The following is a 56,005-nucleotide window of genomic DNA, read 5'->3' on the forward strand; positions in this document are numbered from 1 at the left end:
AGCGATATGTGTGAGAATCCATGAGGTGTATTCGAGGCGACGCATAGTGCCGTTTTGGCGCCGCTTCCGGAGTGGCGGGGTAAACCCGCAATTGGCGTTTCCCGGAGCCCCCGCTCTCTCAAACATGCAATCGTCGATGACACATGCCTTGAACTGGCGGTGGTGAACGCTGGAATACGCGCGCCGCAGTTTTCAGCGATCATAGGCGCCGGTCGTGTTGAAGGTTCAAGCCGCGCATCACGAGATTGATTCAAGAACTACAGGAGCATTCACCATGAAGACGAAAGCAGCCATCGCATGGAAGGCCGGCGCACCGTTGACGATCGAGGAAGTCGATCTGGAAGGGCCGCGTGCCGGCGAAGTGCTGATCGAAGTGAAAGCCACCGGCATCTGCCACACCGACTACTACACGTTGTCGGGCGCGGACCCGGAAGGCATCTTCCCAGCGATTCTCGGCCATGAAGGCGCGGGCGTAATCGTCGATGTCGGGCCGGGCGTCGGCACCCTGAAGAAGGGCGATCACGTGATTCCGCTCTACACGCCGGAGTGCCGTCAGTGCAAGTTCTGTCTGTCGCGCAAGACCAATCTCTGCCAGGCGATTCGATCGACGCAGGGCAAAGGGCTCATGCCGGATGCCACTTCGCGCTTCTCTCTGGACGGCAAGCCGTTGTTCCATTACATGGGGACGTCGACGTTCTCGAACTACATCGTCGTGCCGGAGATCGCGGTGGCGAAGGTCCGTGAAGACGCGCCGTTCGACAAGATCTGCTACATCGGCTGCGGTGTGACGACTGGCGTCGGCGCAGTGGTGTACTCGGCCAAGGTCGAGGCGGGTGCGAATGTGGTGGTGTTCGGTCTCGGCGGGATCGGGCTGAACGTGATCCAGGGCGCGAAGATGGTGGGCGCGGACAAGATCATCGGCGTCGATCTGAACCCGGGGCGCGTCGAACTCGCAAAGAAGTTCGGCATGACGCACTTCATCAACCCGACTGAAGTCGAGAACGTCGTCGATCATATCGTTCAACTGACCGATGGCGGCGCCGACTACTCGTTCGAATGCATCGGCAACACGAAGGTGATGCGCCAGGCGCTCGAGTGCACGCACAAGGGCTGGGGACAGTCGTTCATCATCGGCGTGGCAGCAGCGGGTGAAGAAATCAGCACGCGTCCGTTCCAGCTCGTGACGGGCCGTCAATGGAAGGGCTCCGCGTTCGGCGGCGCGCGTGGCCGCACTGATGTGCCGAAGATCGTCGACTGGTATATGGAAGGCAAGATCAACATCGACGATCTGATCACGCACCGTCTGCCGCTCGATCGCATCAACGAAGGCTTCGACCTGATGAAGAAGGGCGAGTCGATCCGCTCGGTCGTGCTGTACTGATGCCGGATTCACCTTGCATTCAAGGGAGGGCGCGATGCTCGAACTGCTAGCCAATCACACCTGCTACGGCGGCGCGCAGCGTATCTACAAGCATGAGTCGAAGGTAATCGGGCTGCCGATGCGTTTTGCGGTGTATCTGCCGCCGCAAGCCACGCAGGGAGCCGATGCCGCGGAGGTGAAGGTGCCGGCGCTGTTCTACCTCGCGGGTCTCACCTGTACCGAGGAAACCTTCCCGATCAAGGCAGGCGCGCAGCGCTTCGCCGCGCAGCACGGGATTGCGCTGATCGCACCGGACACCAGTCCGCGCGGTGCGGGTATCCCGGGCGAAAGCGCGGCATGGGACTTCGGCGTGGGTGCGGGGTTCTATGTCGATGCGACCGAGGAACCCTGGTCGAAGCACTTCCGGATGTACTCGTACGTGCGCGACGAACTGCGAGAAACGGTGCTGGCGAATCTGCCGGTGGACGGCGAGCGGCTCGGCATCTTCGGTCACTCGATGGGCGGCCACGGCGCGCTGATGCTGGCGCTACGCAATCCACAGATTTACCGCTCGGTGTCGGCGTTCGCGCCGATTGCGGCGCCCTCGATCGCTCCGTGGGGCGAGAAGGCGTTCGGCGGATATCTGGGCCAGGATCGGGAAGCGTGGAAGGCGTACGACGCGAGCGAACTGGTGGCGAACACGTCGCACAAGTTCGCGGAGGGGATTCTGATCGATCAGGGTCTGTCGGACCAGTTTCTTTCCGAGCAGTTATACCCCGATGTGTTCGAAGCGGCGTGCCATGCCGCGGGACAGCCATTGATGTTGCGGCGTCACGTGGGTTACGACCACGGGTACTTTTTCATCTCGACGTTCATCGAGGATCACATTGCGCATCACGCGAAGGTTTTGCTCGCCTGATGCGCGATCCCTCACCGCCGGCCTAGCAAACTCCCGCCATATACCAAGGCGGCTAGCGCGGTGATCCAGAAGCTCGTCGGCCAATCCGTATAGAACGCGAGCGTGAGTCCAAGCCAAGCTTGCACCAGCGCGAGCAGCGCCGCGAGCACGAGCCCGGTGGAGAGCCTCGTGGTGAGGTTCTGCGCCGCGGCCGCCGGCCCTACCATCAGCGTGAACACCAGCAACACGCCGACGATCTGCGTACATGCCGCCACTGCCAGCGCGGCAATCGCCAGAAACAGCACCGACACGAGCCGCAGCGACACGCCCTTGGCCTCGGCCAGTTCCGGTTGTAACGAAGCGAACAGCAACGGCCGCATGATCGCGGCGAGCGCCAGCAGGCTGAGCAGGCCGAGTCCCGCGAGCACGCCCAGCGTGGACGCGTTCACGCCGAGTACATTGCCGAACAGCAGCGCGGTGACCTGAGTCGCGTAAGCGGTAAAGAAGTGTAGAAACAGCAGCCCGAAGCCGAGCGCGAGCGAGAGGATCACGCCGATCGCCACATCGCGCCCCGCGAGTTTCTCGCCGAGCGCGCCCATGCCGACACCTGCTGCCAACGTGAAACCAATCATCCCCCAGATCGGCGAGATGCCAAGCAGCACCGCGCCGGTCGCACCGGTGAAGCCGACGTGCGAGAGCGCGTGACCCGCGAACGTCTGTCCGCGCATCACCAGAAAATAACCAACAATCCCCGCCAGCACCGCGACGATCCCCGACGCCGCGAATGCGTTCACCATGAAATCGTATTCAAACATCGTTCGTGTGTCCGTCGCGTGAGGCGTGGTGATGGCCGTGTGAGTGGCCATGGCCGTGCTTATGCCCGTGGCCCGACGCGCCGCCATGATCGTGATCATGGGCGTCGTCTTCGTGTTCGTGATCGTGCTTTTCGACTTCGACGTCGCCTGACATCACGAAGATGCGGCCATTCACGCGCATCACGTCGATGGCCGAGCCGTAGAGCCGCGACAGCACCGGCTTCGTGATCACTTCATCAACCGTGCCGAGTGCTGCGACTCCGCTGCCCAGGTACAGCACCCGGTCGAGCGCATGTAGCAGCGGGTTGAGTTCGTGCGCAGAGAACAGCACCGCGATGCCCAGTTCCTGCTGCACGTTGCGCACCAGTTCGACCACGCTTTTCTGATGATGCGGGTCCAGACTGATCAGCGGCTCATCGAGCAGCAGCAGTTTGGGATTGCCGAGCAGGCACTGCGCGAGCAACAGACGCTGACGCTCGCCGCCCGACAGCTCGGACAAAGGCCGCGCCGCCAGCGCGCGACCGCCCACCAGATCCAGCACGCGTTCCACATCTGCGCGCGTTTTCGCGTCGGCGTGCGGCAGACCCCAGCGATGACCATCGGCCGCCATCGCGACAAAATCGCGGCCGCGCACGCGGCGGCCGGCGAGCGCGGCGCGCGTCTGCGGCATATAGCCGATCGACGCGTTGCCGCGCACTACCGGCTGACCGAGGACGCGGATCGTGCCGCTCGCCGCCGGCACGAGGCCGAGCACGGCACGCATCAGTGTGGTTTTACCCGCGCCGTTCGGCCCGAGCACGCCGATGAATTCGCCTTGATTCACCTGCAGACTGGTGTCGCGCAGGATGGCACGGCCGCCCAGTTCCAGCGTCACGTTCTCGAGTTCGAGAACCGGCGCGGCATTGGATGGTGTGCGGCCAGTCAGAGTCATTACGTGGTTCCGTTGGTTACTGCCTTATTTGGCTACCGCTGACGCCGCTGCCGGCGCACCGTTATCACCCGCCGCCAGCGCCGCGGAGAGAGCGTCCAGTTGCGAGAGCATCCACACCTGGTAGTTCTTGCCGGCCGGTTCCGTTTCCGTGACGCTCATGGTCGGCACGTGCGATTGCTGCGCGAGTTTCAACATGCGTTTGGTCAGGGCCTCGGTTGCCTGGCTGTTATAGATCAGGACCCGCACGCGCTTTTCGCGCAGGTCGCGTTCGAACGCGGCGATATCCGATGCGCTCGCTTCCGTGTCGTTCATTGTCGCCAGCTGGAAGCGCATATTGCGCATCGTCAGGCCGATGGCATCCGACATGTAGCCGAACACCGGTTCCGTCGCCGTCACCGGCACGCCGGCATAGCGGCCGTGCAGATCGGCCACCTTGGCGTCGATCGGCTTGAGCGAATCGAGAAACTTCGCGAGGTTCGCATCGTACGCCGACTTGTTCGCCGGGTCAGCCGTTTCGAGTGCCGTGGTGACTGCACGGGCTACTGCGGGCATGGTTGCCGGGTTATACCAGAGGTGCGGATTGTCGCCGCTTTTCTTGCCGATCAGGTCGGCGGCGACGATGATCGTGCGCTTTGCATTGTTCTTCGATGCGTTCAGCAGCTTCGCCATCCACGGATCGTAATCGGCGCCGTTGTAGACCACAAGGTTCGCGTGCTGCAATGCGCGGGCGGTCTTCGGGCTCGCTTCGAACAGATGCGGATCTTCGTCCGGGTTGCTCAGGATGCTGGTGACGTCCACATGGTCGCCGCCCAACTGATGCACCACGTCCCCGTAGAAGTTCTCCGCGGCCACCACCTGGATCTTCGCATCCTGCGCGAAGGCGCCCTGGCCGAGCGCCAGCACGGCGGCGCCGGCCACCAGATACTTCGACAGGCTGAGCGCACGGCGCGCATCGTGCCACTTCAAGCTGAGTTTGTTCATCGGTATCCCTGCTGCTAAAGAGTTGAATGCGAAGGGTGCCGGCCGATCCGGGAGAGCTTCGCGGTTAAGCGGGGATGCAATGATATAACGTATCTAATAAGTTTGTCAGCGGCTGAGGGCAGTCCGCTGCCGGCGTATTGCCGCCACAGGTGCGTGCCGCGGCCTCGGCAGAGCACGACGAGCTGACTCCCCCCGGCACTGCCGCGCTGCACCATCGAAATCTCGTTAACCGCCTTGACATGACCGGACGCGTATCCGATCATTCGATCACCAACAGAGCAATTGTTCGCGCAACGAGCGTTCGCTCACCGCGCGACAAAACTCGAAACGAACCGGAGACACGCAGTGGCAACGCGATTGCAAGGGAAAGTGGCGATCCTCACAGGTGCAGCGAGCGGAATCGGCGAAGCCGTTGCCCGCCGGTATCTGGACGAAGGTGCGCGTTGCGTGCTGGTCGACGTCAAGCCGGCTGACGGCTTCGGAGCAGCGCTGCGCAACGCGGACGGCGACCGGGTGCTGACCATCAGCGCCGACGTCACGCGCCGCGAGGACATCCAGCGCATTGTCGCAAGCACGGTCGAACGCTTCGGCCAGATCGATATTCTCTTCAACAACGCTGCGCTGTTCGACATGCGTCCGATTCTCGACGAATCCTGGGACGTCTTCGACCGCCTCTTCGCCGTCAACGTCAAAGGCATGTTCTTCCTGATGCAGGCCGTCGCCCAGCGCATGGTCGAGCAGGGCCACGGCGGCAAGATCATCAACATGTCATCGCAGGCCGGCCGGCGCGGCGAGGCACTCGTTTCACACTACTGCGCAACCAAAGCCGCCGTACTAAGCTATACGCAGTCCGCTGCACTGGCGCTGGCGCCGCACAAGATCAACGTCAACGGGATCGCACCCGGGGTCGTGGATACGCCGATGTGGGATCAGGTCGACGCGCTCTTCGCGAAATATGAGAACCGTCAGCCCGGCGAAAAGAAGCGTCTGGTCGGCGAGGCGGTGCCGCTCGGCCGTATGGGTGTTCCCGACGACCTGACCGGCGCAGCGTTGTTCCTTGCTTCCGCTGATGCTGATTACATCACCGCACAGACGCTGAACGTCGATGGCGGCAACTGGATGAGCTAACCCGTGGGCCCTTACCTGCTTAACGCCCGTTTGCACAACAACGCAGTAAAACATAACGTACTAGAAAGGAGACAAGTGATGAAAGCAGCCATGAAACCCGCGCTCAAGGCCGTCGGTGCCGCCGCCGTTGCGTGCGCAGCGTTGAACGCCACGGCCGGGACGGTGACGATCGCGACGTTGAACAACCCGGACATGATCGAGCTGAAGAAGCTGTCGCCGGCGTTCGAGCAGGCCAATCCGGACATCAAGCTGAACTGGGTGATCCTGGAAGAAAACGTGCTGCGTCAGCGCGCCACCACCGACATCACGACCGGCAGCGGCCAGTTCGACGTGATGACGATCGGTGCGTACGAGACGCCTCAATGGGGCAAGCGCGGCTGGCTCACCCCGATCACGAACCTGCCCGCGGCCTATGATCTGAACGACGTCGTGAAGACGGCGCGCGAGGGGCTGTCGTACAACGGCTCGCTGTACGCGTTGCCGTTCTACGTCGAAAGCTCGATGACGTACTACCGCAAGGACCTGTTCGCAGCGAAGGGTCTGACGATGCCGGATCAGCCGACTTATGACCAGATCCAGCAATTCGCCGACAAGCTCACCGACAAGGCCAACGGCATCTACGGTATCTGCCTGCGCGGCAAGGCCGGCTGGGGCGAAAACATGGCGTACGCGACCACGGTCGTGAACACCTTCGGCGGCCGCTGGTTCAACGAGAAGTGGGAACCGCAGCTCACGTCGCCGGAATGGAAGAAGGCTATCGGCTTCTACGTCAACCTGCTGCAAAAAGACGGCCCTCCGGGAGCGAGCTCGAACGGCTTCAACGAAAACCTGACGCTGATGTCATCGGGCAAATGCGCGATGTGGATCGATGCGACGGTGGCGGCCGGCATGCTGTACAACAAGCAGCAATCGCAGATCGCCGACAAGGTGGGTTTTGCTGCCGCTCCGACCGAAGTGACGCCGAACGGCGCACACTGGCTGTGGGCTTGGGCGCTGGCAATTCCGAAGTCGTCCAAGCAGGCTGATGCTGCGAAGAAGTTCATCGCGTGGGCCACCTCGAAGGAATACATCGAGATGGTCGCGAAGGATGAAGGCTGGGCCTCGGCGCCTCCGGGAACCCGTCAGTCGACCTATGCTCGTCCTGAGTACAAGGCGGCCGCACCGTTTGCCGACTTCGTGCTGAAGGCGATCGAAACGGCTGATCCGAATCATCCGACGCTCAAACCGGTGCCGTACACCGGTGTGCAGTTCGTCGGCATTCCTGAGTTTCAGTCGTTTGGTACGGTAGTGGGCCAAAGCATCTCGGGTGCCCTCGCCGGACAGATGACCGTCGACCAGGCACTGGCAGCCGGACAGGCTACTGCCGAACGCGCTGTGCGGCAGGCCGGTTATCTGAAGTGACGTGAAACACGCCGGCCGACGCCAGTCGGCCGGCCCTTGCAGCACAGCGGGCCGTCGCGGCTGAGCCGTTACGCCTGAGCCACGTCCCGGTCGCACCCGCTTCGCCGCGACCGGCAGCACCTCGGGCTGAACCTTCAGCCGCGCGTTTACCGCGCTTTACCGAACAGGTGGTCACATCATGCGTCCTCTGCGCCTTCCTCTCATGCATGCCACTCCCCAGACCGAAAAAGAGCGCGAAACGCGCAAAGCCAATTCCGCGCGCTGGTTAGCGGCGCCGTCCACTGCTGTACTGGTACTGTGGATGGCGATTCCGTTGGCGATGACGATCTGGTTTTCGTTCTCGCATTACAACCTGCTCAATCCTGATGAAAAGGGCTTTGCGGGGATCGACAACTACAAGTACCTCGCTACAGACCCGTCGTTTGGACCGTCGATCGGACACACGCTCGAACTGATTATCGCCACGCTGGTGATTACGGTAGTGGGCGGCGTGCTGATGTCGGTGCTGTTCGACCGTAAGTTCTACGGCCAGGGTGTCGCACGGCTGCTGGCGATTGCGCCGTTCTTCGTGATGCCGACGGTCAGCGCGCTGATCTGGAAGAACATGATCCTGCATCCGGTGTACGGCCTGATCGCGCAGGGTATGCGCGCCATAGGCATGCAGCCGATCGACTGGTTCGCCGACTATCCGCTCACCGCGATCATCATGATCGTCTCGTGGCAGTGGTTACCGTTCGCGTTCCTGATTTTGTTCACGGCCATCCAGTCGCTCGACCAGGAGCAGAAGGAAGCGGCCAAGATCGACGGCGCGGGTGCCTTCTCGATGTTCTTCTACATCACACTGCCTCACCTGAAACGGGCGATTGCAGTGGTGGTGATGATGGAGACCATTTTCCTGCTGTCGATCTTCGCTGAAATCTATACGACGACAGGCGGCGGCCCAGGCACGGCGACCACCAATCTGTCTTACCTGATCTATTCGCTCGGCCTGCAACAGTTCGACGTGGGCCTCGCCTCGGCCGGCGGGATTCTCGCGGTGGTGCTGGCGAACATCGTGTCGTTCTTCCTTGTCCGCATGCTCGCGAAGAACCTGAAAGGGGAGTACGAAAAATGAGCCACGTTGCCGCTTCACCTGTTTCGTCGTCGGCCACCTCGTCGAAGAATGCGCCGTGGGCCGTCTTCAAGCGCGCGATTCCTGGTGTGTTCGCATGGCTGATCGCGTTGCTGCTGTTCTTCCCGATCTTCTGGATGACGATTACCGCGTTCAAGACCGAGCAGCAGGCTTATGCGTCGTCGCTGTTTTTCATCCCGACGCTGGACAGCTTCCGTGAGGTGTTCGCACGCAGCAACTATTTCTCGTTCGCGTGGAATTCGGTGCTGATTTCGGCGGGCGTCACGGTGCTGTGCCTGTTGCTCGCCGTGCCATGTGCTTACGCGATGGCGTTCTTTCCGACCCGCCGCACGCAGAAGCTGCTGCTGTGGATGCTGTCGACGAAGATGATGCCGTCGGTGGGCGTGCTGGTGCCGATCTATCTGCTGTGGAAGAACTCCGGGCTGCTCGATACGGTGTCGGGGCTCGTGATCGTCTACACGCTGATCAATCTGCCGATTGCGGTGTGGATGACCTTCACGTACTTCGCCGAGATTCCGCGCGATATTCTTGAAGCAGGCCGCATGGATGGCGCGGCGACCTGGCAGGAAATCGTCTTCCTGCTGATGCCGATGTCGCTGCCGGGCCTGGCTTCCACGGCGCTGCTGCTGGTCATTCTGTCGTGGAACGAGGCGTTCTGGAGTATCAACCTGTCCAGTTCGAACGCGGCGCCGCTGACGGTGTTTATCGCGTCGTACTCGAGTCCTGAAGGGTTGTTCTGGGCCAAGCTTTCGGCCGCTTCGCTGCTGGCGGTGGCGCCGATCCTGATCGTCGGCTGGCTGTCGCAGAAGCAACTGGTGCGTGGGCTGACGTTCGGGGCGGTTAAATGACCGGTAACCCCGTGACTGGTAACCGGCTGGCGTTGATCTGCGATTGCGACGGTGTCCTGATCGACAGCGAAGCGGTGGCGGCGCGCATGCTGGTGCATGAGCTGGAGGCGCGCTGGCCGGATACCGACGTCGAACCGGTGGTGCTGCCACTGCTTGGGTTGCGCATCGAACGGGTGCTCGAAAACGCGGCCGCGCAACTTGGCCGCAGCCTGAGCGCGGAAGACATGGCCTCGATACGCCACGCCGTCGAAGCTGCGGCGATGCAGGCACCTGCAGTCGCCGGCATTGCCGAGGCACTCGCGCAGATTCCGCTTATCAAGGCATGCGCGAGCAACAGCTTCAAGGCGTATGTGCAAACGGTGCTGGCGCGCACGGGCCTCGAGAAGTTCTTCGATGGCCGGCTGTACTGTGCCGATGCCGTCGCCATGCCGAAGCCCGCTCCGGACGTGTATCTGGCGGCGGCAAAGGGTTTCGGTCTGGCGAGCAGCGCCTGTCTGGTCGTGGAAGACAGCGTCACCGGCGTGACGGCGGCGAGCGCGGCAGGAATGACGGTGCTGGGCTTTATCGGAGGCGGTCACGCGAGCGAGGCGCAGATCGGCGCGTTGCACGCGGCGGGTGCCTCACACGTATTCGACGATATGACGCAACTGCCCGAGCTGGTGGCGCTATGGACCCAGCGCGTGACGGCGGCATTGCATTGAGAAGGTATTGAGAGGGTTTGCGAGCCGGGTGCGGAAAGAGACAGGCACACGCCGCTAGCGGACGCTGTCAAACTGGATTAACGTAGTACGAGAAACATACGGAGACACATCATGGCAAGCTTAACTCTGCGCAACATCAGAAAAGCCTACGACGACAATGAAGTGATGCGCGACGTCAATCTCGACATCGCGGACGGTGAGTTCGTTGTGTTCGTGGGCCCGAGCGGCTGCGGGAAATCGACGCTGATGCGCATGATCGCCGGCCTCGAGGACATCACGAGCGGCGATCTGAATATCGACGGCACGCGCGTGAACGACGTGCCGCCAGCCAAGCGCGGCATTGCGATGGTGTTCCAGTCATACGCGCTTTATCCGCACATGACGCTGTACGACAACATGGCGTTCGGGCTGAAGCTTGCCGGCACCAAGAAGCCGGAGATCGACGCGGCGGTGCGCAATGCAGCGAAGATTCTGCACATCGACCACCTGCTCGACCGCAAGCCCAAGCAGTTGTCGGGCGGCCAGCGGCAACGCGTGGCCATCGGCCGTGCGATTACGCGCAAGCCGAAGGTGTTCCTCTTCGACGAACCGCTGTCGAACCTCGATGCCGCGCTGCGCGTGAAGATGCGCCTGGAGTTCGCCCGTCTGCACGACGAGCTGAAGACCACGATGATCTACGTGACGCACGATCAGGTCGAGGCCATGACGCTGGCGGACAAGATCGTGGTGCTGTCGGCGGGCAATGTCGAGCAGGTTGGCAGCCCGACGATGCTGTATCACGCGCCGGCCAACCGCTTCGTGGCAGGCTTTATCGGCTCGCCGAAAATGAACTTCATGGAGGGCGTGGTGCAGTCGGTTACGCACGACGGCGTCACGGTGCGCTACGAAACCGGCGAGACCCAGCGCGTTGCAGTGGAGCCGGGCACGGTGAAGCAGGGCGACAAGGTGACGGTTGGGATTCGCCCCGAGCATCTGCACGTCGGCACGACCGATGACGGCGTTTCGGCACGCACGATGGCGATTGAATCGCTTGGGGATGCGGCCTATCTGTACGCGGAATCGAGTGTGTCGCCGGAGGGTCTGATTGCGCGTATTCCGCCGCTCGAACGGCATACGAAGGGCGAGACGCAGAAGCTCGGCGCGACGCCCGAGCATTGCCATCTGTTCGATGCCCAAGGGAAAGCGTTCCAGCGCAAGATTGTCGAGGTACTGGCTGCTTAAGCGAAGAACGCGAAGACCCCGAAGACCGCGAAGAACACAAGGTGCGCCGCGTATAGCCGGCGCATCTTGCCAGTAGCGTTCACGCCTCCAGCGCCGCTCGTGCGCACAACTCGTCGGTCACCAGCCCCGACAGCCATCCGCCTTTGAGCACTGCAATCACCGCCTCGCGTTTGCGCTCGCCGCCGGCGAAGCCAATCGTGGGCCGCCGCGGCGGCGAATCCAGCGCCACGCTGGTGACGCGCTGCCCCGTCGACGATTCGACGTGCCCACCCGCTGCGTCGATCGGCAGACCGAGGATCTCGGCCACCGCCTTGTTTTGCACGAGCTCCTTCACTTCGCTCGACGTAATAAACCCATCCTCGTATAGCGGGCAGTGCGGTCCGATGTTGCCAATCCCGACAAACGCCACATCGGCCTCGCCCGTCAGCGATTCGACGATCCGGTACAGACGGTGATTGCACCACTGCGCGCGCTCGGCCTCGCTATCGGCGAGCAGCGGCGCGGGCAGCAGAAAATGCTTGCCGCCGGTCTTCTCCGAAATGTGCAGCGCGACGTCGTAGCGGTTCGAGGAGCCGTCCTGGGCGATCGCCCCGACCATCGATACCAACCGGTGTTGCGGACGCTCCAGCTGGGCGATCTGGTCGACCGCGGCTTTGAGCGTCCGGCCGCTGCCCACCGCGACCACCATTGGCTTTTCTTCGTTCAGATAGCGTTCCATCACCTGCGCGCCGGCGACGGCGAGCTTGCGGTCGACTTCCTCGGCGGTGTCGTTGTCGACCGGTACCACTTCGCACATCGCGAGGCCATAGCGCTTCGATAACTGCTCGGCGAGCGCAAGGCAATCGGCGAGCTGATGATCGACCCGCACGCGTATCAGGTTTTTCTCGACCGCGAATGCGACCAGCCGCTGTGCCACCGGGCGCGACACCTGCAGTTTCTCTGCGATCTCGTTCTGGGTGTTGCCTGCGACGTAGTAGAGCCACGCGGCGCGTGTGGCGAGGTCGAGTTTTTCGTTGGACTTGGGCACGGTGGGCTTCTTGTGGTTTGCGCCGAGGATAGCAGTCTCTCAGTCTGCTGATTCCGGCATGGGGGACGTCATCGCTAAGCCAGCCGCTCGCGCGACGGGTCGAACAGCGGCCGTACATGTCGGTACAGCGTCCGGAAGCCATCCAGCCGCGCGCGCAAAGCCGCGTGTCGCGCCGGGTCCGGGGTGAATTCCATTTCGACCGGGGGTTTGGTGAGCACCTGCGCCGGATCGCCACCTGCCGCCAGCCAGCCGAGACGGGCCGCGCCGAGCGCGGCGCCGGTTTCGCCGCCGCCGTGCTTGCGGGTGGTGGTGTTTAGCGCGTCCGCCAGTAGTTGCGCCCAGTAGTTGCTGCGCGCGCCGCCGCCAAGCAGTGACAGTCCGCTCGCCTCGGTGCCTGCAGCGCGCAGTGCATCGAGCCCGTCAGTGAGCGCGAAGGTCACGCCTTCGAGCACCGCATAACCGAGCAACGCGCGATCGGTGGCGTGATTCATGCCGAAGAACACGCCCTGCGCATACGGATCGTTGTGCGGCGTGCGTTCGCCGGATAGATACGGCAGGAAGAATGGCGCGCTCGCCAAAGCTTCGGGCTTCAGCGCTTCGACTTCGGCGAGCAGTGTGGGTTCGTCGGTGGACGTGAGCTTGCAGACCCAGCGCAGGCAACTCGCTGCCGAGAGCACCACGCTCATCTGATGCCAGCGGTCCGGAATTGCGTGGCAAAACGCGTGCACGGCGGATGACGGATTCGGCCGGAAGCTGTCGCCGACTACACACAGCACGCCCGAGGTGCCCAGTGAGACAAAGCCGTCGCCCGGTTGCGTCGCACCGATGCCGATCGCGCTCGTCGCGTTGTCACCACCGCCTGCCGCGACGACGACACCGTCGCCGAGGCCAAACTCATGGGCCACGTCGGCCCGCAAGACGCCGGACGATTCGCTGCCTTCGCACAGACGCGGCATCTGCGAGCGGCTCATGTCGCAGGCGGCGAGCAGCGTGTCGGACCAGTCGCGCTTGGCGACATCGAGCCACAACGTGCCCGCGGCGTCCGAAGGATCGGACACCTTGTCGCCGGTCAGCTGCAGCCGCAGATAATCCTTCGGCAGCAGGACATAAGCTGTCTGCCGGAAAATCTCCGGCTCATGGCGTGCGACCCACAGCAGTTTGGGCGCGGTGAAACCGGGCATCGCGAGATTGCCGGCTATCTGGTGCAACTCCGGCGCGCGCTCGGTCAGCTCGGCGCATTCCTCGACGCTGCGCATGTCGTTCCACAGGATCGCCGGACGCAGTACACGGTCCTGCGCATCGAGCAGCACGGCGCCGTGCATCTGCCCCGAGAGGCCAATGCCGCGGATCTGGGCGAATTCGTCGGGATGTTTCGCGCGCAGGGCAAAGAGGGCAGCGCGCGTGCCTTCCCACCAGTCGGAGGGATTCTGTTCGGCCCAGCGCTGATGCGGGCGCGAAACGGTAAACGGAGAGCCTGCCGTACCGATCACGCGTCCGTTTGACGCGAGCAGCAGGACTTTCACTTCGGACGTGCCGAGGTCGATGCCGAGATACATGGGCGCGGAACCTTCGTCGTTGGGGATGCGCTACTGTAGCCGCACACGGCGGTCGATGCCATGGGCGTTAGACCTGACCCGGGACGGCGTGCGGTGGTTCGTGGTGGCCGCGGCAGTGTGTCGTCAAGGAGGCGGGGGCGCGGTGGGCGCGCCCCCGAACCTTAGGCGCGCGTGGCTAGCCACGCATCCACGCGGGCTAGCGCACCGCGCAGCGCCTTCTCCAGATGGGGCGTTTGCGCGAGACTGCCCCACAGAAGCCGATCGGCGCAGAACGCCTGCAACGGGTCGGGCGCGGCAAAGAATGCGCGCGCAACGCGTTCGTCCATCACACCGTCCTGATACTTGTACGGCAGCTTGCCGGCCTGCCAGCGGTCGAGAAAGCGGAAGAACAGCGCGGGCAGCATGGCAGTGGCCGCCGGCTCGACACCGCGTTCGAAGCACTCGGCGAGGGTCGGGGCAATGAAGCCCGGGATCTTCGAAAAGCCGTCGGCCGCGACCCGCTGATTGGTGTCCTGGATATGCGGATTGCTGAAGCGGTCGAGCACGACGTCGCGATAGCGCGCCAGATCGAGCGGACTCGGCGTGAGACAGGGGATCACATCCTGTGTGACGTAATCGAAGGCGAACTGGCGGATCTCAGCGTCTTGCGTGCCTTCGTGGATGTAGTTCAGCCCGACCAGCGTTCCGGCCCAGGCAATGCAGCTATGGGTGGCATTGAGGATGCGGATCTTGGCCTCTTCATACGGCACCACCGATTCAACCAGCTCCGCGCCGACCCGCTCCCACGCCGGCCGTCCTGCGCAAAAGCGGTCTTCGATGACCCACTGGATAAACGCTTCGCCCATCACCGGCACGGCATCGTCGAAACCGGTGGCCGCCAGCACGCGTTCGCGCACATCGGGGGTGGGTCGTGGCGTGATGCGGTCGACCATCGAGCTCGGCGAGCTCGTATTGGCGTCGAACCAGGCCGCGAGCGCGGCGGCGCCGCTGCGCTCGAGGAACTCGCTCATTCCGGCGTGAAAACGCTCGCCGTTGCTGCGCAGGTTGTCGCAGCTTTGCAGCGTTACTGGTCCGGCGTTGCGCTGCATGCGCGCTTCGAGAATCGCTGCCAATGCGCCGTAGATGGTCGTGCGGGCGCCTTTGAGGTCGGCGGCGAGGTCGGCAAGGGCGGTGTCGAGGCGGTCGTGCTCGTCGAGGTAATAGCCGCCTTCGGTGACCGTGAACGCGATGATCTTGCAGGCCGGATCGGCACCCGCTTCGATCAGTCCATCGAGGGTCTCCGACCACGGCACCACACGCTCGATCGAACGCACCGTCTCATACTCGCGCTCGCCTGCTGGCGTGACGGTCTCGAGCGTATAGACACCGTCTTGCGCCGCGAGTCCTTCGAGCACAGCGTTCATGTCGCCGCGAATATTGCCGACCGTGAGCGACCAGCGTGGTTCGCCTTCCTTGCGTAGCTCGTTCAGGCGGTGCAGATACCACGCCTGATGGGCGCGGTGAAACGATCCTGCGCCAATGTGCAAGATCACGTGGGCGTTCGCGACGCCGCTTTGGCCGCTGTTCATAGGTGTCTCCTTTGTGGACCGGAGTTAGCGCTTGAGCGCTCGTGTCGATCCCTTGCGAAAGTTTTTCACGCACGGTCTACGCGTGCGTTTTCTGGGTGGAGCATTTGCTCTGCATGTGAACGAATGATCGTATCCGGCGAATCGAAAGTCAAGGCGGCAAACGCCTCAATCTGTGGCGCAGCGCCGCGTGGCGGGGCATCTGCGAGGTGTGCGGAGAGTGGGCAGCGTTGTCTGGTGCCCCTTTGCAGGGCTGTTGCATTGCATCAAATTTGACATTCAAAGCGTCAGGAGTAACCCCGATGCAAAAAAGTATCAGTCTGCGGTCTCATTTTTAGTGGTGCGCAGCGCGTTTGAGGGCTAATTTCCGTTATACAAACCGAAGACCGGCGGCGCGCGTCAGAAATCAGCGCTGCAGCAAGCCGCTTCAATGGAGGAAGACACGTGCAACCCGATCTCGAGCTCGTGGCCGTGCGCCGCGACGAATCGTTCAAGGTGTGGTCCCACGGGTATCCGTACCGCACGGTGCGCTGGCATTTCCACCCCGAATACGAAATCCATCTGATCGTGGCGACGACCGGCAAGGTGTTCGTTGGCGATCACATCAGCAACTTTGTGCCTGGCAATCTGGTGATGGTGGGGCCGAACCTGCCGCACAACTGGGTGAGCGACGTGCCGGAAGGCGAAACCGTTGAACGGCGCAATCTGGTCGTGCAGTTCGGACAGGAGTTCGTCGCGCACTGTATGGAGAGCTTTCCGGAGTGGCGGCAGGTGGAGGCGTTGCTGGCCGCTTCGCGGCGCGGGGTGTCGTTCGGCGCGCAAACCAGCGCGGCGATCCAGCCGCTCTTTATGGAGCTGTTGAACGCGCGTGGCTTACGCCGCATCGTGCTGTTCATGTCGATGTTCGAAGTGCTGGTGAGTGCTCAGGATACCGAACTGCTGGCGAGCCCTGCTTATCAGACGGATCCGACCGGTTTCGCCGCCACGCGCATCAATCATGCGCTGTCCTATATTGGCAAGAATCTGTCCTCGGACTTGCGTGAGTCAGATCTCGCGCAACTGGCGGGGCAGAGCGTGAGCGCTTTCTCACGTTATTTTCGCCGTCATACCGGCATGCCGTTCGTGCAGTACGTCAACCGCATGCGTATCAATCTCGCCTGCCAGATGTTGATGGACGATGAGTTGAGCGTGACCGATATCTGCTACAAGGTCGGCTTCAACAATCTGTCCAATTTCAACCGGCAGTTCCTGCTTGCGAAGGGGATGTCGCCTTCGAAGTTTCGCCGTTACCAGCATCTGAACGACGCGAGCCGCGATGCTTCCGATGAAGCCGCGGCTCGTGGTGACGGTGTTGCTGATGCTCCGGCGATTGTGCCGGCGGTGCAGAAGCGGGGGCGTGCGCGGATATCGGCTGGCGCTTATCGGGCGACGTAGCAGGTTCGAGGTACGTCGCTCGTCCCGTGGTGGCGGAGCGAGCGTCTGCGGATTACAGCATCGTCCTCACATGCCACAACTCTGGAAACAGCACCACGTCCAGCATCTTGCGCAGATACAGCGCGCCGCTGGTACCGCCCGTGCCTTGCTTGAAGCCGATGATCCGCTCAACCGTCGTCACATGACGAAAGCGCCACTGCCGAAACGCGTCTTCCAGATCGACCAGCTCCTCAGCCATCTCATACAGCTCCCAATGCTGCGACGGATTGCGATAAACCTCGAGCCATGCTGCTTCCACTGACGCATCGTGCGTGGTCGGCTGGGTCCAGTCGCGCTCCAGCCTCTCGGGTGCAATCGCAAATCCGCGCCGCGCGAGCAGACGGATCACTTCGTCATAGAAGGAAGGCGCTTCGAGCGTGGCCTGCACTTCGGCGAGCACGTCAGGCCGATGCGCATGCGGCTTCAGCATCAGTTCATTCTTGTTGCCGAGCAGGAACTCGATCTGCCGGTATTGATGCGACTGAAATCCGGACGAGCTGCCGAGGTAAGGCCGCATCGCCGTGTATTCGGAAGGTGTCATCGTCGACAGCACGCTCCACGCCTGCACCAGCTGCTCCATGATGCGCGACACGCGCGCCAGCATCTTGAACGCGGGCGGCAACTCATCGCGATGCACCGCTTCGAGTGCGGCGCGCAGCTCGTACAACGCAAGCTTCATCCACAGTTCACTCGTCTGATGCTGGATGATGAACAGCATCTCGTTGTGATCCGGCGAAAGCGGATGTTGCGCAGACAGGATGGAGCCGAGCGAGAGGTAATCCCCGTAGCTCATCGACTTCGAGAAATCGAGTTGGGCGTTGTGCCAGCCGTTGTCGGTCTCGCCCGCGCTTTCGTTTTCGTCGTCCGCCGCCGGGACATGTGGCGCTGAGGCAGCGTGAACTGCAGCAGTGCTACCGCTGCCGTGACCAAACGGACAGCCGCCCTGCACCGGCGCAGCAGCAGACTCATCAGGTGAACCAGGCAGCCCCGGCGTTTGCATATGATCGGTCATCGCGCGCTCCTCAGGTCACCGCGCCGCGAGCGGCAAATTCCGGTGCACGCCAGGTCTCTTTGACCAGCACCTCGTGCAGCGTTTCGACGGCATCCCACACGTCGACAAAGCGCGTGTACAGCGGCGTGAAGCCGAAGCGCAACACACGTGGTTCGCGATAATCGCCAATCACCCCGCGCGCAATCAGCGCCTGCATCACTTCATAACCGTGCGGATGTTCGAAGCTCGCATGCGAGCCGCGTTGCGCATGATCGCGCGGCGTGACGAGCGTAAGCGGAAACTCGGCGCAGCGCGATTCGACCAGTTCGATGAACAGATCGGTCAGCGCCAGCGACTTCTGGCGAACCGCCTGCATATCGGTTTGCAGGAACACGTCGAGCCCGCATTCCACGAGCGCCATCGACACCATCGGCTGCGTGCCGCACAGGAAGCGTCCCACGCCGTCATCGGGCTTGTAGACCGGGTTCATCTCGAACGGCGCACGATGACCCCACCAGCCCGACAGCGGTTGCGCGAACGCATTCTGATGACGATGCGGCACCCACACAAACGCCGGCGAGCCGGGGCCGCCATTCAGATACTTATACGTGCAGCCCACCGCGTAATCCGCGCCGACACCGTTCAGATCCACCGGCACCGCGCCCGCCGAATGCGCGAGGTCCCACAGCGCCAGCGCGCCCTTGTCGTGAATCAGTTTCGTGAGCGCCGCCATGTCGTGCATATAGCCAGTGCGGTAGTTCACGTGCGTGATCATCGCGATAGCGGTGTCGTCGCCGATCGCCGCAGGCAGTTCGGACGGATCGTCGACGAGGCGCAGTTCATAGCCCCGGTCGAGCTGCTCGATCAGCCCCTGCGCGATATACAGGTCCGACGGGAAGTTCGAGCGTTCCGAGACGATTACGCGCCGCTTCGGGTCGCGCTCGTTCGCAAGACGCACGGCGGCTGAAAGCAGCTTGAACAGGTTGATCGAAATCGTATCGGTGACGACGACTTCGTTGTGCGCTGCGCCGATCAGCGGTGCGAGCTTGTTGCCCAGGCGCCGCGGCAATGCGAACCATCCCGCGCTGTTCCAGCTGCGGATCAGTCCTTCGCTCCATTCGGCGGCGATCACGGTTTGCGCGCGCTGCGCGGCGGCGGCCGGCGGCACGCCAAGCGAGTTGCCGTCCAGGTAGATGGTGGTCGAGGGCAGCGCGAACTGGTCGCGCAGGGTGCCAAGCGGGTCGGCGCGGTCGAGCGCTACGGCTTCGTCACGGTTTTTCATGATGGTCCAGAGTCAAAAAATCAGAGTGGGTCAGCCGAGTTCGGCGGCGGGCAGCGCGCGCAGTACGGCGCGAACCGGGCTCGCATCGAGCGTGGCGAATTTGAGAGGCAGCGCGATCAGTTCGTAGTCGCCGGGCGCGATGGCATCCAGCACGATTCCTTCGAGAATCGCCATCCGGTGCGCGCGGATGCGGTGATGCGCGTCCATCGTCTTCGATTCCTGCGGGTCGAGCGACGGGGTGTCGATGCCGATCAGCTTGACGCCGCGCGACGCCAGCAGATCGATCGTCTCCGGCGCGACTGCGCAGAATGCGCTGTCCCACGTCGTGGTCGGCGCTTGCTGGTAGGTGCGCAGCAGGATGCGCGGTGGCATACCGTCCAGCGAGCCGGCCACATGCTCGGGCGTGACCACCGGTGTTGCGCCAATGCAATGGATCACGCGGCAGCGGCCCAGATATGCGTCGAGCGGCACCGCGCCAATGGCGGCGCCCTTGGCGTCGTAGTGAAGCGGCGCGTCGGTATGTGCGCCGGTATGCGGCGAGAGCGTGAGCCGTCCGACGTTGACGGGCGAGCCCGCCTCCATGCGCCAGACGCGCTCGATGCCAACCGGCGTATCGCCCGGCCAGACGGGCGTTGCGGTGTCGACGGCGGGGGTGATGTCCCAGAGTGTAGTCATGTCTCCGATGCGCCTTTCTGTGTATCTCTCGAATGATAGGCGGGGCGAGATGAAATGTGCTTGCGAAAAAATCTCGTTTTTTGGTCTCCCTTGGAACATAATTTGATGCAAACAGGAAAGGGAGACCGAATATGAACGCGATCTCGCTCGACGCCACCGATTGCCGTATCTTGACGGTGCTTCAGCAAGAGGGAAGGATCAGCAATCTCGACCTGGCAGAGCGGATCTCGCTCTCGCCCTCCGCGTGTCTGCGGAGGTTGCGCTTGCTGGAAGAGCAGGGAGTGATCGAACGTTACCGGGCGTGCCTGAACCGCGAGGTGCTGGGCTTCGAACTGGAGGCGTTCGTGCAGGTATCGATGCGCAACGACCAGCAAAACTGGCACGAGCGTTTCGCCGAGGCGTTAAGGGACTGGCCGGAGGTGGTGGGAGCGTTCGTCGTGACGGGCGAGACTCATTATCTGCTGCGGGTGCTCGCGCACAACCTCAAGCACTACTCGGATTTCGTGCTGCAACGGCTGTATAAGGCGCCCGGCGTGATGGATATCCGCTCGAACATCGTTCTGCAGACGCTCAAGGAGGATTCGGGCGTGCCGGTGGAACTGGTGCCGGGAGCGATGGCCAGAACCAGCGTGGTTGCAGGCGACTGAGTGAAAGCGCGCAGGAAGTCCGGAGAAACGGCGCGGGCAGCATGCCGTGGGCCGACTCCGCGAGCAAATACTCGCGGCCCGGACGCAGCATGAGCCGCCTAGAGCGGCTTTAGTCCGTGGAATTCGCCGTTCTGGAACACCAGCGGTGCAGTCTCCCCGGCATCCTCACGGATCCCGCAGCGTTCCACTTCCCCAACGAAAATAACGTGGTCGCCTTCCTCGTAGCGGCTGCGGTTGTGGCATTCAAACCACGCTAGCGCACCGTCGAGCACCGGCATCCCGGAATCGCCTGCCGCGTGTGAGACACCCTCGAAGCGGTCACCCTTCACGGTCGCAAAGCGCTTGCACAGATCGAGCTGCGACGCGGCCAGCACGTTGACGACATAGTGGCTATTCGTCTGGAATGCCGGCATCGACGCCGAACGCGTCGCGAGGCTCCACAGCACGAGCGGCGGCGCGAGCGACACCGAATTAAATGAGCTCGCCGTGATGCCGATCAACCGCCCCGACGCCGCACGTGTCGTAATGACGGTAACGCCGGTGGCGAACTGGCCCAGCGCCTTTTTGAAGGCGAGCTGGTCGAAATTGGGCGGACTGGCGCGCTTCATCGGAAGCAGATCCGCAGGGCCGGCCAGGCGGCCGCATATGGCGCGCGAAGGGTATAAATTGAATCGAAAGTCATGTAGAAAATCGGCGATTTGTCCCAATTTTAACGGAATCGCGGGCGAACTGGCCGCGAACCTTGGCCGATGTCGCCATCAGGCGACCTCAATTCTTTCCAGTTGCCTTCGAGCGCTTTAGCTGCCATGAACCGCCGCCGCAGGCGTGGCCCGCTTCATGCGGGTAGCGGTAAATGTCCGCCGGCGGTCTGGCACGACAGGCGTGAAAAGGGCGGCGGTGCGGCGAGACCCGCCGTATCCGCGGGTGGCAACCAACGAGGAGCAGGCAACATGAGTGAAACAGTCGAAACCGCCACCCTTGGCGGCGGATGTTTTTGGTCCCTCGAAGCGGTTTTTCTCGGCGTCGACGGCGTCAATGTCGTGGAGTCCGGCTACGCGGGCGGTCAGACGGAGCGCCCGACTTACGAGCAGGTGTGCGACGGTGTCACCGGGCATGCTGAAGTCGTGAAGATAGATTTCGACCCGGCACGCATCAGCTACCGCGAGGTTTTGGATATTTTCTTCGCGATCCACGATCCGACCCAGCTTAACCGGCAGGGCAACGACGTCGGCACGCAATACCGTTCGGTGATCTTCACTCATTCGGAAGCGCAACGCGAAACGGCGTTGCAGGCGATTCGCGAGATTGCCGCCGAAGGCATCTACGACGGACAGATCGTTACCCAGGTGCTGCCGCTCGACGGCAACTACTGGCCGGCCGAAGCCTATCATCAGAACTATTTCGCCCAGCATCCGGATCAGGGCTATTGCTCGTTCGTCGTGGCGCCGAAGGTCGCGAAGTTTCGTCAGAAGTTCGCGCATCGGGTCAAGGCGGATTGAGCGCTGGGTGACCGGCGATGCAGTCCGGCTCGTTCCGGTTTGAGCGCGCACTGGTCGGGCCCAGGTGCCAGGTGCGGGATGTCAGATGCTCTCGGGGGCTGCCGGCGCCGGTTCGCGGTTTGCCGCTTCGTCCAGCAATCGTGAGTACGCCTCGACAATCGCCCGCGCGAGTTTCACGCAGGTCAGCGGCGCCGAGCCTTCCGCCTTGTTGTTCACGGCGATCAGCACCGGCTGCCCAGCAATCGCGTAGCGGGCGGCCAGTTCGGCCAGTGCTGTGCGGGTGGCCGGATCTTCGTCGACCAGACGGTCGAACGGATCGTACTTTGCCTTCGCCTGTTCGTATTTGAAGCCGCCGTGCAGACTCCAGCGCACGATTAGCGGACCGGTCGGCTCGCCGTCGAGCAACGCAAGCGCCGCTGCCTGGCGCAGCGGGTCGGGCATGCGCGCATGAATCCCTACGCAATATCGCACCCCGGTCGCTTTCAGCGTGCGGATGAAGCGCGGCGTCAGCAGGCATGCGTCGCGAATCTCGACCGCGTAGCGCGTGCCTTCGGGTAGAACCGGCAATGCTGAGAGAAACCCGGCGAGCTGCTCGATGAAGCCGGCGGGGTTCGCCAGCATCTGATCGGGTAATGGCGAGAACTGGAACACAAGCGCGCCGGCCTTCGCGCCGAGTCCGTCGAGGCAGGGCCGCACGAACTCGTCGATGGCCAGTTGCGCGTTCAGAAAGCACGGATTGAGCGAGACCGGTTCGCCGCGCTCGGCGCGCACGGTGGCATCGGTGACGAGCGCGGGCGCCTTGACGATGAAGCGGAAATGCTCCGGCACCTGCTGCGCGTAGCGCAGATAGTCAGTGACGGTAAGCGGCGCGTAAAACGAGCGGTCGATGCTCACCGTGCGCAGCAGCGGATGCAGGCTGTATGCGGTCAGGCCGTCGCGAGAGAGTTTGCTGTTGCTGTAGTCGTCGCCGTAGACGATGCCTTTCCAGCCAGGAAACGACCACGTGGATGTACCGAGATGGATCTGCGGGGGGAGCCCGGCGGCGATTTCGAGGACATCGGAAGAGGGTTCGGCGGCGATCACGTCGCGCGAGCGGCGTTTTTTGGGTGCCGTGGCGTCAGACGAGAGCGCCTCGTCCGTGTGGGGTTCCGTTTCAGCCCCGGATTCGGCATCAGCCTCGTCGGCTTCCGTCTCCTCTTCCCATAGCGAAGCGGCCAAAGAGGTTCGCGCTTGCCGCTGCCGGGTCGTGCCGGAAACGCCGTCCGGCGCAGCTTGGGGAGGAGCAGACGAAGAAGCGGGCATGCCCACCGGCATGCCAAACAGATCCAGTTGCCCGGCATCCGCGTCCAGCGTGGCGGCGCCCTCACTGACCGCGTCCGTCCCCGCCTTCACCTGCGTCACCGACGCAAATTCGCTCGCTCCGCCCTCGTCCATCGATTCCTGATCTTCTCACTGTCAAGGGTTGCGCCGGAACGATCGCGCGGCTGATAGTGCTAGCTCCGGCGCAACCGCATCACAGCGGTTTGTCCTGCCTCTCGTACATGTACCGGCGCGACCACGGCAAGGTCTTCGCGCTGCGGCCAGCCTTGCGGCACACCACCTGGTAGATCGACACGTCGTCGTTTTCGAACGCATACGCGCAGCCGGCCAGATACACCCGCCAGATGCGGAATTTTTCGTCGTCGACGAGCTTGCGTGCTTCTTCCGCATGGGTTTCGAAATTCTCCGCCCAGATATCGAGCGTGTGCGCATAGTGACGGCGCAGGCTTTCGACGTCAACTGCCTCGAGCCCGCCGCGCTGCATCGATTCGAGCGCGAGGCTGATGTGCGGCAGTTCGCCGTCGGGAAACACGTAGCGATCGATGAACTCACCGCCACCAAGCGCCGTTTCGCCGCTGTCCGAATCGCTCGACGTGATGCCGTGGTTCATTGCAATGCCGTCGTCCACCAGCAGATCGTGGATCTTCTGAAAGTAGCCCGGCAGATTTTTGCGGCCGACGTGTTCGAACATGCCCACGCTCGTGATGCGGTCGAACTGGCCTTCCACGTCGCGGTAGTCCTGCAGGCGGATCTCGATCCGGTCTTCAAGCCCGGCGGCTTTCACGCGTGCAGTAGCCAGATCGAACTGGTTCTGCGACAGCGTCACGCCCACGCACTTCGCTCCGAACTTCGAGGCGGCCCGCAGCACGAGCGCACCCCAGCCGCAGCCGATGTCGAGCAGACGCTGCCCTGGCTGCAACTGGATCTTGGTAAGGATGTGGTCGATCTTCTTGATCTGCGCAGCGGCGAGATCTTCATCGCCCTCTTCGAAGTACGCACACGAGTACACCATGTTCTCGTCGAGCCACAGCTTGTAGAACTCGTTCGAGACATCGTAGTGGTACTGAATGGCTTTCTTGTCCGACGATTTCGAGTGATTGAAGTAGCGTCGCACCCGCGCCAGCTTGCTCGCACTGGTCACGGTGTTGCGTGCCAGCGAGTAGCCGATGTTGATGATGTCCGACAGCTTGCCTTCGATGTCGATCTTGCCCTTCACGTACGCCTCGCCCAGATTGTCGAGGCTCGGTTCGAGCAGGTAGGGCAACGCCGTTGCGCTCTTCACGTGCAAGGTGACCTGGGGCGCGGCAAACTGCCCGAAGTCGTGTTGCTGGCCATCCCACAGAACAAGGCGTGCTGGCAGGTTCGCCCTGGTTTTTACGTCTTCAACCCACTGCGCCAGCTTCTTCTCCCAGAACATGTGATTTCTCCGTGTCCGATGAAATACAAAGCAAAGCTTTTCAGGTCGCTGCGTGCCTTGGCGTCACTCCCACACCGAATGGCCGCGCGATCCTGCCGGTGCACGCGCAGCTTGCAAGGCTAGCGCGCCGGCGTTGTTATAGGTTCAGGGCGATAGCCGGGCGATTTGCCAGTCGCCGTCTTGCACCGCACGTGTGTAGAGCAGCCGGTCGTGCAAACGCGACGGCCTGCCCTGCCAGAATTCTATGGCATCCGGAACCAGCCGGTAGCCGCCCCAGTGAGGTGGCCGCGGCGGTTGATCGCCGTACTTCGCGCTAATTTCTTTCTCACGCGCTTCGAGCACCGCGCGGCTTTCAATTACCTGACTTTGATCCGATGCCCATGCGCCAATCCGCGAACCGAGCGGGCGCGATTGGAAGTACTGATCGCTTTCGGCGGGACTTGTCTTTACGACGTTGCCCTCGATGCGCACCTGGCGCTCGAGTTCGATCCAGTAGAACAGCAGGCTCGCATGCGGATTGTCCGCGATTTCGCGGCCTTTACGGCTGTCGTAGTTGGTGAAGAACACAAAGCCGCGCTCATCGACGCCCTTGATCAGCACAATTCGGGCCGAAGGCCGGCCGCGCGAATCGACCGTGGCGAGCGTCATCGTATTTGGTTCGGGCAACTGGGCATCGAGCGCCTGTGCGAACCATGCTTCGAACTGGCGAAACGGGTTGTGGTCGACATCGCCGACGTCCATTGAACCTAGCGAATAATTTTTCCGAAGTTCGGCGAGTGAGGTCATGTTCTTATGCGAACGCTACAGTTCATCCAGTATAGCCAGGGAACAACTTTTCTGCGTGCGCGGTGACAACCTGTGCAGGCGCTAAAGCCACGGTTAGCGCAGGGCTGCAGCGTTCATGGCCACGTGATCAGGCAAAATAGCGGATTGGCACATGCGCGCGATTCGCTTCTGTGTTTCCCCGCTTCTTTGTCCGCCTCCATGTCCGTTTTCGACGAGCCCCCGACCATGTCCACGCCTGGCACTGCCGCGCCTTCCGATCTTACTACCAGCCCCGGCGGCTTTGAAGCCGCCGACCACGCGCGGCGTTTTGGCGGCATCGCCCGGCTGTACGGCGCGCCGGCACTGGCGGCGTTCGAGCGTGCGAGCGTCGCGGTGATCGGGATTGGCGGCGTCGGCTCGTGGGTGGCCGAGGCGCTGGCGCGCAGCGCGGTGGGCTCGCTGACGCTGATCGATCTGGATAACGTGGCGGAGAGCAACACCAACCGGCAGATTCACGCGCTCGACGGCAACTACGGCAAGCCGAAAGTCGACGCCATGGCTGAGCGGATTGCGCAGATCAATCCGCTATGCGACGTGCGTCTCGTTGAGGACTTCATCGAGCCGGATAATTTTGCGGCGCTGCTGGGCGGCGGTTTCGATTACGTGATCGATGCAATCGACAGCGTGCGTACCAAAACCGCGTTGATCGCATGGTGCGTCGAACAGGGGCAGCCGCTGATCACGGTGGGCGGCGCCGGCGGCCAGCTCGATCCGACGCGCATCCGCATCGACGATCTGGCGCTGACGATTCAGGACCCGCTGCTCTCGAAGGTGCGCGCGCAATTACGCAAACAGCATGGGTTCCCGCGCGGGCCGAAGGCGAAGTTCAAGGTGAGCGCGGTGTATTCGGACGAGCCGCTGATCTACCCGGAAGCGGCGGTCTGCGATATCGATGAGGTCGCCGAGCACGTTACAACCTCGCCAGGTTATGCCGGGCCGGTCGGGTTGAACTGTGCGGGGTTTGGTTCGAGCGTGTGTGTGACGGCGAGCTTCGGTTTCGCCGCCGCAGCCCATGTGCTGCGCGCGTTAGGGCAGCGGGCGGCGGCGGCTTAGCGCCTTTAGGTTGCCTCGCGGCTCAAAGGTTCTCCGCTCCTCAGAACAACGCCGCGCTGAGCTTGCGCCGCCACTGCGAGACGATTTCCGGCTGGTGTGCGGCCAGATCGAACACCGACAGCATGGTCTTGCGGCCAATATCGTCGCGGAACGTGCGGTCGCGCTGCACGATAGCGAGCAGATGCTCAAGCGCGCCAGCATAGTTACGCCGGGCAATCAGCGCGCTAGCGAGGTCGAAGCGTGCTTCGAGATCGCCAGGCTCGGCGGCCACACGCGCTTCCAGCGCGTCGGTGGGCGGCAGGTCGGCCGCGGCATCGACCGCGTCGAGGCGCGTCTTGATCGCGTTGAAGCGCGCATCGATACCCTGGGTGGTCTTTGGCGACAGCAGATCGACTTCGTTGCGGGCCTCGTCGATGCGGTTGTCTTCCAGCAGCAGCTCGATCAGATCGAGGCGGGCGTCGTCATAGCCTGGATCGTAGGCAAGCGCTTCCTTGAGTGCGTCGTATGCATCTTCGCGATGGCCTTCGGCGAGAGCGGCCTGCGCTTCGGCGCGTGCGGCGTCGGCGCCCTGCGGCACCAGCCGGTCCAGAAACGCGCGCAACTGACCTTCCGGCAGCACGCCGACGAACTGGTCGACGGGACGGCCGTCAGCAAACGCCATCACGTGCGGGATGCTGCGCACTTGGAAGTGCGCTGCCAGTTCCTGATTCTCGTCGACGTTCACCTTCACCAGGCGCCATTTGCCGGCATACTCGGTTTCGAGTTTTTCCAGCATCGGCCCGAGCGTCTTGCACGGGCCGCACCACGGCGCCCAGAAGTCGACCAGCACGGGGGCAAGCGTCGAGGCGGCGATAACGTCTTTTTCGAAAGTGGCCAGACTTGTTTCCATTGCATCCTCGTCGGTATAACGGTTCGTCCCGCTAGATGGGGGCGAATGCGGTGGGTTCAATGCGCAGGGGCTGGGTTCACGGCAGGGGCGGAATTGGGTGTCTCCGTGGACACCGGCGCGTTGCCACTCTGCTACGCGGCTGCACCGCCCGAAGCACTCAGTGCGCTTTCCGCTCGGGCAGCGGAATCCACTCCGTTTCGCCGGGCACCTTGCCCATTTCCTGATTCGTCCACGCGAGCTTGGCCTGCTCGATTTTCTCGCGCGAACTGGCGACGAAATTCCATTCGATGAAGCGTTCCCCGTCCAGCTTGTCGCCGCCGAGCACCATCACGGTGGCGCCGTTGCTACTGGCGAGCGTGACCGTTTCATCGAGCGCCAGCACTGCCATCGTGCCGACTTCGAGCGGCGTCCCGTCGATCTCCAGATCGCCTTCCACCAGATAGACGCCGCGTTCCTCGTGTTCCGGTTCCAGCGCGAACGCGCTGCCGGGCGTGAAATGCGCGGCCACGTAAAGCGTGCCCGAGAAGGTCGTGACCGGCGCGGTCTGGCCGAACGCCGTGCCGGCGATCACGCGCAGCGTGACGCCGTTGCGTTCGATCTCGGGCAGCGTGGCAGCGGCGTGATGCTCGAAGGACGGCTCGGTATCTTCGTGATCCAGCGGCAGCGCGACCCAGGTCTGGATGCCGTGCATGGCGAGGCCACTCGCGCGGTCTTCGTTGGGTGTGCGTTCCGAATGGACGATGCCGCGGCCGGCGGTCATCCAGTTGACGTCGCCAGGGACGATTTTCTGCTCCGAGCCGATGCTGTCGCGATGCATGATCGCGCCTTCGAACAGATACGTGACCGTGGCGAGGCCGATATGCGGATGCGGCCGCACGTCGAGGCCGACGCCGGGTTCGAGCACGGCGGGGCCCATGTGATCGAAGAAGATGAACGGCCCGATCAGGCGCGCGGCCAGCGCCGGCAGCACGCGACGCACGCTCAGGCTGCCTACGTCTCGCAGATGGGGCTTGAGGACTGCTTTGATCGAGGAGGACATGGTCACGCTCGTTGGGGAGGATTGGGGTCATTCTACTGGTGTGCGGGGGAGGATGTTGTTTGGCGGCTTTCGACGAAGCGAGGTTGCTCCGCTAAACTCTCTCTTCCGACAAAACCAAAGGAGACGGCCATGGCGCCGAAGGATTTGTTGCTGGCGCTAGTGGTGGTGATCGCGTGGGGCATTAACTTTGTCGTGATCAAAGTGGGCCTGCACGGCGTGCCGCCGATGTTGCTCGGCGCGCTACGCTTCACGCTCGCCGCGGTTCCCGCCGTATTTTTCGTCAGGCGCCCGCAGATGCCGTGGCGCTGGCTGCTTGCCTACGGCGCGACCATCTCGTTCGGCCAGTTTGCGTTTCTCTTTTCCGCCATGTACGTCGGCATGCCCGCCGGGCTGGCGTCGTTGGTGCTTCAGGCGCAGGCCTTCTTCACGCTGATCTTCGCCGGGCTGTTTCTGCATGAGCGCTTTCGCGTGCCGAACGTCATCGGGCTGGCGATCGCTTCCGGCGGACTTGCTGTGATCGGCATGCAGGGCGGTCACGCTATGACGCTAGCCGGCTTCGTGCTCACGTTGTGTGCGGCAGGGTCGTGGGCGCTGGGCAACATCGTCACCAAGAAGGTCGGCAAGGTTGACCTCGTGGGGCTGGTGGTCTGGGGCAGCCTGATTCCGCCGCTGCCGTTTCTCGCGCTTTCCTACGCCTTCGAAGGTCCGCAGCGGATCGCCGCTGCGCTGTCGGGTATCGGTGCGACCTCGATCTTTGCCGTGGTGTATCTCGCCTTTATTGCGACGCTGTTGGGATACGGTTTGTGGAGCCGACTGCTCTCACGCTATCCAGCGAGCCAGGTGGCGCCGTTTTCGCTGCTCGTGCCGATTGTGGGTCTGGCATCCGCCTCGGTGTTTCTGGACGAGCATTTGACGACGCCGCAGATTGCCGGCGCCGCTCTCGTGATGGTGGGTCTTGTGGTGAATGTGTTCGGCGGGTGGTTCGTGCGGCGCTTCGCGCCGGCACGTTAGTTCGCGCGGCGAAAAACCGCGATGGCAGACCGCCTCAAGCGCCTCAAGCGCCTCAAGTCATGCGGTTTTTCGCCAGCGGAGGATTCGCCGCGAAATACCGCTTGATGCCCTTCATGATGGCCGTAGCCATCTGATCGCGATAGGCGTCGTCGTTCAGGCGCTTCTCTTCGTCCGGGTTGCTGATGAAGGCGGTCTCGACGAGGATCGAGGGAATGTCCGGCGCCTTCAGCACGGCAAACCCGGCCTGTTCGACGGAACCCTTGTGCAGCTTGTTGATATCGCCGATCTCGTTCAGCACGAAGTTGCCATAGCGCATCGAATCGCGGATCTGCGCCGTGGTCGACATATCGAACAACGCGCGATTGACCGCCGCGTCATCCGATTTGATGTTGATCCCGCCGATCTGGTCCGACGAGTTTTCCTTGTCCGCCATCCAGCGCGCCGCGGCGCTCGATGCACCGTGCTCGGATAGCGCGAACACCGACGAGCCGCGTGCTTCCGGCGTGGTGAACGCGTCTGCGTGAATCGACACGAACAGATCCGCGCCGACACGCCGCGCTTTCTGCACGCGCACGTTGAGCGGCACGAAGAAGTCGTCGTCGCGGGTCATCATCGAGCGCATGTTGGGCTGCGCATCGATCTTCGCGCGTAGTTTCTTCGCGACGTCGAGTGCGATGTGCTTTTCATATGTGCCCGCGCTGCCGATCGCGCCCGGATCTTCACCGCCATGGCCCGGATCGATCGCCACGGTCAACAGACGCACCGTGTTGTTCTTGCCTGACTTCGGCGTGGTGAAGGCGTAGGTGTCGTCGGGGCCGTTGCCGTTGTTGCCGCTGTTGTTGCCGGCAAGCGCGCCAGGCGGGGTGAGCGGCTTGCCGGGCAACGGCGCTTGCGCCAGGGTGTGCGGTGCGGGCACCGGAACGGGAGCTGGCGTCGTGTGAGCCAGCGGATGAGGCACATCCGGCGCGTGGTCGTCGTTCTGTGCGTAGCGGTCGAAGAACGCCTCGCTGTTGTCCGCGGTGGGCGGCGTCGTGCCGGGGCCGCTCAAGGTGGTCGGCGGCGCGGCATTTTCATCGAGGCGTTGCTGCTTGCGCTCGCTTTGCGCGAGCAGGTCCATCATCGGATCCGGCGCGACGGCCGGATACAGGTCAAACACCAGCCGGTATTTATAGGAGCCGACCGGCGGCAACGTGAACACCTGCGGCTTCACCGAACCCTTCAGATCGAACACCATCCGCACCACATGTGGCAGATATTGCCCGACGCGCACAGCCTGAATCTGCGGATCGTTCGGTGTGATCTTCGAAACCAGATCTTTGAGCTCCTGGTCGAGATCGAGGCCGTTCAGATCCACCACCAGCCGGTCCGGGGTCTGCAGCAATTGCTGGGTGTTCTGCAGCGGCTGATCGGATTCGATCGTCACGCGCGTGTAGTCGCGGGCCGGCCAGACCCGCACGCCGAGCACCGAACTCGCCCACGCGAGGCGCGGCGCGACGAGACCGAGCACGAGCGTCGAGGCGCCGGCGCGCAGAATCTGCCGGCGCCGCCAGTTATGCGAGGCGGTGGCGGTGGATTCGATGGAGCGAAATGGCTTGATTAACATCTTTCTAGACATGCTTTTCCTGATTCGCTGTACGCCCGGGCAACCAGCAGCCGGCCGTCGCCGTCGACATCGAGCGAGAAAACAAGATCCGGCACGCCTAGCAGGCCGCCCGCGCGTTGCGGCCATTCGACGAGGCAAACCGCACCGCTGTCGAAGTACTCGCGAAAGCCGGCGTCGGCCCATTCAGCCGGATCGGTGAATCGATACAGATCGAAGTGATAGAGCTCAAGTTCCCCATCGGGTCTTTGAACTGCGTACGGTTCGACAAGCGTATAGGTGGGACTGCGCACGCGCCCGGTGTGACCGAGGCCGCGCAAAGTAGCCCGCACGAGCGTGGTTTTGCCGGCGCCGAGGTCGCCGGTCAATTGCACCTGCAGGCCCTGGAATCCGTCGACGCTCGCGTTGCTGTCATGCGCTTTCTGCGCGGCGCCGCGCACGCTCTCGATCGCCTCCGCGAAGCGCACGCCGAACGCGCTGGTGGCTGCTTCGTCCGCGAGCGCGAAGTGGCGCTCGAGCAGGACTGCAGCGGGTGGTTGGATCGCGAGATCGGCGTTGTCGGGCATTCTCGTAAAATGGCGTGATGAACCGAAGTCCGGAGTCCCCCGTTTCCTGCACGCCTGCGTCCGATGACGATGCGCGCGCCACGCGTCAGCTGGATGAAGCGGCGCTGGCGGCGCTTGCCCTGCGCATCAAGGCGTGGGGCCGCGAACTAGGTTTCGGGGCGATCGGTATCAGCGACACCGATCTCTCCGCTGCCGAGGCGGGTCTTGCCGCATGGCTTGAAGAGGGCTGCCACGGCGAGATGGATTATATGGCTAAACATGGGATGAAACGCGCGCGGCCCGCAGAGCTTGTGGCCCATACGCGACGCGTGATCAGCGCGCGGATGGCTTATTTGCCGGGGGATTCGCTGTCTCGCGGGCGTCCTCATTCGCCTGATCAGTCCGAGGTTGGAAAGCTCGCCGAAAGCGCGCCCACCGAACTCACTGAAGCGCGTAACTGGCGTGCTGACGAGTTTGCGCGGATAAACGACCCGTCCGCCGCGGTAGTGTCGATCTACGCGCGGGGCCGTGATTATCACAAGGTTATGCGCAACCGGCTGCAGCGGCTTGCCGACAGGATCGAAGCCGAAATCGGCGCCTACGGTTACCGGGTGTTTACCGATTCCGCCCCGGTTCTCGAGATCGAGCTCGCGCAGAAAGCGGGTATTGGCTGGCGCGGCAAGCACACGCTGTTGCTGCAGCGCGACGCCGGATCGCTGTTTTTCCTCGGCGAAATCTACGTGGATGTGCCGCTGCCGACCGATGCGCAGTCGACACCCGAGAGCGCCCCCGAAACGCCGGGTGCGCATTGCGGCACTTGTACGCGCTGTATCGACGCGTGCCCAACCGGTGCGATTGTGACGCCTTACAAGGTCGATGCGCGGCTTTGCATCTCCTATCTGACCATCGAACTGAAAGGCAGTATTCCACGGGAACTGCGGCCGTTGATCGGCAATCGGGTGTACGGCTGTGACGATTGCCAGCTCGTCTGTCCGTGGAACAAGTTTGCCCAGGCGGCGCCGGTTGCCGATTTCGATGTGCGGCACGGCCTCGATCGTGCGACGCTGGTCGAACTGTTCGCGTGGAGCACCGACGACTTCGATACGCGCATGCAGGGCAGCGCGATTCGTCGCATCGGCTACGAGGCGTGGCTGCGCAATCTGGCGGTCGGTATGGGTAATGCGTTGCGCGCCGATCCGGCGAGCCTGGCAGTCGACGCGCGGGCGGCGATCGTGGATGCCTTGCGTCAGCGTATGGATGATCCTTCGGCGCTGGTGCGCGAGCATGTCGAATGGGCGCTTGAAGCCGCCTGAGCTGGCGGCGTACAGTAACGGAAATCCGGCGCGGCAGCGGGCCGCGTCCAGAGTGGTTCAGGAAATTTCAGGCCAATACATCATGTTCAACGCAGTGATCGACGCGCCGTTCGGCAAAGTCGGCATTCGTCTCGACGCCGAAGCCGACTCGGTGCGCGAGATCGTCTATTTGCCGGATCCGGTGCAGAACGTCGCGCCTGATACACCGCTCGCCGAAGAAGTTGTGCGGCAGATCGAGCGCTATCTGGAGAACCCTGCGGCGGCCTTTGACCTGCCGCTGGCTGCAATCGGCACCGACTTTCAGCGACGCGTGTGGGCGGGGATCAACGCGATTCCGCCGGGCGTGGTGCTGACCTATGGGCAACTTGCCAAAGAGCTGGGCAGCGTGCCGCGCGCGGTCGGTCAGGCATGCGGCTCGAACTATTTTCCACTGGTGATTCCGTGTCACCGCGTGGTGGCGTCGAGCGGCATCGGCGGCTTTGCGCATCACGCGGACGATGACTTTTTTCGCAAGGTCAAGCGCTGGCTGCTGGCGCATGAAGGTGTGTCCTACGCATGAGTGAACCGATTATTGCCGACGCTCCCGACACGCCCGCTCCGTCACCGTTGTTCGTGACGAGCAATGCCTCGATTGACGCCTTCTGCGACGCGCTATGGCTCGAACATGGCCTGTCGCGCAACACGCTCGACGCCTACCGGCGCGATCTGCGCCTCTTCTGCGAATGGCTTGCGCAGAGCCGCAATGCTTCGCTCGATACGGCCAGCGAAGCGGACCTCACCGCCTATAGCGTCGTGCGGCAGAAGGACAAGTCCACTTCGTCGAACCGGCGACTGTCGGTGTTCCGGCGCTACTACGCATGGGCTGTGCGCGAGCATCGCGCCAAGGTCGACCCGACGCTGCGCATCCGCTCGGCCAAACAGCCGGCGCGTTTTCCCGCGACGCTGAGCGAAGCTCAGGTCGAAGCGCTGCTCGGCGCGCCGGATATCGCCACGCCGCTCGGCCTGCGCGATCGCACGATGCTCGAACTGATGTACGCAAGCGGCCTGCGCGTCACCGAACTCGTTACCCTGAAAACAGTAGAAGTGGGGCTCAACGAAGGCGTCGTGCGGGTGATGGGTAAGGGTTCGAAAGAACGCCTCATTCCGTTCGGCGAGGAGGCGCATGCATGGATCGAGCGCTATCTGCGCGAGGCGCGGCCGGCGTTGCTGGGTGCGCGTGCGACGGATGCGCTGTTCGTGACCAGCCGGGCCGAAGGCATGACCCGCCAGCAGTTCTGGAACATCATCAAGCGTCATGCGGCGGCAGCCGAGGTGCATGCACCGCTCTCGCCGCACACCTTGCGGCACGCGTTCGCGACGCATTTGTTAAATCACGGCGCCGATCTGCGTGTCGTGCAACTGCTGCTTGGACATACCGATATCTCGACCACGCAGATTTACACGCATGTGGCGCGTGAGCGCCTGAAGTCGCTGCATGCGGCGCATCATCCACGGGGATGAGGGTGGATGAGCCCGTGTGCCTTGCGCGTGCGCGCTGGCGCTTAAACCAGATCGCGCAGGCGGTGCTTCAGGATCTTGCCGGTTGACGCGGCCGGCAGCGCAGCGAGCGGACGTACCTCGGCGGGACGTTTGTACGGGGCGAGCCGCTCGCCGCACCATGCGATCAACTCTTCCGGCGTTACCTTCGCGCCGGCCTTCAGTTCGACAAAGGCGACCACTTCTTCGTTGCCTTCTACCGCGCGTCCTACCACCGCCGATTGCATGACCTCCGGGTGCGCGTTCAGCACGTGCTCAACTTCAGCCGGATATACGTTGAAGCCCGAACGGATAATCAACTCCTTGCTGCGTCCCACGATATGCAGCGCACCGTCGACATCCTGGCGCGCGAGATCGCCAGTCTTGAGCCAACCCTCCGTGGTGATTGTGGCGGCGGTCTGTTCGGGATTGCGGTAATAGCCAAGCATGATGTTTGGCCCGCGCACCCACAATTCGCCGACCTCTCCTTGCGCGAGCTCCTCGCCATCGAGCGAGACGAAGCGCACCTCGATGCCGGGAATTGCGGGTCCTACCGAGCAATCGCTGCGCGGTGCGTCGAGCGTGGTCTGCGCGACGGTGGGGCTGCTCTCCGTCATGCCATAACCGTTGTGCAACGTGATGCCATACACGCTTTCAACGTGTGCCTTGAGCGACGCGTCGAGCGGTGAGCCGCCCGAATAAGCGAAGCGCAGACGCGGCGCGGACCACGCATGGCCGTGCCTCTGCAGATGTTCCAGCAGCTTGGCGTGCATCGCGGGGACACCCTGGAAGATCGACACACGTTCTTCGGCGAGTGCCCGGCGCACCGCTTCGGGCGCGAAACGCGGCACAAGCCGCAGGGTGGCGCCGGCATACAGGCTGCCGAGGCATACCGAAGCGAAACCGTAGACATGCGAGATCGGCAGGACGGCGTACACCACATCGTCGGGGCCGACGCGGCGCAGGCCGCTCGACATGGCCGCGATAAACAGCAGATTGCGGTGCGACAGCATCACGCCTTTGGGCGCGCCGGTGGTGCCTGTGGTGTAGATCAAGGCGGCGCATTGGCGTTCGCTGGCGCGTTCCACCGGCTCTGCCGTGACGGCGTTGTCGAGCGCAAAGGCCCATGCGCCGATAGCGGGCGCGAGCGCGGGCGCCGTCGCGGCGCCGTAACGTTGCGCATGCTGTGACGCGTCGGGCGAGCTTTCGACAGCGTAGGCCACGAGCCGCGGCTGGGCGTGCGCGCGGATTGCGTCGAGTTCGGCGGCGGACAGGCGCGCATTCGACACGAGCGCCCACGCGTCGAGCTGGGCGGTAGCGAACAGCAGCACCACCTGCGCGATGCTGTTTTCCGCGACGATCATTACCCGGTCGCCGCCGCGTACGCCCCATTCGCGCAGCAGCGCCGCGGTTGCGTTCACGGCTTCCAGCAGTTGCATGTTCGTCAGACTTCGCGCGTCTTCGACCAGCGCGACATGCTGCGGATCGCGCGCGGCAGCCAGCGCCGGAATTTGCGCAATGCGCTGCGGCAAGGCGGCGAGCAAGTCGGGCACGTGGATGGTGCTACGTGCAGATGAGTCGAAGATCAACGCGGTCTCCTTGAAACGATAGGGCCCCGACAGGCGTTGCGCCGGGTGATTTCCGAACGATCGTGCCACAGTCGCCAACGACGCACAATTGGCCGTTCGGCCAATGGCGGTCGCGCAAGGCCGCCATTACAATGCGCCGATGAGCAAATCCAGACACGTCTCCGAAACGCCCGCGACGCAGTTTCTGCGCCGTCACGACGTCGAATTCGGAGAGCACCCTTACGATTATGTCGAGCACGGCGGCACCGCGGAATCGGCGCGCCAGCTAGGCGTTGACGAACATCAGGTCGTGAAGACGCTGGTAATGGAAGACGAGCACGCCAAGCCTTTGATCGTGCTGATGCACGGCGACCGTACCGTCTCCACCAAAAACCTCGCACGGCAGATCGGTGCGAAGCGCGTGGAACCGTGCAAGCCGGAAGTGGCGAACCGGCATTCCGGCTACCTGATCGGTGGTACGTCGCCGTTCGGTACGCGCAAGGCGATGCCCGTCTATGTGGAGTCGAGTATTCTCGAACTCGAGAAGATCTGGCTGAACGGCGGCCGGCGCGGGTTTCTGGTGAGTATCGCACCCTCTGTGCTCACGCAGTTGCTGAAGGCGAAGCCGGTGCAATGCGCGAGCGTGGATTGAAGGCTGCCAAAGCTGTCGCTGCCTGGCTGGCATCGGCTGATGCCCCGAAGCAGGCTCGGGTTGCGCCGACGGTTTCGGGAATACCCTCTGCAAAAGTGGCTGGCCGCGATGGCCCGGTTCGGTAGAATGTTCGCCGTTTCGTTCGTGCCGCGGGATGCGTGTTCTACCGGTCGCCCCTGTTGCGCTTTCCGATAACTATAAGAGTCCCCAGATGCAAAACCTGATCGTCGCTGTCGTTGCTTATCTGATCGGTTCGGTGTCGTTTGCCGTGATCGTGAGTTCCGTGATGGGACTGGCCGACCCGCGCTCGTACGGCTCGAAGAATCCCGGCGCCACCAACGTTCTGAGAAGCGGCAACAAGACGGCCGCGATCCTGACGCTGATTGGCGATGCGTTCAAGGGCTGGCTCGCCGTCTGGCTCGTCAGCCACTTCGGCGCGCGCTACGGACTCGACGATACGGCGATCGCGCTTGCCGCGATCGCCGTTTTCCTCGGCCACCTGTATCCGGTATTTTTTCGCTTCAAGGGCGGCAAGGGCGTCGCGACAGCCGCGGGCGTTCTGCTGGCTATCAACCCCGTGCTAGGCATCGCCACGCTACTGACCTGGCTGATCGTCGCCTTCTTTACGCGCTATTCGTCACTAGCGGCGCTCGCGGCCGCGGTGTTCGCGCCGCTTTTCGACGGCTTCCTGTTCGGCGCGAACATCATTGCGCTGTCCATCGTCGTGATGAGCTCGCTGCTCATCTGGCGTCATCGCGGCAATATCGCGAAGCTGATGGCGGGGCAGGAAAGCCGCATCGGCGACAAGAAGAAGGCCGAGGCCCAGGCGGCGCCGAAGCGGCACTGATCGGATGCGACACTGAAGCAGTGGCGCCGCGGCGCCCACGGCGGTCTCGCAGGCGTTGCGTGACGGAAAAACCAGGCACGACATCAGGCCGGACACGCAACCTGCGTGCGCAGGCATGAGCAGGCATGAGCAGCATGATCGCCACCGGCGTCACCGCCACTTCCGCGCAATCTGAACGCCTTAATCGCGGAAGTTGTTGAAGTCGAGCGGCGTGTCCGTGACATCCTTGCGCAGCAGCGCAATCACACTCTGCAGGTCGTCGCGCTTGGTGCCGTTCACGCGCACCGCATCGCCCTGAATGCTTGCCTGGACCTTGATCTTGCTGTCTTTCACGAGCCTGACGATCTTCTTCGCCAGATCGCCCGACACGCCTTTCTTGACGGTGACGACCTGCTTGACCTTGTCGCCACCGATTTTCTCGATCTTGCCGTACTCGAGGAAGCGCACGTCGACGTTGCGCTTGGCCATTTTCGACACCATCACGTCCTTGACCTGACCCAGCTTGAAGTCGTCGTCGGCGTAGAGCGTCAACTCGTGCTCCTTGTGTTCGACGCGCGCGTCCGACCCCTTGAAGTCGAAGCGGGTGGAAATTTCCTTGTTGGACTGCTCGATCGCGTTCTTGACTTCGATCATGTTGGCTTCGCACACGACGTCAAACGATGGCATTGCTCTCTCCAATAGTGCTGCGATACACGGCGCCGCCGGACGGCTGCGCACGATGCACTCGCTATAATCACGAACCGGACGTCATTTTACCGACGCCTTTCTCTTTTGCCCAAGGCCGCTGCGCAATACCGCCTGGCTTGCGGCACACGGCCCTCACATTCCGATGTCCCTGATGTCCCAGTCCGACTCCACTGTTTTCCTCGCCGGGTACCCGCTCAAGGCCCACAACACCTTTGGCTTCGATGTCCGCGCGCGGTTCGCGTGCCGCATCGAACGCGAGGACCAATTGCTTGCGGCGGTGCGTGACCCGCGTGCAGCCGGCCTGCCTCGGCTGGTGCTGGGCGGCGGCAGCAACGTCGTGCTGACCGGCGACTTCGAGGGCCTCGTGCTGCTGGTGGCATTACGCGGTCGCCGTCTCGTGCGTGAGGACGACGAAGCGTGGTACGTCGAAGCGGCTGCTGGCGAAAACTGGCACGACTTCGTGTCCTGGACCCTTGCACAGGAGAAGCCTGGCCTCGAAAACCTCGCGCTGATTCCGGGGACGGTGGGGGCCGCGCCGATCCAGAACATCGGCGCCTATGGACTCGAAATGTGCGAGCGCTTCGAATCGCTGCGCGCCGTGGAACTGGCGACCGGCGAAGCGCGCGAGTTCGACGCAGCCGCTTGCCGGTTCGGCTATCGCGACAGTTTCTTCAAGCGAGAAGGGCGTGATCGCTTTGTGATCACGTCGGTTACGTTTCGCCTGCCGAAAGCGTGGGTGCCACGCGCGAGCTATGCGGACATCGCCCGCGAACTGGCCGCCGAGGGTCATGGTGACACATCGCCGAGCGCGCAGGCGATTTTCGACGCCGTCGTGGCCGTGCGCCGCGCGAAATTGCCCGACCCGTCGCAACTCGGCAATGCCGGCAGCTTCTTCAAGAATCCTGTGATCGACGCAGTGCAGTTCGAGGCGTTGCAGCGCCGCGAGCCGGAGGTGGTTTCGTACCGGCAGGCGGATGGTGCGGTGAAGCTTGCGGCGGGGTGGCTGATCGATCAGTGCGGCTGGAAAGGGCGCGCGATGGGCGCGGCCGCTGTGCACGAACGTCAGGCACTCGTGCTGGTGAATCGGGGTGGGGCAAGCGGCGCAGAGGTGCTTGCGCTGGCGCAGGCGATTCAACGGGATGTGCGTGAACGGTTTGGAGTGGAGCTGGAGGCCGAGCCGGTTTGTCTATAGGACGCGGTGCAGCGGGGTTTTGAGTTCTGCACGCGCAATAAAAAAAGGTACCGTGAGTGAGCCGGGCACCTTTTGCTGGCTGCTAGCGCAGGATTTGGTCCGTTCAGCCGCGCCGCAGACACGCACAAGCACGGCGCGTACGTGGACGCCCGCCTCGTATTCGGGCCCGGTCGCGCTTCGCGCAGAAGCCGCTCAGTGGTTCAGCTTGCCGAGCAGCAAAAATTCCATCAACGCCTTTTGGACATGCAGGCGGTTTTCCGCTTCGTCCCATACGACGCTTTGCGGTCCGTCGATCACCTCTGCGCTCACTTCCTCGCCACGATGGGCCGGCAGGCAGTGCATGAAGAGTGCATCTGCGTTGGCGCGCGCCATCATCTCGGCGTCCACGCACCAGTCGGCAAACGCAGCCTTGCGCGCTTCGTTCTCCGCCTCGAAGCCCATGCTGGTCCAGACGTCGGTGGTGACCAGATCGGCGCCGGCGCAGGCCTCGTTCGGATCGTCAAACTCTTCGACAAACGGTGCGCTCTCAGGCGCCACCATGGCGCGGTCGAGCTTGTAACCCGGCGGCGTGGACAGTCGCAGCTGGAAGCCGAGAATCTGCGCCGCCTCGATCCAGGTGTACAGCATGTTGTTCGCATCGCCGACCCAGGCGACCGTCTTGCCGCGAATCGGGCCACGATGTTCGAAATACGTGAAGATGTCGGCCAGCACCTGGCACGGGTGATATTCGTTGGTCAGGCCATTGATGACCGGCACACGCGAATTGTCGGCAAAGCGCTTGAGGATGTCCTGGCCGAAGGTGCGGATCATGATGATGTCGACCATGCGCGAGATGACCTGCGCAGCGTCTTCGATCGGCTCGCCGCGGCCCAGTTGCGTATCACGCGTGCTCATGAATACCGCATGGCCGCCTAGCTGGAAGATGCCCGCTTCGAACGAGAGGCGCGTGCGTGTCGAGTTTTTCTCGAAGATCATCGCCAGCGTGCGGTCGTGCAGCGGGTGGTAGGTCTCGTAGTTCTTGAACTTGTTCTTCAGGATGCGGGCGCGTTCAAGCACGTACTCGTAGTCTTCCAGCGAGAAATCCTTGAACTGCAGGTAGTGGCGAATTTTCTTGGCGGTCATGAAACAAATACGGCGGTCTCACCCGGCGAAATTGCCGGACGCTGCCGCCGTCGTTTGTGGTAACTCTATGCAGCATAAAGGATTCTGGCGCATTTGACGAGCTAGCCAGAAGGCCAGGCGGTCATTCCTAAGCGGGCCTGCGAGTCTTAAGAGGTGTGCTTGTGTGCAGTGCGGAAGAAGGTCCGCTACGCTATAATCTCGGGGTTTCCCAAAAAGCCCAGCAAGCAGGCTACATGCTTGCGGGACACGGCTCGCGCGCCCGGAAGGCTTTCCTCGCGGTGCGCCGTCATGACGATTGCCGAGGTGGCCCTGGCCGGCACTGCGGCGCCCAGCGGCATGGTTCGCGGGGTCGTGTACGACGTGTTCATGCAGCCGCAGCCACATTCGCTGGCATTGTGCTGGGCAGTCACTCAGGTATTCCTACATGGCCGAAGAAGCTCCAACCGAATATTTCATTCAGGGCATCACGTCGAACGGAAAGAAGTTTCGGCCGAGTGACTGGTCGGAGCGGCTCGCCGGGGTGATGTCCATGTTCGGGCCGGGCACGAAAAGGGGGCCGAATGCCTACATGCAGTACTCGCTGTACGTCCGCCCCACGATCATCGACGACCTGAAGTGCGTCATCCTCGACTCGCGGTTGCGCGACATCGAACCCATGGCCTTCGATTTCGTCATGAACTTCGCGAAGGACAATGACCTGCTGGTCACCGAGGCCTGCGAACTGCCGCCGGAACACGGTACTCAACAGGCGTTGAAGGCGAAGTAAAGCGGCGGTAGGCGCCCGAATGGGCTAAGACGGCTGATCCATTCACGTGAGGATCGAGTCAGGGCAACGAGGCGAAAGGAAACGATTGAAACCCAACCCGCGAAGGCGGGTTTTTTTGCGCCCGTCGCAAGCAGTAGCGTCAAATGAGTACCGTGCGCGCAGAGACCGGGCAGACGAGATAAATCCCAAAACCAAACAAAAAAGCCCGCCTAGGCGGGCTCTCATGACGCAGCGGAAACAGGAGGTAGCCCGCCGGAGCGGGCTGACCGGATTTACTGCGCTGCGGGCGCTTGCAGACCCTTGATGGCTGCAGCGAGGCGGCTCTTATGGCGAGCTGCCTTGTTCTTGTGAACGATTTTCTTGTCGGCGATGATGTCGATCGTCTTCGTCGACGCCAGGAAGATCTCAGCGGCCTTAGCCTTGTCGCCGGCGTCGATCGCCTTGCGAACAGCCTTGATTGCCGTGCGGAACTTCGAGCGCAGGGCCGAGTTATGCGAGTTTGCCTTCGCGGCCTGACGGGCGCGCTTGCGTGCTTGTGCGGAGTTAGCCATGACGGTTCCTTATCCTGTTCCTGTTTCCAGTACCTGACCTTCAAGTGGCCGGGCGCTGCTTTAGCTCGAACCCTTGGAAGCGATTGCCCAAGAGCGCAAAAATGTCGAAATTGGTAATTCAACTACGCGAAATCTGGCTCGTTCTAACAGACATCGAGAGGGCATCTGAATGCCGTCCGAAAATTGAGCGAGCGTCGAAACCGGCGATTATAGCAACAAAAACAGGCACGTGGCAAACGAAAATGGGCGATCTGACGCCCGGGCGCTCCTGCTGACGCTCTCCGGTTCCCGGCCCGCTTTGCGCGAAATCGAACGTCTGCGGCGTAAATCGGTCCGATTCGCGTCAAGGCTCCTCGTCCGCACCTGCGGCACCCGTATAATAAGCGCCCCATGAATCTATTCCGAGCCCTGCTGACGGTCAGCGGCTTCACGCTGCTGTCGCGCGTGACCGGCCTGGCCCGCGAAACGTTGATCGCCCGCGCGTTCGGCGCCAGCCAGTTTACCGACGCGTTCTACGTCGCCTTCCGCATTCCCAACCTGCTGCGCCGGATTTCCGCCGAGGGTGCCTTTTCGCAGGCGTTCGTGCCGATTCTCGCCGAGTTCAAGAATCAGCAGGGGCACGACGCGACCAAGGCGCTCGTCGACGCAACCTCCACCGTCCTTGCCTGGGCGCTCGCGATTCTCTCGCTGCTCGGCGTGCTGGGCGCCTCCGGCGTGGTGTTCGTGGTGGCGTCCGGCCTCGCGCACGATGGTCAGGCGTATCCGCTCGCCGTCACGATGACGCGCATCATGTTTCCGTACATCGTGTTCATCTCGTTGACGTCGCTGGCCTCGGGCGTCCTGAATACTTACAAGAACTTTTCGCTGCCGGCCTTTGCGCCGGTGCTGCTGAACGTGGCGTTCATCGTCGCGGCCGTGTTCGTCGCGCCGCATATGAAAACGCCGGTCTACGCGCTCGCGTGGGCCGTGATCGTCGGCGGCGTGCTGCAGTTTCTGGTGCAGTTGCCCGGTCTCAAGAACATCGACATGGTGCCGAAGATCGGCTGGAACCCGGTGCGTTCGCTCGCGCATCGCGGCGTCAAGCGCGTGCTCTCGAAGATGGTGCCGGCCATGTTCGCGGTCTCGGTGGCGCAGATCAGCCTGATCATCAACACGAATATTGCGTCGCGGATCGGGCCCGGAGCGGTGTCGTGGATCAACTACGCCGACCGGCTGATGGAGTTTCCCACCGCGCTGCTGGGCGTTGCGCTTGGCACGATCTTGCTGCCGAGTCTTTCCAAGGCGCACGTCGATGCCGACCCGCACGAGTACTCGTCTCTGCTCGACTGGGGCCTGCGTGTGACTTTCCTGCTCGCCGCGCCGAGCGCGATCGCGCTGTTTTTCTTTGCCGAGCCGCTCACCGCTACGCTGTTTCACTACGGTAAATTCGACGCCCACTCGGTCGTGATGGTGGGCCGGGCGCTGGCCGCCTATGGTGTCGGCCTGATTGGTCTGATCCTTATCAAGATCCTCGCGCCGGGCTTCTACGCGAAGCAGGACATCAAGACGCCGGTGAAGATCGGGGTCGGCGTGCTGATCGTCACGCAGTTGAGCAATTTCGTCTTCGTCCCGATCTTCGCTCATGCGGGTTTGACCCTTAGCGTCGGGCTTGGCGCTTGCGTGAACGCGCTGTTGCTGTTCATCGGCTTGCGCCGGCGCGGTATCTATATGCCGTCGGGTGGCTGGCTGGTTTTCTTCGTGCAGATGATCGGGGCATGCCTCGTGCTCGCGGGTGTCATGCACTGGTTTTCCATCAGCTTCGACTGGATCGGCTTACATGCCCAGCCACTTGCCCGAATCGTGTTGCTGGCGGCGTGCCTGGTTCTGTTTGCTGCGCTATATTTCGGTATGCTTTGGCTGATGGGCTTCAAATACGCGTATTTCAGAAGGCGAGTGAAGTGATCACGACGACGCGGGTTCTCGACTATTTCAGCACGCTGGTCGCCGAAGACGACAGTCTGCCCCTGACCGAGGCAGCACTCTCGCTTGCACAGGACGCTTATCCCGATCTCGATCTGCAAGGCGCACTCGCCGAGATCGACGAACTGGTGGTGCGCCTGCAGCGCCGCATGCCAGCCGATGCTGACATCAAGCAGAAGGTCGGCATCCTGAATCGCTTTTTCTTCCGCGAGCTGGGTTTCGGCAACAACCTCAACGATTTCCTTGACCCCGACAACAGCCATCTGAACGTGGTGTTGAAACGGCGCCGCGGCATTCCGATTTCGCTTGCCGTGCTGTATCTGGAGATGGCCGAGCAGATTGGTGTTCCGGTGCGCGGTGTGGCGTTTCCCGGTCATTTCCTGTTGCGCGTGACCACGCCCGATGGTGACGTGATGCTCGATCCGACCACCGGGCACTCGCTCTCCGAGTCGGAGATGGTCGAGATGCTGGAGCCCTATGTGGCGTCGGCCGGCGAGTCGGTCAGCCGTGCTTTGCGCATGCTGCTGCAGCCGGCCACCCGGCGCGAGATCATTGCACGCATGCTGCGCAACCTGAAGTCGACCTATCTTCAGACGGAACGCTGGCAGCGTCTGTTGGGCGTGCAACAGCGGCTGGTGATTCTGCTGCCTGAGAGCATCGAGGAAGTGCGTGATCGCGGCTTCGCTTATGCACGGCTCGACTATCTGCGACCGGCGCTCGAAGATCTGGAGCGCTACCTGGGCGACCGCCCCGATGCGGACGATGCGACGGTGGTCGAGTCGCAGTTGCATGAGTTGCGCCAACGTACGCAGCACAACGACCGGGACTGAGATTCGCCGGGGCGTGCACGCCATACGCCGCGGTCGTCGCGGCATCTGACGGGCGGCGAACCGCTCCCGCTACTTCGGCTGCATCCGGATCGCTCCGTCTAGACGGATCACTTCGCCGTTGAGCATCGGGTTATCGAAGATCTGTTTGGCCAGCATTGCGTATTCCGCCGGCTTGCCGAGACGCGGCGGGAACGGCACCATCGCGCCGAGCGCGTCCTGCACTTCCTGCGGCATTCCGAGCAGCATCGGCGTTTCGAAGATACCCGGTGCAATCGTCATCACGCGGATCGCGTTGCGCGACAGATCGCGTGCGATCGGCAGCGTCATCCCCACCACACCGCTCTTCGATGCCGCATAGGCGGCCTGGCCGATCTGGCCATCGAACGCCGCCACCGACGCCGTGTTGATGATCACCCCGCGCTCGCCATTCGCATTCGGCTCGTTCTTCGCCATCGCCGCAGCGGCAAGGCGAATCATGTTGAAGGTGCCGATCAGGTTGATCGAGATCGTTCGCGTGAACGAGTCGAGCGGATGCGGGCCGTCCTTGCCGACGGTCTTGATGGCCGGCGCGACACCCGCACAATTGATCAGGCCGCGCAGCGTGCCGAGTTTCGTCGCGGCATCGACTGCTTGCGTAGCGTCGTCTTCGCGGCTGACATCGCACTTCACGAACACGCCGTCCAGTTCCTGTGCGAGTGCCGTGCCCGCATCCTGATTGAGGTCGGCAACGACGATCTTGCCGCCCTCTGCGGCGAACAGGCGCGCAGTGGCGGCGCCGAGACCCGATGCACCGCCGGTGATCAGGAATACATTGTCACGAATCTCCATGTCTGCTCCTTTGCTTCAGTTCAGTAATCGTCACGATCGAATATCTTTTCGATGGTCGATTGTAACGGCTGTGCTGCAGCGCGGAAAGAAAAGGGTGGATGGTTGCACCGGAATGGTGCTTGAACGTGGCCAGAAATTTGATCGGGATAACTGAGCAAATTGACTGCGCGGATCACGCGCGGCGAATGCAACGCGTAAAGCGAAGTGTGAATAAAAAACCCGCCCATATGGGCGGGTTTTAGCGAAGCGGATCTGACGTATTGTGAGAGGGCAAAAAATCCAAAATCCTGCGCGTCTCACCACCTCACTTCATCAAACTCACTTCAACGCATCGAACACACGCGTGCGGATTTCGTCGACGGTGCCCAGCCCGGAAATAGCCCGGTACTGCGGCGCCTTCAAACTACTCGACGCGTCACCGTTTTTGGCCCACGTGGTGTAGTACTCGATCAGCGGCTTAGTCTGTGCAACATACACTTCCAGACGCTTCTGGACCGTTTCTTCCTTGTCGTCGTCGCGCTGGATCAGCGGTTCACCCGTGACGTCGTCGACGTTGTCGACCTTCGGCGGGTTGAACTTGACGTGATACGTACGTCCCGAGGCAGCGTGCACGCGGCGGCCGCTCATCCGCACGATGATCTCGTCGAACGGCACGTCGATTTCCAGCACGTAGTCAATGGCGACGCCTGCTTGCTTCATGGCTTCCGCTTGCGGCAGTGTGCGCGGAAAACCGTCGAACAGATAACCGTTGGCGCAATCCGCTTCCTTCAGACGCTCTTTGACGAGATTGATGATCAGCTCGTCCGACACCAGTTCGCCTGCATCCATAGAACGCTTGGCTTCAATGCCGAGCGGCGAGCCAGCCTTGACGGCCGCACGCAACATATCGCCGGTGGAAATTTGCGGAATGCCGAATTTTTCCTTGATGAACGTTGCCTGAGTGCCCTTACCCGCTCCGGGAGCACCCAAAAGGATCAAACGCATGTGATATCTCCAGATCTATGTGAATTCTTGGGTGGCGCTACGCTTTAAGGCATCCGCGCATTGGACTCAGGGGGCCCGCTTCGAAGTGACCGCAGTGCGCCTCGCGCTGCACGTCGTGGACGACGGCGCTGCAAGGGGGACGGCGGGACGACCGGGCAAACCCTGGCCAACGATCATTGCAGATGGTGCGCACAGCCGTTTGATTATGCCATGGGTTTTTACGCTGACGGACCGAATAACGACCTTACGCGAGCGAGGTCCGCAGGGGTATCGACACCCGGCAGCGGTGCTTCGCCGGTGACGAGCACGGCGATCCGCTCGCCATGCCACATGGCGCGCAGTTGCTCGAGCGCCTCGGCCTGTTCGATTGGCGAGAGGGTGAGCGTTGGGTACGAGCGCAGAAACTTTGCACGGTACGCATACAACCCGATATGCCGGTAGACCATGGCAGGCGCGGGCGGCGTGGGCATCGCGGCGACGTCCGGCCAGTGCGGCTGATACGCGTCGCGCGCCCAGGGAATCGGCGCGCGCGAGAAGTACAGCGCAACGCCGCGCGCGTCCAGCACGACCTTGACGACGTTCGGGTTGAAGATTTCGGCCGGGTCGGTAATCGGGTGTGCCGCGGTTGCGATGGCACAGCCGTGGCTCGCAGCGAGGTGCGACGCAACGCCGCACACCAGTGCGGGATCGATCAGCGGTTCGTCGCCCTGCACGTTGACGACGATCGTGTCGTCGCTCCAGCCGTAGTGCGCCGCGACTTCAGCAAGACGGTCGGTGCCCGACGGATGATCGGCACGCGTCAGCATGGCTTCGATGCCGTGTTCGCGTGCGACGTCGAGGACCGACTGCGCATCCGATGCGATCAGCACGTGCTGCGCGCCCGAGGCCAGCGCCCGCTCCGCAACGCGCACGACCATCGGCTTGCCGCCGATATCGGCGAGCGGCTTGTTGGGCAGACGGGTCGAGGCGAGCCGCGCCGGTACGACGGCAATGAACGGCGGGGCGGCAGGGGCGGTGGACGTGGGTTGAGTCATGGGAAACGCGGCGGCAAAACCGGAACAAGGCGCCGAACAGGGGGCCAAAGAAGGCGCCGAAGAGGACGCGGAACGGGACGCGCCCCAGCTAGGGCGCGCGCAGAAAAAACAACGAAGCGGAACGAACGGCTCTGCCCATCAGGACTACGGCATCAGGCTCCAGGCGCAGGATGCAAAGGCTCGACCGGGGTGCCTTCGACGGTTTGACGCGCTTCGTCTACCAGCATCACGGGAATGCCGTCGCGGATCGGATACGCCAGCTTGTCTGCGTTGCAGATCAGCTCCTGCGCCGGACGATCGTAGCTGAGCGGGCCCTTGCAGATCGGGCAGACGAGAATTTCAAGCAGGCGAGCGTCCACGGACTTTCTCCACAACTAATTCAATGAGGCGATGATCGAGCGCAGCTTCAACGGGGACGACCCAGATGCGCGCATCGTGCCAGGCCCCCAATTTTACCGCATCCTTTTCGGTGATCAGGATCGCATCTGCGTCGACATCGGCAAATGGATTGCTGGTGAACGCATAGTGGTCCGGTAACGCACGGGTCTGGGGTTTCACGCCCGCGGCACGCAAGTTCGCGAAGAAGCGCTCCGGCGCGCCGATGCCGGCCGCGGCCAGCACGCGATCGCCGCTGAACTGCGCAAGCGGCCTGCGCAGCGCCGGGTTGCCGAGATGCCACGCGTCAGCCGGCGTGAGCGAGAGCGCGAAGGTGTTGGGCCAGGGCGGCAGCGTGCGTTCGTACGGACTGTTGATCAGCGTGGCGTCGCGGCGGCGCGACAGCGGCTCGCGCAACGGCCCGGCCGGCAGCAGGAAGCCGTTGCCGCCGAGGCGATGGTCGAACACCACGAGTTCGGCGTCGCGGGCGAGGCGGTAGTGCTGCAGACCGTCGTCGCTGACGATCACGTCGACCTCGGGATGCGCGGTGCATAGCGCTTGCGCCGCCGCCACCCGGTCGGGACAGACCCAGACCGGCGCGCCGGTGCGGCGCGCGATCAGCAAAGGCTCGTCGCCGGCATCCTGCGGCGCCGAAGTGGCTGTGACGGGCGTAGGCCGGTTGACCCGCGCGCCATAGCCGCGCGACACGACGCCGGGCTGGAAGCCCGCGACGCGCAGCGCTTCGACGAGCGCAATCACCGTGGGCGTCTTGCCGGTCCCGCCGACCGTCACATTGCCCACCACTACGACTGGCACGCCGACGCGTATCGCCTTTAGCCAGCCGAGCGCAAAGGCCGCGCGACGTGCCGCGGCGATCGCGCCGAAGATGCCGGCAAACGGCAGCATGGCCCACGCGAGCGGGCCGCGCTGTTGCCACTCGCGCGCAAGACGCGTTTCAAGTTGGTGCTTGACCTCGCTCATGAGGCCAACGCCGGTGTGCGCAGCAATCGCAACTGCGGCACCGGTTCAGGTGACGCGATACACGGGACAGGTATCAACGCGTTTCTCCGGGCGGGACGATCAGGACAGGGCATGGCGAGCGCTGCATAAGCGGCGTGTCGCTCATGATGCCCTTAAAACCCGGCACTCTAGCGCGCGAGCGTCGTGCGCCGCAAGTCGCCAGCGTGACACACGGCCGCGCGATAGACGCGGGACCGGTCTCCTCAGCCTGTGGATAACTTTGTGGAGAACTCGCCTCCGGCGGGGCTGGGAGGGCCATTCGGCGCGGGTCCTGTCGGCGTGCATCGGTATATATGAGATAGAAATGCTTTATAAATCAAAAGGTTAAATCGGCATTACGGGCCTCTGCACGCATCCTTACAAGGCCTTTCACGCTCCTCCCGACATGTGGACACTTTTAACAATTCGTACAACGCGCTGGACGTGATTGGCTGCTCGGTCTATCGTCTGTCCGGCCTGTCATCCCTATTCATCGCATGAACTCCGAAAGTCCCTTTTCGTCTTCGGGCGCGCCCGGTGGCGACGTCGTTGTGCCGGTGTCGGCGCTCAATCGCGCCATCAGCACGATGCTCGAACGCTCTTTCCCGCTCATCTGGGTGGCGGGGGAAGTGTCGAATTTCACGCGCGCCGCGAGCGGTCACTGGTATTTCTCGATCAAGGATGCGCAGGCGCAGATGCGCTGCGTGATGTTCCGCGGCCGCGCGCAGCACGCCGAGTTCACGCCGCGCGAAGGCGACCGGATCGAAGTGCGGGCGCTTGTCACGATGTACGAACCGCGCGGCGAGTTGCAACTGAACGTCGAAGCCGTGCGCCGTACCGGGCAAGGGCGGCTTTTTGAAGCGTTCCTGAAGCTCAAGGCGCAACTCGAAGCGGAGGGGTTGTTTGCCGCGGAGCGCAAGCGGCCGTTGCCGACGCATCCGCGGGCAATTGGCATCGTCACTTCATTGCAGGCCGCCGCGTTGCGCGACGTGTTGACCACATTGTTGCGCCGTGCGCCGCATATTCCGGTGATCGTGTATCCGGCACCGGTGCAGGGCGTGGGCGTCAGCGCGAAACTGGCAGCGATGGTCGAGACGGCCAACGCGCGGTGCGAGGTCGATGTGTTGATTGTCTGTCGCGGCGGCGGCTCGATTGAAGACCTGTGGGCGTTCAACGAAGAAGTACTGGCGCGAGCGATTGCCGAAAGCCGCGTACCGGTGGTGAGCGGTGTCGGTCACGAAACCGATTTCACGATTGCCGATTTCGCTGCAGACGTGCGCGCGCCGACACCGACCGGCGCCGCCGAGCTCGTCAGTCCGCAACGCGTGCTGTTGTTACGCGATCTCGATCACCGCCATGCCGCGCTCGCACGCGGCTTTGGCCGAATGATGGAGCGGCGTGCGCAACAACTCGACTGGCTCGCACGGCGGCTCGTCTCGCCATCCGAGCGGCTCGCGCGACAACGTACGCATTTGCAGCAACTCAGCGTGCGTCTTGGATCGGCTGGCGCCCGTCCGGTGCGCGATGCTCGAGCGCGGTTTTCGCTGCTGCAGATGCGCTGGCAGCGCTGGCGTCCGGATCTCGTTGCGCATCGTGCCACCTTGAACGCACTTGCGCAGCGGCTCGACGGCGCAGCGTTGCGCCAGCACGAACGGCATACAGCGCGCGTGGCGACGCTGGCCGCGCGTCTCGAGGTGCTGAGTCCGCAACGCACGCTCGAGCGTGGCTACGCGGCTGTGCTCGACGCGCAGAATGGTCGCGCGCTGCGTGCACCGGCCGCGCTGAAACCGGGGCGTCATCTGACTGTGCACCTTGCAGAGGGCGCTGCGGATATCACGCTGGCCGATGTGCAGGCACGTCTGTCCGACGATTTCTGACGCTCTTACGCCGACGTACTTTTGACCGTGGCACGTGCATTGCGTGAGCACTAGTTACGGTTGTTCTGGCGACTTTCTAACGCATATCCGACATAAAGGCCGTTGGTTTGCGGGGTTATTCCAAGTCGCCTACAATCGAGTGCTCTACAGCGTTATCCTCAGACTGACCCCCCACACACAGATAGAAGGAAAGCACCATGGAACATACGCTCCCGCCGCTGCCGTTTGCAAAGAACGCACTCGCTCCGAACATGTCGGAAGAGACGCTCGAGTATCACTACGGCAAGCATCACCAGACCTATGTGACTAACCTGAACAATCTGATCAAGGGCACGGAGTTCGAGAACCTGTCGCTCGAAGAGATCGTCAAGAAGGCATCGGGTGGCGTCTTCAACAACGCCGCGCAAGTGTGGAACCACACGTTCTTCTGGAACAGCCTGTCGCCGCAAGGTGGCGGTGCACCGAAGGGCGCGCTCGCCGACGCGATCAACGCCAAGTGGGGTTCCTACGACAAGTTCAAGGAAGAGTTTGCCAAGACCGCAGTCGGCACGTTCGGCTCGGGCTGGGCATGGCTCGTGAAGAAAGCAGACGGCTCGCTCGACCTCGTGTCGACCAGCAACGCTGCCACGCCGCTGACCACGGACGCGAAGGCACTGCTGACGATCGACGTGTGGGAACACGCGTACTACATCGACTATCGCAACGCTCGTCCGAAGTTCGTCGAAGCATACTGGAACATCGTGAACTGGGACTTTGCAGCGAAGAATTTTGCGTAAGTTTCATGCCGGCGGTGTGGTGTAGCCCGCCCGGTGTAAACGGATAGTTTGCAAAGTCCGGCAATCGCGACGCCGCGATTAAACTTCGAGCCGTTAGTAAGCTAGTGACAGTGAAGCCCTCCAACGCGAGGGCTTTCTGCTTTTTGTGCGTGTCAGTTCCCCCTCGTTTCATTCCCGCTGGCCGCCTTGGCCACATCTGCAACGTCAACCCGGTTTAACCCTCTCGCACGCAGGCGTTTAGAGCGCCATGGCCTCCCCGTCGCGGCTCGGCGCCAGCATGCATCTTCTGCAAGCTCGTCATGAAAAGAATGCAATGGCTTTGCGGGTCTAATTGACTTCAAATTAGCACGCCCATTCTATTTTTCGACCTGACCGGCATCTCAGCCAAGCCGGGCACACGGAACCTGAGAGAAGGATCGCGCGCACCTGACTGGCCAGATCGGGTGGAGACAGCGACCGGGTTGTACCGCAGAGATGTAATCAAAGCCCGCAACAAGCGGCTATCAAAAATGAGGAGACATGCATGCGTTTGATCAGTCAGGGTATCTGCGGGGCCACGCTGGTTCTCGCCGCAGGCAGCGCCGTGGCGGCGGACTCGAGTGTGACGTTGTACGGCGTGGCCGATACGTTCATCCAATACCTCGACAATGGCGGCAATCATTCGTTTTCCGAACGAAGTGGCGGCGCGGCGGGCTCGCAATTTGGCCTTAAAGGTAACGAGGATCTCGGTGGAGGTCTGTCCGCGCAATTCGATGTCGAAACCGGTTTTAACCTGAATAACGGCACGTTTTTCGCCGATACGACTTCGCTGTTCTATCGGCAGGCTTGGGTCGGCCTGAACCACTCAACCTATGGCTCGCTGACGTTCGGGCGGCAGTACGAGCCCAGTTTTCGCGTCGTTTATCCGACCGATCCGTTTCGCGTCAACGAGATCCTCTCACCGTTCTCCGCAGACGTGCTCGCGGTCGACAAGAAAACGCTCTCGACGCAGTACGACTCCGGCCGTGCCAGCAACTCCGTGCTTTATCAGTCGCCGAATCTCGGTGGCGTGCAGCTCTACGGCATGTACGCGTTCGCGGCCACCGTGACCCAGCCGGTGCCGGCGACCACGGGGAATATGCTCAACCTCGGCGCGAGTTATACGGGTTATGGCTTGTATGCGGGTCTTTCGTATGTCAATCAGCATCCGGGGCAGGAGACGATCGCAGGTCTGCCGACCGCGCTCACTCTGCTCAGCACCGAGCACTTCATCGGCGCGCTCGCTTATCGGGTGGGTATTGTGAACTTCCAGTTCAACTACTCGTATCAGCGCGCGCAAGATCCGTCGCCCAGGTCTCTCGCAGCGGTGCTCGGCACGGCGCATTCGCTCAGCATCGCCGAGCTGGGTGCCACGATCCAGGCTACGGCTGCGGATACGATCGAGATCGCGGCTTTGCAGCGCAACGTGCGCGGCGCGCATGACAACACGCCGGGCTTCGAGATCGGTGCCGATCATTCGATCTCGAAGCGCACGAGTTTCTATGTCCGCGCGGGCTATATGAAGAACAACGGTACCTCGACCGTCAGCTGGCCGGGCGTCACGGTGAGCGAACCCGGTACCAACCAGGTTCTCGCCACCGTGGGCATGACGCACCGCTTCTGAGGAAGGATAGTCTCCAACCGGACGCGTTGCGTCCGGTCTCGCGCTGACTTATGAGGTAGCCGCGGCCTTGCGCGGACGACGATTGCGTGTCGTGGATTTACGCGCGGTCTTGACGGCCGCGGGTGCCTCCTCCGCAGCCTGAGCGGGTACCTCCTCGCGTGGCGCTTCGCTTGCGGCTGCAGGTGCAGCGTCGTGCGATTCCGGCGCGGCCTTCTTCGTCTTTCTCGCCGCAGTCTTGCGGCTGCCGCGTCCCTTGCGGGGTGTCTCCGGAGCAATGTCCTCACGCCCTTCAACAGCGGCTTCCGGCTCTGATTCCGGTTCCGGTGCCGTGTCGAACGTGAACAACCCGGGCTGGGCCGCTGGTTCCGCTGGCTGCTCGTCCGGCTCGTCGTAAGCGAAAGGCGATCTGCCGCCGTGGTTGAAGTAAGTGTCTTCCGGTTCGTGCGGCGCCGTCTCAGCGTCGTCGTGACTCGCCGCCGGTTCTGCGAGTACCGCTGCCGGCGCGTCGCGCTGCGACTTACGGTTGCCGCGCCCGCGGCGGCGAGCGTCCTGCTTGTGACCACCCTCTCCCTGCTGCGCGGCGTGTGCCGGTTCCGCGGCCGCCGGCTCCTGCGTTTGCTCTGACGTCTCACTAATGGTTTCGCTGAGCGTGGTCACGACATTGCTGCGATACACGTACGCGCCCGACTTCTCATCGCGGCCGAATTCGAGCAGACCGCGTGCCTGTGCTTCTTCCAGCAGATTGCCGAACGCACGGAAGCCGTAATACGTTTCGTTGAAATCGGGCTTGCGGCGCTTGATAGCGTTTTTCAGCACCGAGGCCCAGATCTTGCCGCTGTCGCCGCGTTCCGAGGCGAGCGCATCGAAGGTCTGTACCGCGATTTCCACCGCTTTGGTCCGGCGCGTTTCGAGATCTTCCTTCGGACGCTTCTCTTCATTCGGCGTGCGCTTGGCCGTAGCGGTCGGCTGCTGTGCCGGACGCGCCGTCTCGCGCTTGACGACGGTTCGCTGACTTTCGCGCACCAGGTCGTCGTAGAAAATGAATTCGTCGCAGTTCGCGATGAGCAGGTCGGACGTGGACTGCTGAACGCCCACGCCGATCACCTGTTTCGCGTTTTCGCGCAGCTTCGAAACCAGCGGCGAAAAATCGGAGTCGCCACTGATGATGACGAAGGTGTTGACATGCGATTTGGTGTAGCAGAGATCGAGCGCGTCGACGACCAGACGGATATCCGCCGAATTCTTGCCCGACTGGCGCACGTGCGGAATCTCGATTAGCTCGAAGTTGGCTTCGTGCATCGTGCCCTTGAAGCTCTTGTAGCGCTCCCAGTCGCAGTACGCCTTCTTGACGACGATGCTGCCCTTGAGCAGCAGGCGTTCGAGCACCAGCTTGATGTCGAATTTCTCGTACTTCGCATCGCGTACGCCGAGGGCGACGTTTTCGAAGTCGCAGAACAGCGCCATGCTGATGGTTTCGTTGGATGACGCCATGTATTTCTCCAATGAGGCGACCGTCGAACTCGACGGATCGCGCCCATGATAGCGTCCCTGCGACCGGCTACGAGTTTTCTGTCTGCTGGCGGGTCTGCAGCACGTCGTCGATCAGCCCATAGGTCTTCGCATCCGCCGCGGTCATAAAGTTGTCCCGATCGGTATCCTTGACGATGTCTTCGATGCTGCGTCCCGTGTGTTCGGCCATGATCGCGTTCAGGCGTTCGCGCTGATACAGGACTTCGCGCGCCTGAATCTCGATGTCGGCGGCGGTGCCCTGGCTGCCGCCGGAGGGTTGGTGGATCATGATGCGTGCGTTCGGCAAGGCATAGCGCTTGCCGCGCTGGCCGGCGGTCAGCAGAAACGTGCCCATGCTCGCCGCGAAACCCGTGCAGAGCGTCGACACCTCCGGCTTGATGAACTGCATGGTGTCGTAGATCGCGAACCCGTCGTAGACCGAGCCGCCCGGCGAATTGATGTAAAAAGAAATATCCTTGTCAGGGTTCTCGGATTCGAGAAACAGCAACTGCGCGACAATCAGGCTCGCGGACTGCTCGTTGACCGGACCGACGAGAAACACAATCCGTTCGCGCAGCAGCCGCGAAAAAATGTCATAGGCGCGCTCGCCGCGTCCGGACTGTTCGATGACGGTCGGCACGAGACCGAGGCCGTTGAGGGACGGGTAGGTGGAATGCATGTGCGCCTCGCTAACTTGGGGTTAAGCTGGATCAGGTTGAATGAGCTTGAGTGAGTGGCCAGTCCCGCACCGCCGCTGCGGATGTGAGTGACTGTCCCCATGACGAGGGCGCGCGCCGGGGTGTGACATAAATATTTTTGTGCTGACCTGTCACATCGTGCGGTGCTCGAACGTCAGGATTCAAAAGGTGCGGGTTGCGGTGCGCTTGCCGCACTGCTGGCGTGTCCGAGCCTGCGCGGTTTTGTCCACGCTTTAGCTACGCGCCAAAAAACAGTTCACGTTTATGGGAGCAGCACGCATGACCGAACCCACCGTCGACAAGTCATCCGCCTTCGAGGCCGCCCGCGCGCGACTCGTTGCGCTGGCGTACCGCATGCTGGGCAGCCGCGCCGAGGCGGAAGACGTGGTGCAGGACGTCTGGCTGAAGTGGCATCTCGCCGATACGCGCGAAGTGCGCACGCCGGCGGCAT

Annotated in this window: 54 protein-coding genes (1 of these 54 only partly in view); 26 read left to right on the forward strand and 28 right to left on the reverse strand. The window is 62.7% G+C overall.

The window, feature by feature from the left end; all coding sequences use genetic code 11:
- Positions 1-274: 274 nt before the first annotated feature.
- Both BUS06_RS06175 and fghA read left to right on the forward strand, forming a co-directional pair.
- Positions 275-1,381 (forward strand): S-(hydroxymethyl)glutathione dehydrogenase/class III alcohol dehydrogenase, encoded by a 1,107-nt coding sequence (locus BUS06_RS06175; RefSeq protein ID WP_074263473.1) that lies wholly within the window; start codon positions 275-277, stop codon positions 1,379-1,381.
- 34 nt (positions 1,382-1,415) lie between these two features.
- Positions 1,416-2,279, forward strand: a complete 864-nt coding sequence (fghA, locus tag BUS06_RS06180) for an S-formylglutathione hydrolase (RefSeq protein WP_074263474.1) — start codon at positions 1,416-1,418, stop codon at positions 2,277-2,279.
- Positions 2,280-2,290: 11 nt separating this feature from the next.
- On the opposite strand, the gene BUS06_RS06185 is transcribed toward fghA, so the two are convergent.
- Genes BUS06_RS06185 through BUS06_RS06195 form a run of 3 tightly spaced genes read right to left on the reverse strand, consistent with a single transcriptional unit; the run spans position 2,291 to position 4,985 of the window.
- The gene (locus BUS06_RS06185; RefSeq protein ID WP_074263475.1) at positions 2,291-3,073 is read right to left on the reverse strand and encodes a metal ABC transporter permease; all 783 of its coding nucleotides are present in this window, start codon (positions 3,071-3,073) and stop codon (positions 2,291-2,293) included.
- On the reverse strand, positions 3,066-4,004 hold the full coding sequence (locus BUS06_RS06190) for an ABC transporter ATP-binding protein (protein WP_074263476.1): 939 nt from the start codon (positions 4,002-4,004) through the stop codon (positions 3,066-3,068). Before BUS06_RS06190 ends, BUS06_RS06185 begins: the two co-directional genes overlap by 8 nt.
- A 24-nt stretch (positions 4,005-4,028) precedes the next feature.
- Complete coding sequence (locus BUS06_RS06195) at positions 4,029-4,985, reverse strand: metal ABC transporter solute-binding protein (protein ID WP_074263477.1); 957 nt, start codon at positions 4,983-4,985, stop codon at positions 4,029-4,031.
- Positions 4,986-5,330: 345 nt separating this feature from the next.
- On the opposite strand from BUS06_RS06195, the gene BUS06_RS06200 reads away from it, so the two are divergent.
- From BUS06_RS06200 to BUS06_RS06225, 6 genes are all read left to right on the forward strand, one after another.
- Entirely contained in the window at positions 5,331-6,113 is a 783-nt protein-coding gene (locus BUS06_RS06200; protein WP_074263478.1) for an L-iditol 2-dehydrogenase, read from the forward strand.
- 78 nt (positions 6,114-6,191) lie between these two features.
- Positions 6,192-7,514 carry an ABC transporter substrate-binding protein gene (locus BUS06_RS06205; protein ID WP_074263479.1) on the forward strand — a complete coding sequence of 441 codons (1,323 nt, stop codon included), beginning with the start codon at positions 6,192-6,194 and terminating at the stop codon, positions 7,512-7,514.
- Positions 7,515-7,692: 178 nt separating this feature from the next.
- Positions 7,693-8,628 carry a carbohydrate ABC transporter permease gene (locus tag BUS06_RS06210; protein ID WP_074263480.1) on the forward strand — a complete coding sequence of 312 codons (936 nt, stop codon included), beginning with the start codon at positions 7,693-7,695 and terminating at the stop codon, positions 8,626-8,628.
- Entirely contained in the window at positions 8,625-9,494 is an 870-nt protein-coding gene (locus tag BUS06_RS06215; RefSeq protein WP_074263481.1) for a carbohydrate ABC transporter permease, read from the forward strand. Before BUS06_RS06210 ends, BUS06_RS06215 begins: the two co-directional genes overlap by 4 nt.
- On the forward strand, positions 9,491-10,195 hold the full coding sequence (locus tag BUS06_RS06220) for an HAD family hydrolase (protein WP_074263482.1): 705 nt from the start codon (positions 9,491-9,493) through the stop codon (positions 10,193-10,195). The genes BUS06_RS06215 and BUS06_RS06220 overlap by 4 nt, the downstream gene beginning before the upstream one ends.
- Positions 10,196-10,306: 111 nt before the next feature.
- A complete protein-coding gene (locus BUS06_RS06225; protein ID WP_074263483.1) occupies positions 10,307-11,416 on the forward strand; it encodes an ABC transporter ATP-binding protein in 1,110 nt (369 codons plus the stop codon).
- 79 nt (positions 11,417-11,495) lie between these two features.
- On the opposite strand, the gene BUS06_RS06230 is transcribed toward BUS06_RS06225, so the two are convergent.
- From BUS06_RS06230 to dalD, 3 genes are all read right to left on the reverse strand, one after another.
- Positions 11,496-12,443, reverse strand: coding sequence for a sugar-binding transcriptional regulator (locus BUS06_RS06230; protein ID WP_074263484.1), 948 nt, complete (start codon positions 12,441-12,443; stop codon positions 11,496-11,498).
- A 74-nt stretch (positions 12,444-12,517) separates the two neighbouring features.
- Positions 12,518-13,999 carry a xylulokinase gene (xylB, locus tag BUS06_RS06235; protein WP_074263485.1) on the reverse strand — a complete coding sequence of 494 codons (1,482 nt, stop codon included), beginning with the start codon at positions 13,997-13,999 and terminating at the stop codon, positions 12,518-12,520.
- Positions 14,000-14,160: 161 nt separating this feature from the next.
- A complete protein-coding gene (gene dalD / locus BUS06_RS06240) occupies positions 14,161-15,567 on the reverse strand; it encodes a D-arabinitol 4-dehydrogenase (protein ID WP_074263486.1) in 1,407 nt (468 codons plus the stop codon).
- Positions 15,568-16,008: 441 nt separating this feature from the next.
- Between dalD and BUS06_RS06245 the strand changes: the two genes are divergently transcribed.
- Positions 16,009-16,998 carry an AraC family transcriptional regulator gene (locus BUS06_RS06245; RefSeq protein ID WP_074263487.1) on the forward strand — a complete coding sequence of 330 codons (990 nt, stop codon included), beginning with the start codon at positions 16,009-16,011 and terminating at the stop codon, positions 16,996-16,998.
- Between the two features lie 52 nt (positions 16,999-17,050).
- On the opposite strand, the gene kynA is transcribed toward BUS06_RS06245, so the two are convergent.
- From kynA to kynB, 3 genes are read right to left on the reverse strand one after another with little or no spacing between them, the layout of a single operon-like run.
- The gene (gene kynA, locus BUS06_RS06250) at positions 17,051-18,049 is read right to left on the reverse strand and encodes a tryptophan 2,3-dioxygenase (protein ID WP_074263488.1); all 999 of its coding nucleotides are present in this window, start codon (positions 18,047-18,049) and stop codon (positions 17,051-17,053) included.
- Positions 18,050-18,059: 10 nt separating this feature from the next.
- Positions 18,060-19,310 carry a kynureninase gene (gene kynU / locus BUS06_RS06255; protein WP_074263489.1) on the reverse strand — a complete coding sequence of 417 codons (1,251 nt, stop codon included), beginning with the start codon at positions 19,308-19,310 and terminating at the stop codon, positions 18,060-18,062.
- Between the two features lie 30 nt (positions 19,311-19,340).
- Positions 19,341-19,985, reverse strand: coding sequence for an arylformamidase (gene kynB, locus BUS06_RS06260; protein ID WP_074263490.1), 645 nt, complete (start codon positions 19,983-19,985; stop codon positions 19,341-19,343).
- Positions 19,986-20,116: 131 nt separating this feature from the next.
- Here kynB and BUS06_RS06265 point away from each other — a divergent pair, with 131 nt between their 5' ends.
- Positions 20,117-20,632 (forward strand): Lrp/AsnC family transcriptional regulator, encoded by a 516-nt coding sequence (locus BUS06_RS06265; protein ID WP_074263491.1) that lies wholly within the window; start codon positions 20,117-20,119, stop codon positions 20,630-20,632.
- A gap of 98 nt (positions 20,633-20,730) precedes the next feature.
- Here the strand turns inward: BUS06_RS06265 and BUS06_RS06270 are convergent, their stop codons facing one another.
- Positions 20,731-21,240: a flavin reductase family protein gene (locus BUS06_RS06270; protein WP_074263492.1), complete on the reverse strand. Its 510-nt coding sequence runs from the start codon at positions 21,238-21,240 to the stop codon at positions 20,731-20,733.
- 342 nt (positions 21,241-21,582) lie between these two features.
- On the opposite strand from BUS06_RS06270, the gene msrA reads away from it, so the two are divergent.
- The gene (gene msrA, locus BUS06_RS06275) at positions 21,583-22,131 is read left to right on the forward strand and encodes a peptide-methionine (S)-S-oxide reductase MsrA (protein WP_074263493.1); all 549 of its coding nucleotides are present in this window, start codon (positions 21,583-21,585) and stop codon (positions 22,129-22,131) included.
- Between the two features lie 81 nt (positions 22,132-22,212).
- Here msrA and BUS06_RS06280 read toward each other — a convergent pair whose 3' ends face one another.
- From BUS06_RS06280 to pdxH, 3 genes are all read right to left on the reverse strand, one after another.
- Positions 22,213-23,565 carry a DUF72 domain-containing protein gene (locus BUS06_RS06280; protein WP_083611353.1) on the reverse strand — a complete coding sequence of 451 codons (1,353 nt, stop codon included), beginning with the start codon at positions 23,563-23,565 and terminating at the stop codon, positions 22,213-22,215.
- A gap of 79 nt (positions 23,566-23,644) precedes the next feature.
- The gene (locus BUS06_RS06285) at positions 23,645-24,868 is read right to left on the reverse strand and encodes an SAM-dependent methyltransferase (RefSeq protein WP_074263494.1); all 1,224 of its coding nucleotides are present in this window, start codon (positions 24,866-24,868) and stop codon (positions 23,645-23,647) included.
- Between the two features lie 144 nt (positions 24,869-25,012).
- The gene (pdxH, locus tag BUS06_RS06290) at positions 25,013-25,654 is read right to left on the reverse strand and encodes a pyridoxamine 5'-phosphate oxidase (protein WP_074263495.1); all 642 of its coding nucleotides are present in this window, start codon (positions 25,652-25,654) and stop codon (positions 25,013-25,015) included.
- Positions 25,655-25,879: 225 nt separating this feature from the next.
- Here pdxH and tcdA point away from each other — a divergent pair, with 225 nt between their 5' ends.
- A complete protein-coding gene (gene tcdA, locus BUS06_RS06295; protein WP_074263496.1) occupies positions 25,880-26,746 on the forward strand; it encodes a tRNA cyclic N6-threonylcarbamoyladenosine(37) synthase TcdA in 867 nt (288 codons plus the stop codon).
- Positions 26,747-26,786: 40 nt separating this feature from the next.
- On the opposite strand, the gene trxA is transcribed toward tcdA, so the two are convergent.
- Positions 26,787-27,635 (reverse strand): thioredoxin, encoded by an 849-nt coding sequence (gene trxA / locus BUS06_RS06300; RefSeq protein ID WP_074263497.1) that lies wholly within the window; start codon positions 27,633-27,635, stop codon positions 26,787-26,789.
- Between the two features lie 157 nt (positions 27,636-27,792).
- On the reverse strand, positions 27,793-28,674 hold the full coding sequence (locus BUS06_RS06305; protein WP_074263498.1) for a pirin family protein: 882 nt from the start codon (positions 28,672-28,674) through the stop codon (positions 27,793-27,795).
- A 129-nt stretch (positions 28,675-28,803) separates the two neighbouring features.
- Here BUS06_RS06305 and BUS06_RS06310 point away from each other — a divergent pair, with 129 nt between their 5' ends.
- Entirely contained in the window at positions 28,804-29,685 is an 882-nt protein-coding gene (locus BUS06_RS06310; protein WP_074263499.1) for an EamA family transporter, read from the forward strand.
- A 52-nt stretch (positions 29,686-29,737) separates the two neighbouring features.
- Here BUS06_RS06310 and BUS06_RS06315 read toward each other — a convergent pair whose 3' ends face one another.
- Together BUS06_RS06315 and tsaE are read right to left on the reverse strand one after the other, a co-directional pair.
- The gene (locus BUS06_RS06315) at positions 29,738-31,300 is read right to left on the reverse strand and encodes an N-acetylmuramoyl-L-alanine amidase (RefSeq protein ID WP_074263500.1); all 1,563 of its coding nucleotides are present in this window, start codon (positions 31,298-31,300) and stop codon (positions 29,738-29,740) included.
- Positions 31,282-31,851 carry a tRNA (adenosine(37)-N6)-threonylcarbamoyltransferase complex ATPase subunit type 1 TsaE gene (tsaE, locus tag BUS06_RS06320; RefSeq protein ID WP_074263501.1) on the reverse strand — a complete coding sequence of 190 codons (570 nt, stop codon included), beginning with the start codon at positions 31,849-31,851 and terminating at the stop codon, positions 31,282-31,284. Before tsaE ends, BUS06_RS06315 begins: the two co-directional genes overlap by 19 nt.
- 17 nt (positions 31,852-31,868) lie before the next feature.
- On the opposite strand from tsaE, the gene queG reads away from it, so the two are divergent.
- The 3 genes from queG (at position 31,869) to xerD (ending at position 34,643) form a co-directional block, all read left to right on the forward strand.
- A complete protein-coding gene (gene queG / locus BUS06_RS06325; RefSeq protein ID WP_074263502.1) occupies positions 31,869-33,143 on the forward strand; it encodes a tRNA epoxyqueuosine(34) reductase QueG in 1,275 nt (424 codons plus the stop codon).
- An 82-nt stretch (positions 33,144-33,225) separates the two neighbouring features.
- Entirely contained in the window at positions 33,226-33,702 is a 477-nt protein-coding gene (locus tag BUS06_RS06330; RefSeq protein ID WP_074263503.1) for a methylated-DNA--[protein]-cysteine S-methyltransferase, read from the forward strand.
- On the forward strand, positions 33,699-34,643 hold the full coding sequence (gene xerD / locus BUS06_RS06335) for a site-specific tyrosine recombinase XerD (protein WP_074263504.1): 945 nt from the start codon (positions 33,699-33,701) through the stop codon (positions 34,641-34,643). Before BUS06_RS06330 ends, xerD begins: the two co-directional genes overlap by 4 nt.
- Positions 34,644-34,684: 41 nt before the next feature.
- On the opposite strand, the gene BUS06_RS06340 is transcribed toward xerD, so the two are convergent.
- Complete coding sequence (locus BUS06_RS06340; protein ID WP_074263505.1) at positions 34,685-36,247, reverse strand: class I adenylate-forming enzyme family protein; 1,563 nt, start codon at positions 36,245-36,247, stop codon at positions 34,685-34,687.
- Positions 36,248-36,386: 139 nt separating this feature from the next.
- Here BUS06_RS06340 and ybaK point away from each other — a divergent pair, with 139 nt between their 5' ends.
- The gene (gene ybaK, locus BUS06_RS06345) at positions 36,387-36,878 is read left to right on the forward strand and encodes a Cys-tRNA(Pro) deacylase (protein WP_074265939.1); all 492 of its coding nucleotides are present in this window, start codon (positions 36,387-36,389) and stop codon (positions 36,876-36,878) included.
- 211 nt (positions 36,879-37,089) lie between these two features.
- Entirely contained in the window at positions 37,090-37,725 is a 636-nt protein-coding gene (gene plsY / locus BUS06_RS06350) for a glycerol-3-phosphate 1-O-acyltransferase PlsY (RefSeq protein WP_074263506.1), read from the forward strand.
- Between the two features lie 180 nt (positions 37,726-37,905).
- Here plsY and BUS06_RS06355 read toward each other — a convergent pair whose 3' ends face one another.
- Complete coding sequence (locus BUS06_RS06355) at positions 37,906-38,391, reverse strand: YajQ family cyclic di-GMP-binding protein (RefSeq protein WP_074263507.1); 486 nt, start codon at positions 38,389-38,391, stop codon at positions 37,906-37,908.
- 172 nt (positions 38,392-38,563) lie between these two features.
- Here BUS06_RS06355 and murB point away from each other — a divergent pair, with 172 nt between their 5' ends.
- Complete coding sequence (gene murB / locus BUS06_RS06360; protein WP_074263508.1) at positions 38,564-39,604, forward strand: UDP-N-acetylmuramate dehydrogenase; 1,041 nt, start codon at positions 38,564-38,566, stop codon at positions 39,602-39,604.
- A gap of 192 nt (positions 39,605-39,796) precedes the next feature.
- On the opposite strand, the gene argF is transcribed toward murB, so the two are convergent.
- Entirely contained in the window at positions 39,797-40,726 is a 930-nt protein-coding gene (gene argF, locus BUS06_RS06365) for an ornithine carbamoyltransferase (RefSeq protein ID WP_074263509.1), read from the reverse strand.
- A gap of 424 nt (positions 40,727-41,150) precedes the next feature.
- On the opposite strand from argF, the gene BUS06_RS06370 reads away from it, so the two are divergent.
- Entirely contained in the window at positions 41,151-41,492 is a 342-nt protein-coding gene (locus BUS06_RS06370) for a DUF3579 domain-containing protein (protein ID WP_074263510.1), read from the forward strand.
- A gap of 272 nt (positions 41,493-41,764) precedes the next feature.
- Here the strand turns inward: BUS06_RS06370 and rpsT are convergent, their stop codons facing one another.
- Entirely contained in the window at positions 41,765-42,043 is a 279-nt protein-coding gene (rpsT, locus tag BUS06_RS06375) for a 30S ribosomal protein S20 (protein ID WP_074263511.1), read from the reverse strand.
- A gap of 390 nt (positions 42,044-42,433) precedes the next feature.
- Between rpsT and murJ the strand changes: the two genes are divergently transcribed.
- Entirely contained in the window at positions 42,434-43,984 is a 1,551-nt protein-coding gene (gene murJ, locus BUS06_RS06380; protein ID WP_074263512.1) for a murein biosynthesis integral membrane protein MurJ, read from the forward strand.
- A complete protein-coding gene (locus tag BUS06_RS06385) occupies positions 43,981-44,832 on the forward strand; it encodes a SirB1 family protein (RefSeq protein WP_074263513.1) in 852 nt (283 codons plus the stop codon). The genes murJ and BUS06_RS06385 overlap by 4 nt, the downstream gene beginning before the upstream one ends.
- 69 nt (positions 44,833-44,901) lie before the next feature.
- Here BUS06_RS06385 and BUS06_RS06390 read toward each other — a convergent pair whose 3' ends face one another.
- The 5 genes from BUS06_RS06390 to lpxK form a co-directional block, all read right to left on the reverse strand.
- Positions 44,902-45,660, reverse strand: coding sequence for a 3-hydroxyacyl-CoA dehydrogenase (locus BUS06_RS06390; RefSeq protein ID WP_074263514.1), 759 nt, complete (start codon positions 45,658-45,660; stop codon positions 44,902-44,904).
- A 318-nt stretch (positions 45,661-45,978) separates the two neighbouring features.
- Positions 45,979-46,644 (reverse strand): adenylate kinase, encoded by a 666-nt coding sequence (adk, locus tag BUS06_RS06395; protein WP_074263515.1) that lies wholly within the window; start codon positions 46,642-46,644, stop codon positions 45,979-45,981.
- A 218-nt stretch (positions 46,645-46,862) separates the two neighbouring features.
- Entirely contained in the window at positions 46,863-47,678 is an 816-nt protein-coding gene (kdsB, locus tag BUS06_RS06400; RefSeq protein WP_074263516.1) for a 3-deoxy-manno-octulosonate cytidylyltransferase, read from the reverse strand.
- A gap of 152 nt (positions 47,679-47,830) precedes the next feature.
- Positions 47,831-48,037 (reverse strand): Trm112 family protein, encoded by a 207-nt coding sequence (locus BUS06_RS06405; protein ID WP_074263517.1) that lies wholly within the window; start codon positions 48,035-48,037, stop codon positions 47,831-47,833.
- Positions 48,018-49,034: a tetraacyldisaccharide 4'-kinase gene (gene lpxK, locus BUS06_RS06410; RefSeq protein ID WP_074263518.1), complete on the reverse strand. Its 1,017-nt coding sequence runs from the start codon at positions 49,032-49,034 to the stop codon at positions 48,018-48,020. The genes BUS06_RS06405 and lpxK overlap by 20 nt, the downstream gene beginning before the upstream one ends.
- A 515-nt stretch (positions 49,035-49,549) precedes the next feature.
- On the opposite strand from lpxK, the gene xseA reads away from it, so the two are divergent.
- The 3 genes from xseA (at position 49,550) to BUS06_RS06425 (ending at position 53,347) form a co-directional block, all read left to right on the forward strand.
- Positions 49,550-50,929, forward strand: a complete 1,380-nt coding sequence (gene xseA, locus BUS06_RS06415; protein ID WP_074263519.1) for an exodeoxyribonuclease VII large subunit — start codon at positions 49,550-49,552, stop codon at positions 50,927-50,929.
- A 197-nt stretch (positions 50,930-51,126) separates the two neighbouring features.
- Positions 51,127-51,705 carry a superoxide dismutase [Fe] gene (gene sodB / locus BUS06_RS06420; RefSeq protein ID WP_074263520.1) on the forward strand — a complete coding sequence of 193 codons (579 nt, stop codon included), beginning with the start codon at positions 51,127-51,129 and terminating at the stop codon, positions 51,703-51,705.
- Positions 51,706-52,228: 523 nt separating this feature from the next.
- Positions 52,229-53,347, forward strand: coding sequence for a porin (locus tag BUS06_RS06425; RefSeq protein WP_074263521.1), 1,119 nt, complete (start codon positions 52,229-52,231; stop codon positions 53,345-53,347).
- Positions 53,348-53,395: 48 nt separating this feature from the next.
- Here the strand turns inward: BUS06_RS06425 and BUS06_RS06430 are convergent, their stop codons facing one another.
- Together BUS06_RS06430 and clpP are read right to left on the reverse strand one after the other, a co-directional pair.
- Positions 53,396-54,838, reverse strand: a complete 1,443-nt coding sequence (locus tag BUS06_RS06430) for an NYN domain-containing protein (protein ID WP_074263522.1) — start codon at positions 54,836-54,838, stop codon at positions 53,396-53,398.
- A gap of 67 nt (positions 54,839-54,905) precedes the next feature.
- Positions 54,906-55,535: an ATP-dependent Clp endopeptidase proteolytic subunit ClpP gene (gene clpP / locus BUS06_RS06435; protein WP_074263523.1), complete on the reverse strand. Its 630-nt coding sequence runs from the start codon at positions 55,533-55,535 to the stop codon at positions 54,906-54,908.
- Positions 55,536-55,833: 298 nt separating this feature from the next.
- Between clpP and BUS06_RS06440 the strand changes: the two genes are divergently transcribed.
- Positions 55,834-56,005 carry the beginning of a sigma-70 family RNA polymerase sigma factor gene (locus BUS06_RS06440; protein ID WP_074263524.1) on the forward strand. It continues 887 nt past the right edge of the window, so 172 of the gene's 1,059 nt are visible here — the first part of the coding sequence; the start codon lies at positions 55,834-55,836; its stop codon lies off the right edge, out of view.

The sequence above is a fragment of the Paraburkholderia phenazinium genome, from assembly GCF_900141745.1.
GTDB classification, from domain to species: Bacteria; Pseudomonadota; Gammaproteobacteria; order Burkholderiales; family Burkholderiaceae; genus Paraburkholderia; species Paraburkholderia phenazinium_B.

Excerpts from the sequence above, each read along its gene's own strand:
- lpxK (WP_074263518.1), bottom strand. The coding sequence starts at position 49,034 with ATGAGCGAGGTCAAGCACCAACTTGAAACGCGTCTTGCGCGCGAGTGG.
- BUS06_RS06195 (WP_074263477.1), bottom strand. The coding sequence starts at position 4,985 with ATGAACAAACTCAGCTTGAAGTGGCACGATGCGCGCCGTGCGCTCAGC.
- argF (WP_074263509.1), bottom strand. The coding sequence starts at position 40,726 with ATGACCGCCAAGAAAATTCGCCACTACCTGCAGTTCAAGGATTTCTCG.
- tcdA (WP_074263496.1), top strand. The coding sequence starts at position 25,880 with ATGTCCACGCCTGGCACTGCCGCGCCTTCCGATCTTACTACCAGCCCC.
- fghA (WP_074263474.1), top strand. The coding sequence starts at position 1,416 with ATGCTCGAACTGCTAGCCAATCACACCTGCTACGGCGGCGCGCAGCGT.
- BUS06_RS06315 (WP_074263500.1), bottom strand. The coding sequence starts at position 31,300 with ATGTCTAGAAAGATGTTAATCAAGCCATTTCGCTCCATCGAATCCACC.
- BUS06_RS06305 (WP_074263498.1), bottom strand. The coding sequence starts at position 28,674 with ATGTCCTCCTCGATCAAAGCAGTCCTCAAGCCCCATCTGCGAGACGTA.
- BUS06_RS06430 (WP_074263522.1), bottom strand. The coding sequence starts at position 54,838 with ATGGCGTCATCCAACGAAACCATCAGCATGGCGCTGTTCTGCGACTTC.
- BUS06_RS06210 (WP_074263480.1), top strand. The coding sequence starts at position 7,693 with ATGCGTCCTCTGCGCCTTCCTCTCATGCATGCCACTCCCCAGACCGAA.
- plsY (WP_074263506.1), top strand. The coding sequence starts at position 37,090 with ATGCAAAACCTGATCGTCGCTGTCGTTGCTTATCTGATCGGTTCGGTG.
- BUS06_RS06355 (WP_074263507.1), bottom strand. The coding sequence starts at position 38,391 with ATGCCATCGTTTGACGTCGTGTGCGAAGCCAACATGATCGAAGTCAAG.
- BUS06_RS06390 (WP_074263514.1), bottom strand. The coding sequence starts at position 45,660 with ATGGAGATTCGTGACAATGTATTCCTGATCACCGGCGGTGCATCGGGT.
- kynA (WP_074263488.1), bottom strand. The coding sequence starts at position 18,049 with ATGACCGATCATATGCAAACGCCGGGGCTGCCTGGTTCACCTGATGAG.
- BUS06_RS06225 (WP_074263483.1), top strand. The coding sequence starts at position 10,307 with ATGGCAAGCTTAACTCTGCGCAACATCAGAAAAGCCTACGACGACAAT.
- queG (WP_074263502.1), top strand. The coding sequence starts at position 31,869 with ATGAACCGAAGTCCGGAGTCCCCCGTTTCCTGCACGCCTGCGTCCGAT.
- adk (WP_074263515.1), bottom strand. The coding sequence starts at position 46,644 with ATGCGTTTGATCCTTTTGGGTGCTCCCGGAGCGGGTAAGGGCACTCAG.
- BUS06_RS06265 (WP_074263491.1), top strand. The coding sequence starts at position 20,117 with ATGAACGCGATCTCGCTCGACGCCACCGATTGCCGTATCTTGACGGTG.
- sodB (WP_074263520.1), top strand. The coding sequence starts at position 51,127 with ATGGAACATACGCTCCCGCCGCTGCCGTTTGCAAAGAACGCACTCGCT.
- BUS06_RS06370 (WP_074263510.1), top strand. The coding sequence starts at position 41,151 with ATGGCCGAAGAAGCTCCAACCGAATATTTCATTCAGGGCATCACGTCG.
- BUS06_RS06285 (WP_074263494.1), bottom strand. The coding sequence starts at position 24,868 with ATGTTCTGGGAGAAGAAGCTGGCGCAGTGGGTTGAAGACGTAAAAACC.
- kynB (WP_074263490.1), bottom strand. The coding sequence starts at position 19,985 with ATGACTACACTCTGGGACATCACCCCCGCCGTCGACACCGCAACGCCC.
- murJ (WP_074263512.1), top strand. The coding sequence starts at position 42,434 with ATGAATCTATTCCGAGCCCTGCTGACGGTCAGCGGCTTCACGCTGCTG.
- xerD (WP_074263504.1), top strand. The coding sequence starts at position 33,699 with ATGAGTGAACCGATTATTGCCGACGCTCCCGACACGCCCGCTCCGTCA.
- tsaE (WP_074263501.1), bottom strand. The coding sequence starts at position 31,851 with ATGCCCGACAACGCCGATCTCGCGATCCAACCACCCGCTGCAGTCCTG.
- dalD (WP_074263486.1), bottom strand. The coding sequence starts at position 15,567 with ATGAACAGCGGCCAAAGCGGCGTCGCGAACGCCCACGTGATCTTGCAC.
- BUS06_RS06205 (WP_074263479.1), top strand. The coding sequence starts at position 6,192 with ATGAAAGCAGCCATGAAACCCGCGCTCAAGGCCGTCGGTGCCGCCGCC.
- BUS06_RS06185 (WP_074263475.1), bottom strand. The coding sequence starts at position 3,073 with ATGTTTGAATACGATTTCATGGTGAACGCATTCGCGGCGTCGGGGATC.
- pdxH (WP_074263495.1), bottom strand. The coding sequence starts at position 25,654 with ATGACCTCACTCGCCGAACTTCGGAAAAATTATTCGCTAGGTTCAATG.
- kynU (WP_074263489.1), bottom strand. The coding sequence starts at position 19,310 with ATGAAAAACCGTGACGAAGCCGTAGCGCTCGACCGCGCCGACCCGCTT.
- BUS06_RS06280 (WP_083611353.1), bottom strand. The coding sequence starts at position 23,565 with ATGGACGAGGGCGGAGCGAGCGAATTTGCGTCGGTGACGCAGGTGAAG.
- msrA (WP_074263493.1), top strand. The coding sequence starts at position 21,583 with ATGAGTGAAACAGTCGAAACCGCCACCCTTGGCGGCGGATGTTTTTGG.
- ybaK (WP_074265939.1), top strand. The coding sequence starts at position 36,387 with ATGAGCAAATCCAGACACGTCTCCGAAACGCCCGCGACGCAGTTTCTG.
- BUS06_RS06215 (WP_074263481.1), top strand. The coding sequence starts at position 8,625 with ATGAGCCACGTTGCCGCTTCACCTGTTTCGTCGTCGGCCACCTCGTCG.
- BUS06_RS06175 (WP_074263473.1), top strand. The coding sequence starts at position 275 with ATGAAGACGAAAGCAGCCATCGCATGGAAGGCCGGCGCACCGTTGACG.
- BUS06_RS06190 (WP_074263476.1), bottom strand. The coding sequence starts at position 4,004 with ATGACTCTGACTGGCCGCACACCATCCAATGCCGCGCCGGTTCTCGAA.
- BUS06_RS06220 (WP_074263482.1), top strand. The coding sequence starts at position 9,491 with ATGACCGGTAACCCCGTGACTGGTAACCGGCTGGCGTTGATCTGCGAT.
- trxA (WP_074263497.1), bottom strand. The coding sequence starts at position 27,635 with ATGGAAACAAGTCTGGCCACTTTCGAAAAAGACGTTATCGCCGCCTCG.
- BUS06_RS06330 (WP_074263503.1), top strand. The coding sequence starts at position 33,226 with ATGTTCAACGCAGTGATCGACGCGCCGTTCGGCAAAGTCGGCATTCGT.
- rpsT (WP_074263511.1), bottom strand. The coding sequence starts at position 42,043 with ATGGCTAACTCCGCACAAGCACGCAAGCGCGCCCGTCAGGCCGCGAAG.
- clpP (WP_074263523.1), bottom strand. The coding sequence starts at position 55,535 with ATGCATTCCACCTACCCGTCCCTCAACGGCCTCGGTCTCGTGCCGACC.
- xseA (WP_074263519.1), top strand. The coding sequence starts at position 49,550 with ATGAACTCCGAAAGTCCCTTTTCGTCTTCGGGCGCGCCCGGTGGCGAC.
- murB (WP_074263508.1), top strand. The coding sequence starts at position 38,564 with ATGTCCCAGTCCGACTCCACTGTTTTCCTCGCCGGGTACCCGCTCAAG.
- kdsB (WP_074263516.1), bottom strand. The coding sequence starts at position 47,678 with ATGACTCAACCCACGTCCACCGCCCCTGCCGCCCCGCCGTTCATTGCC.
- BUS06_RS06425 (WP_074263521.1), top strand. The coding sequence starts at position 52,229 with ATGCGTTTGATCAGTCAGGGTATCTGCGGGGCCACGCTGGTTCTCGCC.
- BUS06_RS06310 (WP_074263499.1), top strand. The coding sequence starts at position 28,804 with ATGGCGCCGAAGGATTTGTTGCTGGCGCTAGTGGTGGTGATCGCGTGG.
- xylB (WP_074263485.1), bottom strand. The coding sequence starts at position 13,999 with ATGTATCTCGGCATCGACCTCGGCACGTCCGAAGTGAAAGTCCTGCTG.
- BUS06_RS06270 (WP_074263492.1), bottom strand. The coding sequence starts at position 21,240 with ATGAAGCGCGCCAGTCCGCCCAATTTCGACCAGCTCGCCTTCAAAAAG.